Annotated in this window: 42 protein-coding genes, 2 tRNA genes and 7 pseudogenes (1 of these 51 running past the window's edge); 13 read left to right on the top strand and 38 right to left on the bottom strand. The window is 60.3% G+C overall.

From position 1 onward, the window contains the following. The 7 genes and pseudogenes from BW14_RS12225 to gatC form a co-directional block, all read right to left on the bottom strand. Positions 1–1160, bottom strand: a pseudogene (locus tag BW14_RS12225) (histidine-type phosphatase) (its annotated part extends 493 nt beyond the left edge of the window); the annotation flags it as partial. A 400-nt stretch (positions 1161–1560) separates the two neighbouring features. Continuing rightward, positions 1561–1875: a DUF2469 domain-containing protein gene (locus BW14_RS04665; RefSeq protein ID WP_044089362.1), complete on the bottom strand. Its 315-nt coding sequence runs from the start codon at positions 1873–1875 to the stop codon at positions 1561–1563. A 7-nt stretch (positions 1876–1882) separates the two neighbouring features. Next, positions 1883–2005 (bottom strand): annotated as a pseudogene (locus BW14_RS12510) (N-acetyltransferase); the annotation flags it as partial. Positions 2006–2176: 171 nt separating this feature from the next. Next, a pseudogene (locus BW14_RS04660) lies at positions 2177–2977 on the bottom strand (GNAT family N-acetyltransferase); the annotation flags it as partial. Positions 2978–3162: 185 nt separating this feature from the next. Next, entirely contained in the window at positions 3163–4662 is a 1500-nt protein-coding gene (gene gatB, locus BW14_RS04655) for an Asp-tRNA(Asn)/Glu-tRNA(Gln) amidotransferase subunit GatB (protein ID WP_044089360.1), read from the bottom strand. Positions 4663–4692: 30 nt separating this feature from the next. Beyond that, positions 4693–6243 carry an Asp-tRNA(Asn)/Glu-tRNA(Gln) amidotransferase subunit GatA gene (gatA, locus tag BW14_RS04650; RefSeq protein ID WP_044089359.1) on the bottom strand — a complete coding sequence of 517 codons (1551 nt, stop codon included), beginning with the start codon at positions 6241–6243 and terminating at the stop codon, positions 4693–4695. 5 nt (positions 6244–6248) lie between these two features. Further along, entirely contained in the window at positions 6249–6548 is a 300-nt protein-coding gene (gene gatC, locus BW14_RS04645; RefSeq protein WP_044089358.1) for an Asp-tRNA(Asn)/Glu-tRNA(Gln) amidotransferase subunit GatC, read from the bottom strand. A gap of 1111 nt (positions 6549–7659) precedes the next feature. Here gatC and BW14_RS04640 point away from each other — a divergent pair. Next, positions 7660–8628 (top strand): hypothetical protein, encoded by a 969-nt coding sequence (locus BW14_RS04640; RefSeq protein WP_044089356.1) that lies wholly within the window; start codon positions 7660–7662, stop codon positions 8626–8628. 256 nt (positions 8629–8884) lie between these two features. Here the strand turns inward: BW14_RS04640 and BW14_RS12505 are convergent. The 5 genes and pseudogenes from BW14_RS12505 to BW14_RS04620 form a co-directional block, all read right to left on the bottom strand. Next, positions 8885–9217 (bottom strand): annotated as a pseudogene (locus BW14_RS12505) (TrmH family RNA methyltransferase); the annotation flags it as partial. A gap of 131 nt (positions 9218–9348) precedes the next feature. Further along, positions 9349–9868 (bottom strand): annotated as a pseudogene (locus BW14_RS12500) (RNA methyltransferase); the annotation flags it as partial. 2 nt (positions 9869–9870) lie between these two features. Further along, positions 9871–10500, bottom strand: a complete 630-nt coding sequence (locus tag BW14_RS04630) for an orotate phosphoribosyltransferase (RefSeq protein WP_044089354.1) — start codon at positions 10498–10500, stop codon at positions 9871–9873. Between the two features lie 107 nt (positions 10501–10607). After that, positions 10608–12059 (bottom strand): DNA recombination protein RmuC, encoded by a 1452-nt coding sequence (gene rmuC, locus BW14_RS04625; protein WP_044089353.1) that lies wholly within the window; start codon positions 12057–12059, stop codon positions 10608–10610. A gap of 118 nt (positions 12060–12177) precedes the next feature. Beyond that, complete coding sequence (locus BW14_RS04620; protein ID WP_044089352.1) at positions 12178–12459, bottom strand: metal-sensitive transcriptional regulator; 282 nt, start codon at positions 12457–12459, stop codon at positions 12178–12180. 109 nt (positions 12460–12568) lie between these two features. On the opposite strand from BW14_RS04620, the pseudogene BW14_RS04615 reads away from it, so the two are divergent. Both BW14_RS04615 and BW14_RS12495 read left to right on the top strand, forming a co-directional pair. Beyond that, positions 12569–14819: pseudogene (locus BW14_RS04615) on the top strand (HAD-IC family P-type ATPase); the annotation flags it as partial. A 95-nt stretch (positions 14820–14914) separates the two neighbouring features. Then, positions 14915–15202, top strand: a pseudogene (locus tag BW14_RS12495) (YHS domain-containing protein); the annotation flags it as partial. Positions 15203–15425: 223 nt separating this feature from the next. Here the strand turns inward: BW14_RS12495 and BW14_RS04610 are convergent. The 6 genes from BW14_RS04610 to rpsF all read right to left on the bottom strand — a co-directional run bounded on the left by BW14_RS04610 (position 15426) and on the right by rpsF (position 18840). Beyond that, complete coding sequence (locus tag BW14_RS04610) at positions 15426–16157, bottom strand: MIP/aquaporin family protein (RefSeq protein WP_140489321.1); 732 nt, start codon at positions 16155–16157, stop codon at positions 15426–15428. 223 nt (positions 16158–16380) lie between these two features. Further along, positions 16381–16454 (bottom strand) — tRNA-Lys (locus BW14_RS04605). Positions 16455–16894: 440 nt separating this feature from the next. Beyond that, positions 16895–17341 (bottom strand): 50S ribosomal protein L9, encoded by a 447-nt coding sequence (gene rplI, locus BW14_RS04600; RefSeq protein ID WP_044089349.1) that lies wholly within the window; start codon positions 17339–17341, stop codon positions 16895–16897. Positions 17342–17360: 19 nt separating this feature from the next. Then, positions 17361–17609, bottom strand: coding sequence for a 30S ribosomal protein S18 (gene rpsR / locus BW14_RS04595; RefSeq protein WP_044089348.1), 249 nt, complete (start codon positions 17607–17609; stop codon positions 17361–17363). Positions 17610–17798: 189 nt separating this feature from the next. After that, a complete protein-coding gene (locus BW14_RS04590) occupies positions 17799–18497 on the bottom strand; it encodes a single-stranded DNA-binding protein (protein ID WP_140489320.1) in 699 nt (232 codons plus the stop codon). A gap of 49 nt (positions 18498–18546) precedes the next feature. After that, positions 18547–18840, bottom strand: a complete 294-nt coding sequence (gene rpsF, locus BW14_RS04585; RefSeq protein WP_140463256.1) for a 30S ribosomal protein S6 — start codon at positions 18838–18840, stop codon at positions 18547–18549. A 254-nt stretch (positions 18841–19094) separates the two neighbouring features. Here rpsF and BW14_RS04580 point away from each other — a divergent pair, with 254 nt between their 5' ends. After that, positions 19095–20108: a ribose-phosphate diphosphokinase gene (locus BW14_RS04580; protein WP_044089345.1), complete on the top strand. Its 1014-nt coding sequence runs from the start codon at positions 19095–19097 to the stop codon at positions 20106–20108. A 104-nt stretch (positions 20109–20212) separates the two neighbouring features. On the opposite strand, the gene BW14_RS04575 is transcribed toward BW14_RS04580, so the two are convergent. The 3 genes from BW14_RS04575 to BW14_RS04565 form a co-directional block, all read right to left on the bottom strand. Next, positions 20213–21052, bottom strand: coding sequence for a YggS family pyridoxal phosphate-dependent enzyme (locus BW14_RS04575; RefSeq protein ID WP_140489319.1), 840 nt, complete (start codon positions 21050–21052; stop codon positions 20213–20215). A gap of 231 nt (positions 21053–21283) precedes the next feature. Beyond that, complete coding sequence (locus tag BW14_RS04570; protein ID WP_140489318.1) at positions 21284–22705, bottom strand: MFS transporter; 1422 nt, start codon at positions 22703–22705, stop codon at positions 21284–21286. A gap of 224 nt (positions 22706–22929) precedes the next feature. Then, positions 22930–24927, bottom strand: coding sequence for a glycoside hydrolase family 127 protein (locus BW14_RS04565; protein ID WP_140489317.1), 1998 nt, complete (start codon positions 24925–24927; stop codon positions 22930–22932). Positions 24928–25107: 180 nt separating this feature from the next. On the opposite strand from BW14_RS04565, the gene BW14_RS04560 reads away from it, so the two are divergent. Continuing rightward, positions 25108–26160 (top strand): LacI family DNA-binding transcriptional regulator, encoded by a 1053-nt coding sequence (locus tag BW14_RS04560; RefSeq protein ID WP_140489316.1) that lies wholly within the window; start codon positions 25108–25110, stop codon positions 26158–26160. A gap of 28 nt (positions 26161–26188) precedes the next feature. Here BW14_RS04560 and BW14_RS04555 read toward each other — a convergent pair whose 3' ends face one another. From BW14_RS04555 to dnaB, 5 genes are all read right to left on the bottom strand, one after another. Next, the gene (locus BW14_RS04555; protein ID WP_140489391.1) at positions 26189–27889 is read right to left on the bottom strand and encodes an AarF/UbiB family protein; all 1701 of its coding nucleotides are present in this window, start codon (positions 27887–27889) and stop codon (positions 26189–26191) included. Between the two features lie 221 nt (positions 27890–28110). Continuing rightward, positions 28111–28386 (bottom strand): phasin family protein, encoded by a 276-nt coding sequence (locus tag BW14_RS04550; protein ID WP_044089339.1) that lies wholly within the window; start codon positions 28384–28386, stop codon positions 28111–28113. 141 nt (positions 28387–28527) lie between these two features. Next, positions 28528–29280 carry a type 1 glutamine amidotransferase gene (locus BW14_RS04545; protein WP_140489315.1) on the bottom strand — a complete coding sequence of 251 codons (753 nt, stop codon included), beginning with the start codon at positions 29278–29280 and terminating at the stop codon, positions 28528–28530. Positions 29281–29395: 115 nt separating this feature from the next. Next, on the bottom strand, positions 29396–30874 hold the full coding sequence (locus BW14_RS04540) for a Mur ligase family protein (RefSeq protein WP_140489388.1): 1479 nt from the start codon (positions 30872–30874) through the stop codon (positions 29396–29398). A gap of 230 nt (positions 30875–31104) precedes the next feature. Further along, positions 31105–32535, bottom strand: coding sequence for a replicative DNA helicase (dnaB, locus tag BW14_RS04535; RefSeq protein ID WP_044089337.1), 1431 nt, complete (start codon positions 32533–32535; stop codon positions 31105–31107). 306 nt (positions 32536–32841) lie between these two features. On the opposite strand from dnaB, the gene BW14_RS04530 reads away from it, so the two are divergent. Beyond that, the gene (locus tag BW14_RS04530) at positions 32842–34191 is read left to right on the top strand and encodes an MATE family efflux transporter (RefSeq protein WP_181162298.1); all 1350 of its coding nucleotides are present in this window, start codon (positions 32842–32844) and stop codon (positions 34189–34191) included. A 78-nt stretch (positions 34192–34269) separates the two neighbouring features. On the opposite strand, the gene BW14_RS04525 is transcribed toward BW14_RS04530, so the two are convergent. The 9 genes from BW14_RS04525 to BW14_RS04485 form a co-directional block, all read right to left on the bottom strand. Beyond that, positions 34270–36096, bottom strand: a complete 1827-nt coding sequence (locus tag BW14_RS04525; RefSeq protein ID WP_140489313.1) for a nucleotidyltransferase domain-containing protein — start codon at positions 36094–36096, stop codon at positions 34270–34272. A gap of 253 nt (positions 36097–36349) precedes the next feature. Further along, the gene (locus BW14_RS04520; RefSeq protein WP_003828096.1) at positions 36350–36688 is read right to left on the bottom strand and encodes a P-II family nitrogen regulator; all 339 of its coding nucleotides are present in this window, start codon (positions 36686–36688) and stop codon (positions 36350–36352) included. A gap of 1 nt (position 36689) precedes the next feature. Beyond that, positions 36690–37985 carry an ammonium transporter gene (locus tag BW14_RS04515; protein ID WP_140489312.1) on the bottom strand — a complete coding sequence of 432 codons (1296 nt, stop codon included), beginning with the start codon at positions 37983–37985 and terminating at the stop codon, positions 36690–36692. 509 nt (positions 37986–38494) lie between these two features. Next, positions 38495–39799 (bottom strand): signal recognition particle-docking protein FtsY, encoded by a 1305-nt coding sequence (gene ftsY / locus BW14_RS04510; protein WP_181162287.1) that lies wholly within the window; start codon positions 39797–39799, stop codon positions 38495–38497. Between the two features lie 119 nt (positions 39800–39918). Then, positions 39919–40629, bottom strand: a complete 711-nt coding sequence (locus tag BW14_RS04505) for a hypothetical protein (protein ID WP_044089415.1) — start codon at positions 40627–40629, stop codon at positions 39919–39921. A gap of 8 nt (positions 40630–40637) precedes the next feature. Further along, complete coding sequence (locus tag BW14_RS04500; protein WP_258184996.1) at positions 40638–41714, bottom strand: SPFH domain-containing protein; 1077 nt, start codon at positions 41712–41714, stop codon at positions 40638–40640. A gap of 194 nt (positions 41715–41908) precedes the next feature. After that, positions 41909–42280: a hypothetical protein gene (locus tag BW14_RS04495; protein WP_258186042.1), complete on the bottom strand. Its 372-nt coding sequence runs from the start codon at positions 42278–42280 to the stop codon at positions 41909–41911. Between the two features lie 84 nt (positions 42281–42364). Then, positions 42365–42826 carry a tetratricopeptide repeat protein gene (locus tag BW14_RS04490; RefSeq protein ID WP_258186041.1) on the bottom strand — a complete coding sequence of 154 codons (462 nt, stop codon included), beginning with the start codon at positions 42824–42826 and terminating at the stop codon, positions 42365–42367. Positions 42827–42952: 126 nt separating this feature from the next. Further along, a complete protein-coding gene (locus tag BW14_RS04485) occupies positions 42953–43654 on the bottom strand; it encodes a DUF4064 domain-containing protein (RefSeq protein ID WP_044089327.1) in 702 nt (233 codons plus the stop codon). Between the two features lie 353 nt (positions 43655–44007). Here BW14_RS04485 and BW14_RS04480 point away from each other — a divergent pair, with 353 nt between their 5' ends. Next, positions 44008–44835, top strand: a complete 828-nt coding sequence (locus tag BW14_RS04480; RefSeq protein ID WP_258186052.1) for a TetR/AcrR family transcriptional regulator — start codon at positions 44008–44010, stop codon at positions 44833–44835. Positions 44836–45264: 429 nt separating this feature from the next. Continuing rightward, positions 45265–46308, top strand: coding sequence for a glycosyltransferase family 2 protein (locus tag BW14_RS04475; protein ID WP_140489308.1), 1044 nt, complete (start codon positions 45265–45267; stop codon positions 46306–46308). 407 nt (positions 46309–46715) lie between these two features. On the opposite strand, the gene BW14_RS04470 is transcribed toward BW14_RS04475, so the two are convergent. Then, positions 46716–48317 (bottom strand): C69 family dipeptidase, encoded by a 1602-nt coding sequence (locus BW14_RS04470; RefSeq protein WP_140489307.1) that lies wholly within the window; start codon positions 48315–48317, stop codon positions 46716–46718. 203 nt (positions 48318–48520) lie between these two features. Here BW14_RS04470 and BW14_RS04465 point away from each other — a divergent pair. The 4 genes from BW14_RS04465 (at position 48521) to BW14_RS04450 (ending at position 53027) form a co-directional block, all read left to right on the top strand. Next, positions 48521–48596: transfer RNA gene (locus tag BW14_RS04465), tRNA-Lys, on the top strand. Positions 48597–49547: 951 nt separating this feature from the next. Next, a complete protein-coding gene (gene zwf / locus BW14_RS04460; RefSeq protein ID WP_044089320.1) occupies positions 49548–51086 on the top strand; it encodes a glucose-6-phosphate dehydrogenase in 1539 nt (512 codons plus the stop codon). Further along, positions 51083–52135, top strand: a complete 1053-nt coding sequence (locus BW14_RS04455; RefSeq protein WP_140489306.1) for a glucose-6-phosphate dehydrogenase assembly protein OpcA — start codon at positions 51083–51085, stop codon at positions 52133–52135. Before zwf ends, BW14_RS04455 begins: the two co-directional genes overlap by 4 nt. A gap of 19 nt (positions 52136–52154) precedes the next feature. Beyond that, positions 52155–53027, top strand: coding sequence for a 6-phosphogluconolactonase (locus BW14_RS04450; protein ID WP_140489305.1), 873 nt, complete (start codon positions 52155–52157; stop codon positions 53025–53027). A gap of 417 nt (positions 53028–53444) precedes the next feature. Here the strand turns inward: BW14_RS04450 and BW14_RS04445 are convergent, their stop codons facing one another. Then, entirely contained in the window at positions 53445–54512 is a 1068-nt protein-coding gene (locus BW14_RS04445) for an alpha/beta hydrolase (protein WP_181162286.1), read from the bottom strand. A gap of 2 nt (positions 54513–54514) precedes the next feature. Further along, entirely contained in the window at positions 54515–56137 is a 1623-nt protein-coding gene (locus BW14_RS04440; protein ID WP_140489303.1) for a sugar porter family MFS transporter, read from the bottom strand. 43 nt (positions 56138–56180) lie between these two features. Between BW14_RS04440 and BW14_RS04435 the strand changes: the two genes are divergently transcribed. Further along, positions 56181–57056, top strand: a complete 876-nt coding sequence (locus BW14_RS04435) for an AraC family transcriptional regulator (protein WP_140463576.1) — start codon at positions 56181–56183, stop codon at positions 57054–57056. Positions 57057–57671: the final 615 nt, after the last annotated feature.

Raw genomic sequence — 57671 nt, 5'->3', positions numbered from 1 at the left:
CTCGGGCCCTTCTCGTAGAAGTCCTCAGCGTCGAGCGCCCACGCGAACAGCCGCGCGTCGCTGGCCTGCTGACCTTGGAAGTACTGGTTGAAGTCGAAGGTATGGCTTCCGGTGTTCTCGTTCTGCATATCCGCAGCGATGATGTACAGATTGTACAGATCCATTGCGGCGTCGTATTCGGAGGCGATCTTCTTCTTGGCTTCGCCGCAGGCGTCCGCATCCTTGCTCGGATCGGCGCCCGGAGCGCAGTTGACGTCGCCGTTCTTGGTGCCGTCGGCGGTGTTGTACCACTTGTAGGTGCCGTCGGCCAGCTTGGCGAGGAAGTCGTCGGTGAAGATCTGGGACAGCAGATCATGGGAGGCGGTCATGACATCGGCGTTCTCGGAGATGGTCTCCTCGGCACCCGCGATGGTCTGGTCGTTCTCCACGAAGTTCTGGTAATCGTCGGCGATCTTCTTGGCGTCACCGGTCTTCTCGGTGCCGTCGGGGTTCTCGGCCTTGTGGAAGTACAGCGTGTTCGGCGTCTTGTCGAACACGGCGGCCTCGCCGGTGCCGGCAGGATCGGCCGGGTTCACCGTGCTGTTGGCCAGTTCGTTGTTCGAGGCGGTGTTGAATCCGCGGGCGAAGTTCTCGCCGGACTCGGTGGCGCGGGCCTCGCCGGAGGACTGGTAGGCGATCTTGCCGCCGTCCTGAGCGGCCTTGTCGAACAACGCCTTGTTGCGCTCGTAGGCGCGCGTGCCGATGCCCTGATGCTGATTGGCGCCTTGGCCGGTGAGCATGCCGTAGCCGTTCTGCACATTGGCTGCGGTGATGGCCGTCAGGTTCTTGACGAATTCATTCTTGATGGCGTCGGACTTGAAGCCATTGTCCTTGTCGGCAGCCTCCGCCATCTTCATCAGCAGGGCGTCGTACTTGTAGCTGGACAGACCACGTGAACCGTGGCGGGCCATCGATTCGGTGTACACCGTCTCATAGCCTTCAGGTGCCTTGCTGTAGTTCGCGGTGGTCTCGGCATCAGGAGCCACATACGGCTGCTTGCTGCTGTAGTACTGGCCGTCGATCTCCAATGCGGAGGCGGCGGGGGTGTTCAAGACGCCACCGGCCATCAATGTGGCGGCAGCTGCGATGCATGCGATGGATGCCTTGCATCCCTGGAAAATATGCTGTGCGTTCACGCGACATGTTTTATCAATCGCAGGCAAACAAGACACGCGTCCTATACGTTATCGGCCTGAATTTTCCCTGAGTATCAGGTGAACAATGGATGACAGGCAAGGCAAACCTGACATTCCTCCCCGCACCGTCAATGCCATCTCCGGTGGTCTGTCTCACGTAATTGAGGACTTCATCTTCTGTCTCTCCCCCAGTCAGCTTCGCTGACAGCCCGTCCTGCAATTACGGACGCGCTCCGCGCGCAGCCTGCTGGCTCGCCTGTCGGCTCGCACGTTGCCTACAAACAGCTCCGCTGTTTGCTTCACGGCAACGTCCATCAGAGGGGGCCTACGCCACACAGACAATTGTGAGATTGATCACTAGGCTGACGGTGCCGACTGCCTGAAACTAATTGATGTCGTCGGGAATGTCGATGTCGGTCTTCTGCACTTCCTCGACGTTGACGTCCTTGAAGGTCACGATGCGCACCGACTTGACGAAACGGCTGGAGCGATACACATCCCACACCCAGGCGTCAGTCAACTGCACATCGAAATACACGTCCTGCCCAGCGGAGCGAACGTTGAAATCGACCTTGTTCGCCAGATAGAAGCGACGTTCGGTTTCCACGACATAGGTGAACAGCTTGATAACGTCACGATATTCCTTGTACAGGGCGAGCTCGGCATCGGTTTCGTAATTGTCGAGATCCTCGGCGCTCATGCTGCTATCACCGCTCACTTTCCGTGTCACGCTTGCGGCCACGCCCCAGCGTGCGCCACCAAGCTTCCTTCGAAGGCTTTCGTTCGTTCTGACCATATGGCCAGTTGCTCTCTTCTTCAGCGCTGAGGCGGGACTTCTCATGCGACGCTTCACCCGCAGCCTGCCGATGTTGAGGCTGCTCCACCGTACGCTGTCGTGCAGACGCGGTGGCCGTGTCTGCATCAGCACCGGTCCGGTTTTCGGCATCCTCAGCGAACTGATGACCCCCCTGTGATGCAGCGGCCTGCTCGGACGCGGTCTTCTGACGCAGCGCCACGGAATGCTCACGTGCGGCGAGCGCCTCCTGCACACCGGGATTGTTTTCGATGAGGTGCATGCCGAACGCTTCCAGCGATCGGATCGGATCGTATTCATCCACCAGCGTGTCCATGACGATCAGATCCTGATACTTGTTGTTTTCGGCGTCCCACAGGGCGTCGCGCGACGTGCCGGACGGTACGAAGCCCAACGACTGGTAGACGGAGATCGAACGCGTGTTCTTCTCCGGCACAGCGACCCAGATACGATGCATGCCCAAGCCGGCCGGCTCGGCGGCGAAACCATACGTCATCACACGGGGCATGGCGTCACGCGAGTAGCCACGTCCGCGATAGTCGCGACCAAGTACGATCTGAATGCGCGCGGAGCGGGACCAGCCATCAATGTCGATGAGGAAGATCATGCCGATCACATTGTCAGTGGCACCGGCGTCCGTCTTGCCGTCCTCGTCATGGTCGGCGTCGGTGACCACAGCCCAAGCGATGGTGCGACGCAGTTCCGGATCGCCCACGCCGGACTCCCCCGGAGTCCTGCCAGCCTCCCATGCCTGAGAGCGACGCACCCACGTATGAATCATGGCGCGTTCGGTGGCCGCATCCTTACCGGTGATCTTGGAAGCTCCATAAAAAGCATCCAGTTCGTCAAGACGAGGCAAATCCTCCACCGTGGCAGGACGCAGATGCACCATTTCGCCCTGGATAGGCGGAATGACGATGCTGTGAGGCAGGTCCCGCGCGACTTGCGCATCAACTGCCATGCTCAACGTCTCGTTGGTCTCAGTCATTTGGTGTTCGTCCCCTGTTTGTCGACTCACAACGGCTCTCGATTCAGTGCCGAACATATCCTACTCTGCTGGGTGAACGCTGGAAAGATGCTGGACTGGAAGGTTTTGTAACAAAACAGGCTGTATGTACGTAGCCATGTGACTGTTACGTACATACAGCCTGTTTCGGCTGTCCGCTTAACGGCTCAGGACTTGATCTTGCCCATGACCACCTTGGTGACGGCCTTGGCATCGGCCTGGCCTCGCGTGGCCTTCATCACGGCACCGATGATCACGCCCATCGGCTTCATGTTGCCGCTCTTGAGCTTCTCGACCACGTCGGGGTTCGCCTCGAACGCCGCGTCGACGGCCGCCTCGATGGCGCCGTTGTCCTCGACGATCTTGTAGCCGTGCTTCTTGACGACCTCATCCGGGGTGCCTTCGCCCTTGAGTACGCCTTCGACGGTCTGCTTGGCGAGCTTGTCGTTGAGCTTGCCGCTGGCGATGAGCTTCTCAACCTCGGCCACGTCGGCCGGGGTGATCGGCAGCTCCTCGAGGGAGACGCCCTTGGCGTTGGCGGCGCGGGACAGCTCACCCAGCCACCACTTGCGGGCGCCTGCGGCCTTGGCACCGGCCTTGACGGTCTCTTCAATCAGGTCAAGTGCGTCGGCGTTCAGGATGTCGCGCATCTGCAGATCCGTCAGACCCCATTCGGTCTTGAGACGGTTGCGGCGTTCGCGCGGCATCTCCGGCATCTGAGCCTTGATCTCCTCGATGTGCTCCTTGGTGATGTGGAGCATGACCAGATCCGGGTCCGGGAAGTAGCGGTAGTCGTCCGCATCGGACTTGACGCGTCCGCCTGCGGTGGTCTGCGTAGCCTCATCCCAGTGGCGGGTCTCCTGCAGGATGTCCTTGCCCTCGTCGAGGCGGGCGGCCTGACGGCGGATCTCGTACTGGATGGTCTTCTCGATGCCGCGGAACGAGTTCACGTTCTTGGTTTCGGAACGGGTGCCATACGGGGCGTCGGCGGACGGGCGCAGCGAAACGTTGACGTCGGCGCGCATGTTGCCCTGCTCCATACGGGCGTGGCTGATGTTCAACGCGCGTACGATGTCGCGGATGGCACGCATGTAGGCACCGGCGATCTCCGGAGCGCGGTCGCCCGCACCCTCGATAGGTTTGGTGACGATCTCGATCAGCGGCACACCGGCGCGGTTGTAGTCCACGAGGGAATGGTCGGCGCCTTCGATGCGGCCGTCGGCACCGCCCACGTGGGTGTTCTTGCCGGCGTCATCCTCGATGTGCGCACGTTCGATCGGCACACGGAAGACGGTGCCGTCCTCCAGCTCGACATCCAGGTAGCCGTTGCCGTTGGTCGGCTTGTCGTACTGGGAGATCTGGTAGTCGCGCGGCATGTCCGGGTAGAAGTAGTTCTTGCGGGCGAACTGGCTCCACTCGTTGATTTCACAGTGCAGTGCGAGACCAAGCTTGATCGCGTAGTCCACAGCGGCCTTGTTGACCACCGGCAACGAGCCCGGCAGCCCCAAGGAGACCGGAGTCAGCTGGGTGTTCGGCTCGCCACCGAACTCGATGTGAGCCGGGCAGAACAGCTTGGTGTTCGTGCTGAGCTCAACGTGGGTTTCCAGACCGAAGACCACATCATACTTCTTGGTGGCATCGGCGTACTTCATCAGTTTTTCAGCCATGATGTTGCTTATCTTTCCTTCCGATGCTTCTCACTTGTCCAAGCCGTCAAGCCACGGAGCCTTGAGGTCCTTCCAAATCGGACCATTCCAGTCATCCTCAAGCGCGGCCTCCAGTGCGGCAGCGGGCTTGTACATCACTTCGTCGCGCTGCTGCGGGGCGATGAACTGGAAGCCCACGGGCAGGCCGTCGTCCGACAGGCCGGCCGGGATGGACATGGCCGGAACACCGGCGAGGTTGGCCGGGATGGTGGCGATGTCGTTCATGTACATGGCCAGCGGATCGTCCATCTTCTCGCCGAACTTGAAGGCGGTCGACGGAGAGGTCGGAGAGACCAGAACATCGGCCTGTTCGAAGGCCTTCTTGAAGTCCTGGATGATCAGCGTACGGACCTTCTGGGCCGAGCCATACCAGGCGTCGTAGTAGCCGGCGGACAGGGCGTAGGTGCCGAGGATGATGCGGCGCTTGACCTCGTCGCCAAAGCCGGCCTCACGGGTGTAGGCCATCATGTTGGCAGCAGTCTGCGGCACGCCGGCCGGCGGCATGACGCGCAGGCCGTAGCGCATGCCATCGTATCGGGCCAGGTTGGAGCTCACCTCGGACGGCATGATGATGTAGTAGGCGCCCAGAGAGTAGCCGATATGCGGGCAGGAAACCTCGACGACCTCGGCACCCATCTCCTTGAGCTTATCCACGGCCTCGTTGAATCGAGCCTCGACGCCGGGCTGGAAGCCGTCGCCGCCGAGTTCCTTGATCAGACCGACCTTCAAACCCTTGAGGTCGCGCTTGGCACCCTCACGGGCGGCGGCAACCATCGGACGCGGGCCCTCGGGGATGGACGTGGAGTCACGGCGGTCATGGCCGCCGATGACTTCCTGCAGCAGGGCGGAGTCAAGCACGGTGCGGGAGACCGGGCCGATCTGGTCGAGCGAGGAAGCCATGGCGATGGCGCCGAAGCGGGAGACGCCGCCGTAGGTGGGCTTGACGCCCACGGTGCCGGTCAGGGCACCGGGCTGACGAATGGAGCCACCGGTGTCGGTGCCGAGGGCCAGCGGGGCCTCGAACGCGGCGACCGCGGAAGCGGAGCCACCGCCGGAACCACCCGGCACGCGCTCGGTATCCCACGGATTGTGGGTGGTCTGGTAGGCGGAGTGCTCGGTGGAGGAACCCTGTGCGAACTCGTCCAGGTTGGTCTTGCCGAGGATCGGCATGCCAGCAGCCTTGAGCTTCTCGATGACGGTGGCGTCATACGGCGGCACCCAGCCTTCGAGGATCTTGGATGCGGCGGTGGTCTCGATGCCCTTGGTGACGATCATGTCCTTGATGGCGATCGGCACGCCGGCGAGTTCAGGCAGTTCGGCCTTCTCTTCGGCGGTCTTGGCGTCGAAAGCGTCAGCCTGTTCGAGGGCCACGTCAGCGGAGACCTTCAGGAACGCCTTGATGGACGGTTCGGCGGCCTCGATCACCTTGAGATGGGCTTCGACGAGCTCGCGGGAGGTCACATCGCCTTTCTTGACGGCGGCGGCCTGCTCGGCGGCGGACAGCTTGACGAGATTTGCGGTTTCGTTGGTTACGGTGCTCATCAGGTTCACTCCTCGCTTCCCAGGATTCGCGGCGCCACGAACATGCCGGCCTCGGTCTTCGGGCCACCGGCAAGAGCCTCTTCCTGCGTCAGCGGGGTTTCGGCCACGTCCGGGCGCAGATAGGCCTCAAGCGGAACCGGGTTGGCGGTGGGCTCGACGTCGTCGGAGGCAACCTCCTGAACCTTGTTGATGGAGTCTGCAATGACGTTCAGCTCGCCCTGCAGACGGGTGATTTCCTCATCGGTGAGCGCGATTCGGGCCAAATCGCCCAAATGCACGATTTCTTCGCGTGAAAATGTTGGCATGCGCCCAACTATACGAGCGGTTTGTGACACGCGGCCATCAGGAAGATACGCATTTCGTCTGTCGGACTTCCATTGCCACTTCAGCGGACTTCCATCGCACTTCAGCGGACTTCCATTACCACTTCATCCGAGCATCTTCCATCAAGCGAAAGGAAATGCACAACAACCATGCCGCATCATGTGTTCATGTGTTCATGCGTTCATGCGTCCCTCTGCAACCCGTTGCCGCTCTCTCACCGGGGCAAATCCTCGGCCCAATCTGCACTCCACCCCGCTGGACGCCCCTGCCCCGACCTCAGACGCCCCCGACGGCCTCAGATGCCCCCTGACGGCCTCAAAACGGCCTCTTACCGGGGCAAAACCTCGGCCCAGCCCACAAGCCACCCCACTCACCGCCCACCACCGAAGCAAAACCTCGCCCCAACCCATAATCCGCCCCACTCACAGCTCCCCAGAGAAGCAAATCCTCGCCCCAACCGCCGATCCGCCCACTCACAGCCTCTCAGCGAGGCATATTCTCGGCCCAATAGAGCAACTGCCTCATTAAAAGCACCCCAGCGAGGCAAAACCTCGGCCGCGTCAAGGAAACGCCCCTCCTACCACTCACCAGCGAAGCAGATTCACGACTCAACCGAGGAAACACCCCACTCACCGCCCGTCAACGGGGCAAATCCTCGGCCCAACCCATAATCCACCCCGCTCACAGCGTCCCAGCGAGGCATATTCTCGGCCAAACCCATAATCCACCCCGCTCACAGCGTCCCAGCAAAGCAAAACCACGGCCCAACCGCTAATCCACCCCACTCACAGCTTCTCAGCGAAGCAAAACCTCGGCCCAACCGATGATTCGCACCTGCCATCTACGCCATGCAAATAACAGGCATGACCTCCAGACACGGCCACGGCTGCAATCCAATCGAACGAATGAACGCATACACTTCGTCAAGCTCTAGCCAGTTATCCACATCCCCCGTTCCGGCAACGAACCCATATCAGTACAATTTGGCGGAATCATGCGGGAAACCACCATCGCGCGTTCATCAGCTGGAGCTCGGACCACATTGTCTGAAACACATAGACACCACCTCGACCGCAGATATACCGTCGAACCATGAAACATCACAAGGAAGTGGCCACTCTCATCGCCCAGGCCGAATCAGAACAGCGCTGCGCGTACGGAACAACCAAAGCCCACCGCTCAGCTCTGGCCCGTCGCGCACAAGCTCAGGAGCTGGAAAGAGTATTCCCCAACATGTATGCCAGACCGGACTACTGGGCTTCGCTACACCCGGATGAACGTACAAGGCATCGGGCACGAACCCTCCATCTCAAGCATCCGGATTGGGTGTTCGCCGGAATCACCGCAGCGGCCATCCATGGTTTTGACCATCAATGGCACCTTCATGCCGACTCCGTCACCATCACTGCGACAACACAGGGGAATAATGCCAGCACCACGCATGTGAAACGCATATTCGCATCGGATTGCACACCGGTGCGTATCGGCGAGCTGCCTGTCACCAGCAAAGCCAGAACCGTGGTGGATTGCGGACTGTCCACCGAATTCCGCTTCGCGTTGCCTGTCATCGATTCGGCATTGCGCAAAGAAGCCACCATTGCAGACATCCTGAATATCTGCAGCACCATGCGACGCGACTGCACACCACTATTCCGTTTGCTGCATTACGCCAACCCCGCAAGTGAAAACGGCGGCGAATCGCTTGGACGGGGGACGATCATCGAAGGAGGGCTCGCAGTTCCTGAGCTGCAGCAGGAAATCATAGACCCCCAAACCGGTGATTTGTATCGAGTGGATTACCTCTGGCGGTTGCCCACTGGGCGTACTGTCGTGGGGGAATTCGACGGCTTTGCCAAGTATGTCGATCCGGATATGAATAACCGAAAAGGCATTCGCGGCGCGGTTCATGCGGAGAAGGAGCGCGAAACAGGACTCTACCGAGCCGGAGTCGACACCATAGTCCGATTCACCTATGAAGATGCGCTGGCAATGAATCCACTGCTCAATAAGTTACGGGCGGCAGGCATACCTCAAGCCACGGCGGCAATGGGATCAGGATAATGGGTGGGGCAATCGGTGCGGCGAGGGACAATGCGGTGCGGTACAGCTGGATGGTGTTGGTTGCACAGTATGACACCAGTCATTATTCATATTCGCTTCCGGGCAACAGCGAGGCCACTGACCCATGCCAGTGCATTCTATGACAAGAGCATCAGTCCGGATTGCGACCACTGAAGGAATCCAGTTATTCAACTTGTTGGATTCTGCAGAGTTGTCTGCAAGATACTATCAATGCCCGCGCTCAGAGACCACGCTATTAGACGGATGCCGGAGCAGCATGCTGGGCGATCCATGCGTGCATGGCCACGGCCGCGGCAGCACCTGCGTTGATGGAACGCACCGAACCGAACTGGGAGATGTAGACCACATCGTCGGCCAGATCGAGGGCTTTTTGGCTCAGGCCCGGTCCTTCCGCGCCGAACAGCAGCAGGCAGCGCTTGGGGAACCGGTAGGTCTCCATCGGCACCGCTCCAGGAATGATGTCGAGTGCGATGATGCGTGCAGCTTCGAGTTCTTTGATGCGATTGTCAGCGGCCGCCAGCTCGGACATTGCTCTCTGTGTGGCGGATTGTGTGGCGGATTGCGCGGATGCGCCTCCTTCGCGGAAAGCATCTGCGATTGCGGATGATTGGAACGATGGCGTTTCGTCATGCGCAACACTGTCGTCGGGAGTTGCCGACGCGGTCTCACACTGCAACAGCGCGGATACTGAGCCTGCCGATTCGTGGATATGAATTGCCGCAGCAGCGGCTCGCGCGCGTTCGTATGCGATTTCGCCGGCGATGCGATTGCGCCAGCATTCCACCAGCTCGGCGATGGATGGATGATGCTCAACATGCTGGTACAGCTCGGTCATCAACGCGCCTTTGCGATTCCACTTGTGTGGACCGACGATATGCACGCGCCCGGCTTGGAAAGCATTGGCCGTACGCACCATGGACCCGATATTGAAATCATGGGTCCAGTTCTCTACCGCCACTTCGAAATCATGACGGCCGCGAGCATCCAGATCATCCTTGATGGCCTGTACGGACCAATAGCGGTATCGGTCGAGCACATTACGCCGGTCACCTTCATTCAGAAGTTCCGTATCAAAGTGGCGACTGTAGTTCGGGGATGCGGGATTGTCGGGCCGCGGCTCACCGGGGTGCGTTTCAGACCACGGTCCGAGTCCGATTTCGCGGAATTCCGGCTCGCCGGATGCCTTGGCAGCTAGGGAAATCTGGTTTGGCGCGTGCATGGTCAGCGAAGTTCGGATTCGTCGAACACCTGGACGAAGGGCAATTCCTTGCTGTCGCCGGTAGTCGGATTAACGACGTTGATGCTCTTCGCCCCGCCGCCCACGAGTGAGGCGATGGCCACCACCGAGCCACCCAGTTGGTCGATGATGCCGAAATCAAGGCCGAGCTCATTGCCGTTGCGCAACGTGACCAGCGAGCTGGTCTGCACATATGATTTCTCGGACAACCAGGCATCCAGAAGGACCACGCGACGGCCTTCAATAGACGGTCCCTTGATGGACGGGTAGACGAAGTCCATTACGAACCCGTCCAGATCCTCGCCTCGTGATGCCGCCGCCTGAATCATGGCGGATACCATAGGCACTGCCGCGGCAGTCAAAGCGCCGACCGCATCGAAATCATCAACCGAATATCCGGCATCTTCAAGCGCATCGATGAGCACATGTCCCATGACGGGTGCCGCATGATGATCGAACGTCACTGCCGACAGCTCGGAGAAGGGACGTCCCACCACATGCTGCTTCAGCAAGGTGGCGAGCAGCTCACGCGGTTCCAATCGTGAGAAGTCGGCATTGTTCGTCACACCGGCAAGATCCGGCGTGCCGGTAGGGCGGAATCCTGATTCAGTCATAGTGCAAGCCTATCTCTTGCGGCGGTCAGCATCCGCCTCCCGTGCTCAGTCACGATGGTCGGCGTTGATTCCATGGAACCTACACCAGCTCGTTTAAGCTGCTTCCCTCATGCTACGGTCATACGCTGCGCTGTCCCATCGGATTCATCATCAGACGGAACCACTTCGGGGGCCGATAGCTCGGCCACATTCCCCTTGTCCGAATCGATAAGAGGCGTCTCTTCAATCACCTTGGTGGGTTCGAGCTTCTGCAGTTTACGAGCCGTGGGCAGTACCCGACGTTCCAGACTGGACGCAAACTTGTTATATGCATTGACGGTCTTGGTAATCTGCGAACCCAGTTTGATGGCGTAATCTCCCAGCACAGCGAAACGCTCATACAATTCGCGGGACAGATCGAACAGTTGCTTCGCGTCATCGGTCAAGGACTGCTGCTGCCACGCATAGGCCACGGATTTCAGCACCGCCCAAAGCGTGACCGGCGATGTCAATGCAACCTTACGTGAGAACGCATCATCCATCAGCGTGGGATCGGCTTCAAGAGCCGCCTGCAGCAACGCCTCATTCGGGATGAACGCCACCACAAAATCCGGGGCGACATCAAAGGCATTCCAGTAGGCCTTCTCCCCCAACGCACGCACATGCTCACGCAACGCCTTGGCATGTGACCGCAGCAAATCGTTGCGCCGGGCCAGATCTTCCGGCCCCGCCGTCTCAGGAATCTCGCAAGCCCTTTGATAATCGGCATATGGCACTTTCGCGTCGATGGGAATGGTTTTGCCGCCAGGCAAATGCACGATCATATCCGGGCGCAGCGTACGTCCATCAGCACCGGTGACCACGACCTGAGTATCGAAATCCACATGCTCAAGCAGGCCTGCCGATTCCACGATGTTCTTCAGCTGCGCCTCGCCCCAAGCGCCGCGCACTTTGTTGTTCCGCAGCGCAGCAGACAGGGAACTGGTCTCCTTATCCAGACGAGCCTGCTGTTCGTTGAGCCCTTTGAGCTGAACGCCCAGCGCGCCCATCTCCTGTTTACGACCTTCCTCAATCTGCGTGACCTTGGTCTGCAACGCATCGAGGTTCTTGGCCACTGGAGCCAACGCCTCCAGCACCTTGCTCTGCTCTTTGAGCCGAGCCTCTTGCTCACGCCGTTTGACCTCGGCTGCCTCGAGAGCCGCCAGACGCTTTTCTTCAGCAGCCTTGGCCTCGGCTCGACGGCGTTCTTCGACCTCAGCGGCGGCACGCTCACGCTCACGCTGGATTCGGATCTGCTCCGCCTGCTGGGCCTGCGTCAACTGCGACTTCACAAAAGCAAGCTGCTGATTGAGTCCCTCAATCTGTGCCTGCGCTGCAGCATTGGCGGAGCGCAAATCAGCCGCCTCATTGCGGGCGGCCTGCAGCAGAGCCCTGGACTCCTCCAGCTCCTGCGTTTTGACGCCACGAGCCATTTCTTGACCTTTGTGGCGGCCGAACACGAAACCTGCAAGGAGTCCAAGCCCTGCACCAATCACCAATACCGCGATTACCAGAATCACGTTTCCCGTTTGTTCAAACATGCTTCCAGTATTGCATCGCTTTTCAGACAGGGAAAATTTTTTCCCTACCAAAAATCTGCGTGCACAATGGAACCACAGGAACCACATGCACCCCGACGGCAAAGGAGCGGAAACGATGCTACGACTTCACAAGACGCGCAATGGCCTGGGACGCCTCTGCCATTTTCTCCTCGGCCACAACACCGCCTTCGACGGAGGCCTGGCGCACGCAATGGCTGAGATGATCGTCCAGCAGCAGCAGCGCCACAGACTTCAGCGCGGAATTCGACGCAGAGATTTGCGTAAGGATGTCAATGCAGTATTTGTCGTCTTCCACCATCTGCTCAATCGCGCGCACCTGTCCCTCGACACGGCGAAGACGGGCCACGATCTTTGCTTTGTCACCGCTATACCCACGCATGTCTTCCGCCCTTTCTTTCCCCGTCAGCTGAACACATCCGATTATATACCTTATAGGGGTATTGGGTATACAATGTGAGCTGAGTAAGACAGGAGCAGGAGGAACGAACATGGGGTTCAACATTTTTGCGTTGGTGGCCGCCCTGCTGGTTGCAGCCGCTGCAACTTGGGCGACCCTGCGGTTTTTCTTTGCCGCGCAGCAGGGTGAAACAGGCATCGTCACCGACGGCAAGCAGCACGCGACGATTACCGTCAAAGGCGGATACTCTCCTTCTGTGGTGAACATGAAAGCCGGCATGCCCATCAACCTGACCTTCGACCGCCAAGAAACCGGCGAATGCACCTCGCATGTGGTGTTCGGCGATCTGGGACTTGACGCCATGCTTCCGGGGAACACCCGCACAGACGTGCAACTTCCGGCACTGCCTGCCGGAGACTATCCATTCGCCTGCGGCATGAACATGGTGCACGGATCGTTGCACGTGGAAGGCGAATCGGACGTCACGCTCGCAAGCCTCCAGTCCACCGCGGCATCCAACACGCCCAACGACGCCGCATCCGCAGAACAGCGCGAGTCCCAGGAGCGACGCAACGAAATCAAGTCCTTCACCAAACTGGTCATCGTGGGCGCGATACTGACCATTCCCGTCTTCGCCACCACGATGTTGCATATGGCTGACCCGGAATTGGTACCGCATTGGATGGTGAACCCTTGGCTGCAGGCCATATTGATCACTCCAGTGATGTTTTATTGCGGACACCCGATCCATAGTGTCGGTTTCCCAGCCTTGGCGCATCGCTCACCAGACATGAACTCGCTGGTGTCCTTGGGCACCAGCGCCGCGTACGTATACAGCCTGGTCACATGCATTGCTCCGTGGGTCTTCCCTGAAGGGTCACGTGAACCGTATTTCGAATCCGTCGGAGTGGTCATCACCTTGGTGCTCCTCGGTCGGCTGCTGGAGAACAAAGCCCGCGAAGGCACCGGAAAGGCCGTGCAATCGCTGATTCGTCTGCGTCCACGTGTCGCCCACAAGCTCCATGACGGCATTGACTTCAGTAACAGTGCGGCCGCCCAGTGGCTCATCCCCGAGAACAGCACCGATATCAGTTCCGACGCAATAGCCATCGGCGACTTGCTGGTGGTACGTAACGGTGAACGCATACCGACGGACGGCACTATCGTGGCCGGCGAAGTCATGGTAGACGAATCGATGATCACCGGCGAATCCAAACCCGTCGCAAAAACAACCGGCGCTTTGCTTACCGGTGCCACCGTAGTCATGAAAGGCGACTGCGTCATGCGTGCCACGCAGGTGGGTGCCGATACCGTGCTTTCGCAGATCACCGCGATGGTTGCACGCGCACAGGCCACCAAGGCTCCGGTTCAGCAGATGGCAGACCGTATCGCACGGTATTTCGTGCCAGCGGTGATGATTATCGCGATTTGGACGTTTGCAATTTGGATCTCCGTGGGGCCAAGCCCGCAGCTGGCCCATGCGCTGGTTACGGCAGTCAGCGTCCTCATTATCGCTTGCCCGTGTGCACTGGGTTTGGCGACGCCTCTTTCCGTTACCGTGGCTCTTGGCCTGGGCGCCACCAATGGCGTTCTGGTCACGTCCGCCAAAGCTTTGGAACAGGCACGCCGCATCGGCACTGTGGTCTTCGACAAAACCGGCACCATCACACGCGGCGTAGTCGATGCCGACGCCGATTGGAACAAGCCAAGCTACGAGCAGGACACCATCAAAGACGGTTCAGCCGAAGCGATTGCGGCATTACGCGCGCGCGGCATTCGTACGGTGATGCTGTCCGGCGACAAAGCCGACGTAGCCAGCCGTATCGCACGCGAGGTCGGAATCGATACCGTGATCTGCGAGGTCAAGCCTGATGGCAAAGCCCATTGGATCAAACAGCTGCAGATGGAACGCGACAACGCACACTCCACAACCGAGCATCATGGCGCAACTACTTCCAGTAACAGCGCCACCACAGTTCAAAAGAAAGCGGAGTCCAATCTGATCGCCATGGTCGGCGATGGCATCAACGACGCACCGGCACTGGCCCAGGCTGATCTTGGCATCGCCATCGGCACCGGCACAGACGTGGCCATGCAGTCGGCTGACGTGACCCTGATGAGCGGAGACCTGAGAGGCGTACTGAAAACCATCAATCTCTCCGAAGCCACGATGCGCAACATTCGCGAGAATCTGGGATGGGCTTTTGGATACAACCTCATCGGTATTCCGATTGCGGCGGGCATACTATACCCGTTCACTGGATGGCTGTTGAGTCCGATGATTGCAGGCTTGGCCATGGCTTTGAGCTCCGTCTGCCTGGTGCTGAACGCAAACCGGCTTCATATGGCTTCTATTACCGAGAATCCCGCCAATAGAAGCACAGACGATTCAAAGCCAACAGCATCCTCCGTTGCGAATGGCTTCAAACCCGGCAACCAGGAGCCCACTATCATCATTGACAGCCATACCGAATTCACACACTTGTCCGAACCGACACACCATACAGAACACACCATCAAGGAGAATCCAATGGATATGAACATGCACATGCATCACGCCGCCCCGACCGAGGGCGAGACCGCCACCGATCCCGTATGCGGCATGACTGTGGCGGTGAACGCCGACGCCATCACGCGCGAGTACGACGGCACAACCTACTACTTCTGCGGCGAGCACTGCGCCAAGAACTTCGACAAGGCCCCGCAGATCTTCCTAGAGAAGTAACTTCTTCTTCCGCACCGGAAGAGCTTCAAGAAGTGGCTCAAGACCGCAAGAGGCTCAATAAGGATTCAATAGAGGTTCAATACCACAAGAGGGCTCCATCCCGTGTGAACGGGTTGGAGCCCTCTTACATGTGAGCAGCCGTTTGAACAACTATGAACAACTGTCCCAACAGTTGTCCGAAACAACTATGAACAACTGTCCCAACAGCCGTCCGAAACAACTGTCAGTTGAAGAAGATCACGAACAGCCACGCACCGATGATTGCGCCCACGATTGGAGCCACCACCGGAATCCAAGCCTCGTTCCAGCGGGAAGAACCCTTGCTCGGAATCGGCAGGATGGCATGCAGCACTCGCGGCATCAAGTCACGAGCCGGGTTCAGGCCGGGGCCAGTCGGACCACCCATGGAGGTCACAAGACCCCACACGATGAAGCCGACGACGATTGCCGCAGCGGCCGGATCCTTCTCGCCCCACGGATCCATCAGGCAGCACAGCGCGCCAAAAACGAGCACCAGCGTGCCGAACATCTCGTTGAGGAAGTAGTTGACCTTCTTGTCGTCCGCATCGGTGGTGCAGAAGGTGGCGAAGATGGCATCGGCATCCTCGGTCTCCTTGTAGTGCGGATAGTAGGTCAGATAGACGATGAACTGGCCCAGAGCGGCACCGAGCAGCTGCGCGATGATGTACGGCAACACCTCATCCCACGGGAACATGCCATTGACGGCCTGGGCGATGGTCATGGCCGGATTGATGTGCGCACCGGACACCGCGCCGAACATCAACACCGGGAACATCACGCCAAAACCATAGCCCATGGCGATATTCAGCCAACCAGCATGGTGGCCCTTGGTGTTCTTGAGCTCGACATTGGCCACAGAGCCATTGCCGAAGATCATCAGAATGGCGGTGCCGAAGAACTCGGCAGCCAACTTGGTAAAGAGGGAGTATTCCACTGCTTCTTCTTTTCTCTACGCCGTGAAGCAGGCACAACTACCCCACGGCCTTCGGTATGATTTGAAATCCGTTCGCGGATCCAACGGCACAATTACGCTGGACGCGAAAGCAAACGAGGCGATTGTACACATCGCCCCCTGACGAAACCACGCGGACGAAATCATTGACAAAACAAAAACAAAAAAACAAAAAAGCCGGAATCTTTCGATTCCGGCTTGCCTGTGCCCCCGCAGGGATTCGAACCCTGGACACGCTGATTAAGAGTCAGCTGCTCTAACCAACTGAGCTACAGGGGCTTGGTTAGATGTTGAAGTGTTCCTTGCAACAGGTGATAAATATACTCGGATTCCAATCAGATGCAACCTACGGCGTGTCGCCTGCAATTCCAACGATTTGAAAATACCGTCCGACGCCCACAGGCATTCCGAGCACTTCACGTCATACCCATCAATTCAACGGCTTCACACAATCATCACATATATACGCACATTGCCTGCGAATCGGCGATGCAACGCAGCTCGTCGATACAGCTCGTCGGGCTCCGACGTCGGCGCAGCTCGTCGGCCTCTAGCGTCGGCCTCTAGCATCGACCTCTGCTGTCGGACGCTGGCGCATACTACATGCATGCCGCCCAAAAAAGAAAGCCCCACGCCGCGCGATACGCGCAGGCACGGGGCTTTCGATGCTTAAGCTCAGACTCTTAGCCTGAAAGATTCCAGCGTGACGCCGGAATGGTTCACTCGGCCACGACCTTCACGAAGAAGGAAGCGGTGATCTCCGGGTGGAGGGCCACCTTGGCGGGGAAATCGCCGGTGGTCTTGATGGTCTCGACCTCGATGGCCTTCGGGTTCACCGAAGCCTTGTCGGACAGAGCAATCGCGATGGCCTCGTTGGAGATGCCACCGAACAGCTTGCCGGACTCGGAAACCTTGGCGGCGATCTCGACGGTAGTGCCCTCGATGGCAGCCTTGGCAGCCACAGCGTCCTCACGGGTGGCGACGGCCTTGGCCAGACGAGCGCGCTTCATAGCGGTGATCTGAGCCTCGGCGCCCTTGGTCCAAGCGAACGCCAGCTTCTGCGGGAACAGGAAGTTGCGAGCGTAGCCGGCCTTCACGCTGACGACGTCGCCCGGGTGACCCAGGTGAGCCACGGTCTTGGTGAGAATAACCTTAGTTTCAGCCATTGTTCAAAGCCTTCCTAACTCAGCGACCGGAAGTGGCGTACGGCAGCAGAGCCATCTCGCGGGCGTTCTTGATAGCCTTGGCGAGCTCACGCTGCTCCTGGACGGTCACACCGGTGATGCGACGGGAACGGATCTTGCCGCGATCGGAAATGAACTTGCGCAGCAGCGCAACGTCCTTGTAATCAATCTCGGAAATCTTGGCAGCCTTCAGCGGATTCGGCTTCTTCTTGAACGGCTTGACCGGCGGTTGCGGCCTCTTACGGGACATGATGTTCTCCTTAAAAATCTATGATTTGATTGCTGCTGTTCAGCTGGTTATGCAGTTATGCAATATCGGCCACCAGCACCGTCGACAACGGTGCTTATGCGGCGCAGACTATGCTCGGCCTGCGTCAGACCTTGTCGGACCGTCGTGCAGAATCCGCACGGGCAGTCCAGTTGTGCAGGGAAGCGGAAATCAGAATTCCGGCTCGGAATCGTCGCCTCCGAAATCGGAGGAAGCGCCGAACGTCGAGAAGCTGCCGGACTGCGAAGAACCGGAGCTCCATGGATCCACTGCAGGGGCAGAAGCAGGTGCGGACTGGGCCGGCTGCTGGGTGTACCCAGCACCACCTTGATAGCCACCGCTGTAGCCGCTTTGGCCACCCTGTCCGTAACCGGACTGGCCACCGTTGTACCCGCCATTCGGGGCACCCTGACCACCCTGGTTGCCATAGCCACCGCCTTGCGCGGCGCCCTGGCCGGACTGGAATCCACCGGAACGACCCTGGAATCCACCCTGGCTGGTCTGACGGGTCACCTGAGCGGTGGCACGCGACAGCGCGGGGCCGATCTCATCGACACGCAACTCGACAACCGTACGCTGGCTGCCATCCTGGGCCTGATAGGAACGCTGGGTCAGACGACCCTGCGCGATCACACGCATGCCCTTGGACAGGCTGCCGGCGATGTTGGAGGCCAGCGACGAAGCGCGGCCATCCCATGCCGAGCAGTTCAGGAACAGCGTGTCGCCATCTTCCCACTGATTGTTTTGGTTGCGCGTACGGGTGGTAGAGGCGATGGTGAAGTTCACCACCGTCGATCCGTTGCCGATCGTACGCAGCTCAGGATCACGGGTGAGGTTGCCGACCACGGTGATAACGGTTTCGCCTGCCATGCTTTGCCTTCTTGATTTACCAGCTAGAACAGCTGACTACACGCTAAACTCAGGCGTCCTTACGAAGGATCTTCGTACGGACCACGGATTCGTTAAGGTTCAGCACACGATCGAGCTCGGCGCTGAGAGCGGGCTCGGCGGTGTACTTCACGACGACATAGTTGCCTTCGGTCTTGCCGGCAATCTCATAGGCGAGCTTGCGACGGCCCCAGTAATCGGGCTCATCGTAAGAACCGCCTTCCTTGGTGATGAGCTCCAGATACTGCTCGGTCAGCTTCTTCAGACCGCGCTCATCCAGCTCAGGATCGGCGATGAACATCAGTTCGTACTTATGCGCAGACATCACCCACCTCCTTCGGACTATTCGGCCGCGGACGTTCCGCGGCAGGAGTGTGTATACGCTTGCACCCTCAAGGCACGCATGCACGCACCTCTTTCGGGCAACTTGTACATGGTACGGCCACGGCAAGACAGACGGCGATCCATTCTCGCGCAAAACCTCTCAACGCATTCGCCACATCGCGGAGCTGCACGCTCAGGGGTGCTTGTACACTGGATGAGGCTGAAATTCACTACAAGACAAAAGGATGCGAAGGCATGTCGGCGATTCTTGAAGGCACTCCGGATAAACGACTCGTTCTGGTCACGGGCCGCGCCTACCCCGAGCTGGCTGAGAAGGTGGCCGAATGCTTGGACACCACGATTCTCGATACCACTGCATACGACTTCGCCAACGGCGAGATGTACGTACGCTTCTCCGAGCCGGTGCGCGGCGCGGATGTGTTTGTTCTGCAGTGCCACTCGGGCGATATCAACAAGTGGATCATGGAGCAGCTCATCATGATTGATGCGCTGAAACGCGCTTCCGCCCGATCAATCACCGTAGTCGCGCCATTCCTCGGCTATTCACGCCAGGACAAGAAGCATCGCGGCCGCGAGCCCATCACCGCCCGCCTGATCTTCGACCTCTTCCGCACCGCCGGCGCCGACCGCATCATGACCGTCGACCTGCATGCCGCACAGGAACAGGGATTCTTCGACGGCCCGGTCGACCATCTGACCGCCATGCCGGTACTGCTCGATTATGTGCGCTCCGCCATCGACCTGAGCAATGCGACCATCGTCTCCCCGGACGCGGGCCGTATCAAGGTGTCCGAACAGTGGGCTGCAAAACTCGGCAATCTGCCGCTCGCCTTCATCCATAAGCAGCGCGACATCACCCGACCGAACCACGCCGAGGCACATGGCATCATCGGTGACGTGCACGACCGCGATTGCGTGGTGATCGACGATATGGTCGACACCGCCGGCACCATCTGCGAAGCGGTGCGCACGCTGAACGAATCCGGTGCCAAGTCGGTCACTCTGGTGGCCACGCACGGACTGCTCTCCGGTCCTGCTGTGGAGCGCCTGCAGAAGTGCGGTGCCAAGGAAATAGTGTTCATGGATACGGTGCCGATTCCCGAATCCAAGCGCCTGCCGAATATGACGGTACTGTCCGTGGCTCCGCTGCTGGCTGCCGGCATCCGTTCGGTATTCGAGGAAGGCTCTGTGGCGACGCTGCTCGAGGGTCTGCCCGAGGATATGCGTCCGCGCAACATCTATGCATAATCGGCGATCGGTGCCACGGCGCACCGATAAGACTCGATATGACAAAGGCCTGTCAAACGATAGCAGTCGCTTGACAGGCCTTTCGCATATGCATGCATCCATACTCAGATGAACGCACGTTCGCCGAAGATGGCGGTGCCGACCCTCACTATGGTCGAGCCTTCCTCGATGGCGAGAGCCATGTCATGGGTCATGCCCATGGAAAGCTCCCGACAGTTCGCCGTACCCTTCGCGCCGGAGGCAAGAATCTGGTCACGCGTGCGACGCAGATGGGCGAATCCCGCGCGAATCACACGCTCGTCATCCACATGGGCCCCGATGGTCATCAACCCCTGCAATTCCAAGCCTCCCATCGCTCCGATCCGCTTGGCCAGATCGATGGCATGGCTCGGCGCACAGCCGGATTTCGACTCCTCGCCGGACTCGTTCACTTCCAACAGCACTCCGACCGTGATGCCGCGCATGGTGGCACGCCGGGCGATCTTCTCCGCCAGTTCAATCGAATCCACGGACTCTATGGTATTCACCACCGGCAGGACCTTGCCGATCTTGTTGGCCTGCAGCTGGCCGATGAGGTGGAATGGTATCGATTCCCGTTCGGCTGCGCGCGAATCCGAGGCGGCACCCGCAGCACCGGCAGCACCCGCACCCACCACGCCCAAGTCAAACCCGCGCTCGGCAAGCAGCTTCGCAAGTCCAGGCGCCTTGACTGCAACCTCCTGCGGCCTGTTCTCGCCGATCATGCGAACCCCGGCATCGATAGCAGCCAGAATCTCGCCGATATCGCGGGTCTTGGTGGCCGCCAGCAGCTTGACCGAGCCAGCCGAACGCCCCGCACCCGATTCCGCCTGCGCGATACCATCCATCACCCGGTGCACACCGTCCGCGATCTCCTGTGCGCGCGTGGCATCAATGATCGTGTTTGTCAGATCCTTGTGATCCATATATGCAGTCAACCCATACCCCCTATCACAAAGCATGCTACGCCAAAGTGCACTACGCCGAATAGTACCGAATGCAGCCAGACTCCGTAACCGTCACCTAGTGGTCTGTCTCGTAATTGGTGCAGCAACGCAAAAACGATATGCGCCCGGCAACCGTAGTCACCGGACGCATATCGCTATTGAGAGGAAACTGATTATCGCAACATAATCAGCGGCGTGGCAGAATCGCTATCAGGCGTTCTGCTCGGCCTCGGCGAGAGCCTTGGCGTGACGCTCGGCCAGCTCGGCCTTGATCATCGGCTCCATCTTCTCGTACTTGCGGTAGAAGCACATGATTACGCCGACGATGATGTAGACGATCACCGGCAGCCAGATGAAGCAGAAGCTGATGGCGTCGAGCGCGGACTGCGGCTGCTGCTCAAGGTTGGCGTCGTAACCAGCGGCACCCATGATCTCCAGCGGCAGGAAGGCGCCGAAGCCGGAGCCGACCTGGATGCAGAAGGCGGAGCCGACGGCGGTCAGGAAGCCTGCGGCGTGGATGCCGGTCTTCCATTCGCCGTAGTCGACGGTGTCGGCGAGCATGCCGAACGGCATACCGATGGCGATGGCGGCACCAAGCACACCGATGGTCCAGAAGGTGACCAGCAGCGGCACGTTGTGGCCGGCGAGCGGCATCAGGGCCTGACCGAGACCACCGATGACCAGACCGATGATCATGGTCAGCGTCTTGTTCTTGGTCTTGTTCGCGATGATCGGCATGGCAATGGTACCGAGCAGACCGATCACCTGAACGCCGTTGAAGATAGAAGTCAGGTTGCGGTTTTCGAGCACGTACTGCGCGTAGTAAGTAGACACACCGTTACGAGTGGACTGTGCGACCCAGTAGATCACGAACGCGACGACGAGGATAATCCACGGCCAGTTGCCCTTGGCAGCCTTGAGGGAGTCGCTCAGCGGGATCGGCTTGTTGAGTTCCGGATGGTAGTTGCGCTCGTTGAGGTTCTTGAAGGAGAAGAGCAGCAGGATGATGGCCACGATGCCCCAGATGGCAGTGACGATCATGAAGCCGGTCTTGTCGCCGCCACCGAACTGGACACCGAACCAGCCGACCAGCGGGATGGTGAAGGACGAGGTGATGAAGGAGCCGATCTGGCCACCGGCCATACGGAAGGAGTTGGCGTTGTTGCGCTCGGTCGGGTCGGAGGTGAGGTTCGGCAGGATGGCGGTGATAGGCGTCTGGATACCGGTGTACACGGCGCCGGCGGCCAGAATGTAGGTGATCAGGGCGTACCAGAACTTCGGAGCGCCGTCAGGCAGGCTCGGAGCGGTGAAAGCAATCCACACGGTGATTGCGAACGGCACGCACAGCCAGAGGAACCACGGACGGCTCTGGCCCCACTTGGTGTTGGTGTGGTCCACGATGGAGCCCCACACCACGGCGGAGATGGCGTCGGCGAAGCGAGCCACCAGCAGGATGGTGCCGGCGCCCAGCGCACCGGCAGCCGGGATGTGGAACACGTTGGTGTAGAAGTACATGATGTATGACGAAATGGTCACATACAGCAGGTTGCCTGCCATATCGGTGAAGGAGTAGGCGATCTTCTCCTTGACCGAGAGCTTCACTGCGGAAGCGTCCTGAGTTGCTGCACTCATTGTTTTCCTTCTTCTTTGATGTGTTGCTTGGTACAACAGTGTTGCAATTCCGTGCCATCCCTTCAGTGAGTTGGCACGGACGGCGGCGGGCCAGACGAAGCACTCGGCGGATCAGTAGCTGGCGTACCTCTGCTCATCTTCGTCTGAGGATTCCCGTCGCCGAAATCTTATGGATGCGACCCCGGCCTGATTGAGTAACCAGGCCGAGCGCGAACAGGCCCGAATCAGAAGTCGGAGTCGAACCAGACCTGCATCTGGCCGACCTCGCGGTTGGCCCATGCGTAGTACGGGATGAGCTTGAGGTCGTAGGACTTCTCCCCGACCGGATGCTCCTCTACGTCGGCGAACAGCGGGAAGTCCTCCTCGTCATGGGTGCGCTTGGTGGCCGGTATGGTGATGACCTCCACGCCGTCAAGCTCACCGAAGTGGTATTCGGCGCGGGCGCGACCGGCATCATGGCTGCCGATGTGGTAGTTCCACAGCGGAGCAGAGTTGTCGGCCTCTTCGGCGCAGAACACAATAGGTCCGCGCATTACGGCGATCTTGCCGATGTCGTGACGCACCAGGGTCTTGGAGCGCATGAACTTGACGGACATGTCCAGATCAAGGGTGATCTGGGTCTGGCCGGAGGTGACTTCGATGGTCACGAAGCCATCCTCGATCGGCAGACGGCGGGCGTCCTCGCCGTTGACCTTGAGCTCGTGCTGGGTGGCAGACCAGGACGGAATGCGCACCAGGAACTTCACCGGCTCGACGCCTTCCGGCACGTCCACGGTGAACTCGATGTGGCCATCCCACGGGAAGTTGGACTTCTGGGAGACCTTCACGCCGTCGAAGAATTCGGCGTCGTTCGCGATGAACTGGTGGGCGATGATCTCGCGCTTGTCCTCGTGCACGGTGTACAGGTAACGGTCCACCGAGGCGATAAGACGGGCGATGTTGGCCGGGCAGCAGGCGCAACCGAACCATTCGGCACGGTGCATGAGCACGTGGTAGCGGTCCGGGTTGTGGTCGGTGGCCTCGGGATCAGCCTCAAGGGCGTTCACGTAGTAGAAGTGCTTGCCGTCGAGCGCGATGCCTGCGATGGAGCCGTTGAACAGCTCCTTCTCGAGAACGTCCGCGTATTCGCCCTTGGTCTCCAGCTCGAGCATCTGCCTGGCCAGGAAGCTCATGGCCACGGAGGCGCAGGTCTCGCCGTACATGGTGTCGTTCGGCAGGTCGTAGTCGTAGGTGAACGCCTCACCGACGTGGGTGGAGCCGACGCCGCCGGTGATGTACATGCGCTTGGTGACGATGTTGTGCCACAGACGCTTGGCGGTCTCCTCAAGCTCCTTGTCGCCGGTCAGGCGGGCCACGTGGGCGACGCCGGTGAGCATGTAGCCGACGCGCACGGCGTGGCCTTCGGCGGTCTGCTGCTGACGGATCGGACGGGCGGTCTGGGTGTATTCATGGGTCCAGCCGCGCATCTGCGGGAAGATGTCGGTGGAACCGTCGCCGATCTTCTCGTTCTGCTTGTCGTAGAAGCTCGGGTCCTTGCCGCGCACGTCGATGAAGAACTTGGCGAGCTTGAGGTACTTCTCCTCCTTGGTGACCTCGTAGAGGCGGGAGAGCGCCAGCTCGATCTCCGGGTGGCCGTCGGCACCGGGGATCTTGCCGTCCTCTTCACCGAAGTTGGCGTCCAGGCAGGCGGCCATCTTCTCGGCGACCTCGAGGGCCTGCTGGTTGCCGGTGACCTCGAAGTAGGCCACGGCGGCCTCGATGTAGTGGCCCATCACGTACATCTCATGGGACTGCTGGATCTGGGAGAAGCGCTCACGGTTCTCGAACGCGCCGGACTTGATGATGTACGGGGTGTCGAGGTAGCCGTCGTCCTGTTGGGCGCGGGCAATGAGGTCGACCAGCTTGTCGCACAGGTCCTTGAGCTGCTCGTCCGGCTCGTAGGCAAGAGAGTAGGCGGCTTCCTCAAGCCACTTGTACACGTCGGAATCCTGGAAGACGAAGCCCTTGAACTCGCCTTCCTCGTCGCCTGCGGCGATGCGCAGGTTGCGCACGGCACGGCTGTAGTGGTAGTCGATGTCCTGCTTGGCGCCGGAGGGGTCGCGCGGGATGTCGATCTTCTGCTCGTCGTTGATGACCGCCCACTGATAGGGGATCACTTCCTTGGCGACGTTCTCACGGTACCGCTTCCAGAACGGTGAAGTAACCGTGACGTGCTGGCTCATGGTTCGTCCTTTCCACATTGTAGGTGCTGGCTGTATTGCATTGTCTTCACGTGCGGAAACAGGCTGCTATGCCGGCTATCTCCGCACTCTCACCGCTTGCAATTGCTGATGGTATGCGCATGCCGTCCGACTGGTTCGCGGGGCTTGCGAATGCGAAATTTTTCGCTTACCGTATGGAATATGAGCCGCAAACCAACCCTCGCCGATGTTGCCAGACTGGCCAATGTGTCCGTCGCCACCGCATCCAAAGCGCTAAACAACACGGACCGCATATCGGCCAGCACCCAGCGTGACGTCATCGAGGCCGCCAAACAACTCGGCTACAGCAAATCCAACAAACCGCACCACGCCACTCGCCGCTCGGGTCTTATCGGATTGATCACATCCGATTACAACGGCCGTTTCGCCCTGCCCCTGCTTACCGGCGCCGAAAACACGCTCGGCGCATCGAACCACGCCGCCCTGCTCATGAGTTCGCATGGACGACCAGCGCTGGAGAAAAGCCATATCGACCGGCTTGCGGCGCATGGTGTGGACGGCCTGATCGTGGTAGGCGACACCACGAATTCACGGCCGCCGCTTGACCCACGCACCACGATGGGCCTGCCTGTCATCTACGCCTATGACCCTTCCCGTGACCCACGGGATTGCAGCATCATCTGCGACAATATCGGCGCCGGGGCGCAGGCCATCGAATACCTGCTCAGTATCGGGCGGCGGTACATCGCCATCATCGCCGGCCCGGAGGATTTCCAAGCGGCGAAAGACCGGGTGCTGGGCGCGCAACGGACGTTCATCCTCTATGATTTCCAGCCGGTGGCGGTGTTGTTCGACGCCTGGAGCGAGGAGTGGGGCGAGCGGGCGGCGCGATTATTGGTCGAACGGTATCCGCATCTGGATGCGATCTACTGCCTGAGCGACGAAATCGCGCGCGGTGCGGCACGCGGCCTGTTGTCCATAGGCAAACGCATCCCGCGAGATGTCGCCATCATCGGCCACGACAATTGGTTCGTGTTCGCCTCGAACGCCCATCCGACCTTGACCACATTCGACAACAACATCACTCTGCTGGGCAAAACCGCCGCGCAGTTCATCCTCGATGCATTGGCAGGCCGGCCGCACCACGGCGTCACGACGATTGAGTGCCCGATGATCGTCCGCGAGTCCACCGAGGCGAAACGGCGCACCGCGCTGGAAAGCACCGGCCGCGTCTATGAGCGTCAGATTTCATGAATCCGGCTCAGTACGCCACCCGGCTACCCTACCGCTTCTTCGTCTTGCGGCCCTTGAGGTAGATGTCGATCACGATCCAGACGCCGAGCACGAACGCGGTGACGTATCCCATGAAGCCCACGATTGGGATGCCGAAGATGATGGGCTTCATGCCGGCGTAATAGACGATCGAGGAACCGACGAACAGGCCGACCACGATCAGTGCCATCGTAAGTCGGTTCACCATATCGGAGAGCAGCTGGAACGGCTCCTGCGAACCCACCAGCTCCATGTTCATGCGCAACTGGCCGCGCGTCAGCATGCGCGCCGCCACGTTGAGCTCGCTCATCGCGCCCAGCGCGCTGTGGAGCGCCTCATGGCTCTCCAGACCCAGCGTCTTCAGCTCGTCTTTGGCTGCTTCGACGGTGGTTTTCGACGTGACGATGTGCTGGGAGATGATCTCGATCATGTTCACATCGGGGATGAATTCGTCAAGCAACCCCTCGAGCGTGACCAACGCGCGTCCCACCGTGGTGATGCTGCTGGGTACTTCGATGCCGTGACGCTGCGCGAGCGAGGTGAGCGCGGTCAGGAAGGCGGCCAGATCGAGGTCCTTCAGATCCACGGTGCCATATTCCTTGACGATGACGTCGAGATCGGCGAGCAGCGCAGGGTAATCAGCCGGATCCGCCTCGGCTCCGGCGAATCGCAACAGGCCGTCGGCGAGCTGGGGGGAATCCCGTTTGGCGACGGCGAAGATCATGTCCTTCATCACCGCACGGGTCTTGGCGTCCAATCGGCCGGTCATGCCGAGGTCGATGAGCACGATCTTTCCGCCGCGGATGATGATGTTGCCCGGGTGCGGATCGGCATGGAAGAAGCCTTCATCGAGGATCTGCGTGGCGTAATTGTCCACGAGCTTGGTGCCGATGTCCTTGAGATCATAGCCGGCGGCCACCAGTTCGCCGGCGTGAGAGACGGAGATGCCGTCCACATAATCCATGACCACCACATGCTCGGTGCACAGGTCCGGATACGGAGTCGGGCAGTCCATGTATTTGAACCGTGAGGCGTATCGCTTGAATTCGGCCAGATTGCGCGCCTCAACGAGGAAGTCCGTCTCCGATTCGAAGGTGTCCCACAGCTCCTCGACCACGCCCTGGAGATCGACGATCTGCGAGGTGCTGATCACCTTTGTGGCGACTTTGGCGATGGAGCGCATGATGGACACGTCCTGCGCCATGGTCTCGCGCACGCCCGGGCGCTGCACTTTGACGGCCACGTCCTCGCCGGTACGCAAGGTGGCGCGATGCACTTGAGCGAGGGACGCCGAGCCCAGCGGTTTCAAATCGATATGCGCGAAGACCTCATTGGCCGGTCGTCCATACTCTTCGGACAGTACGTCCAATACCGTGGCGTATGGCATGGGGTCGGCGTCCGCACGCAGTTTGGCGAGTTCGTCGCAGAAGCTCTGCGGCAGGATCTCCGAACGCATCGAGAGAATCTGGCCGACTTTGACGAAAGTGGGGCCGAGCGCCTCGAACATCAGACGCATCTTGACCGGAGTCAGCCCCTTGAGCGCATCGAATTGGTTGACGATACGCACGATTTGCGCCAGACGTTTGGCTTTGCTACGACGGGTCAGATGATAGCGCTCGGAGAAATCATCGCGCCGGGGACCGAAAATCCCAATGGTTTCGGTATTCGTCGCGGCCCATTGCGCGTATGCCGCGGTCGGACGGTCGGGAATATCATTCGGCTTGTCGTCGTTCGTGCCATGAGCGGCACCGGCGGCAGCCTGCGACTGGGTGGAAGACGTTGGGGCAGACGTTGCGGCACCGGCTCCGAGGCCACCATCCGCAGCGCCCGAACGAGCGTGTTCAGAGGGATGTTGCGCCGAGGTGCCGCTTGCGTCGCGCCGCACCGCCTGTTCCGTTGTCTTGTCAGCCACGAAAACGATCAGTCCTTAGTTCAGTCCTTGTTGGAGTCGTCGGCGGCATCCGCAGCCGGCTCCTCGGCCGGTGCGGCATCGGCCTTGGCGGCGTCCTTGTTGGCGTCGTTGACCAAAGCCTCGCCGACCTTGCGCTTGAGTTCGGTGTTCAGGGACTTGCCCTGTTCCACGGTCAGCTCGCCTTTCTTGACCAGATCGTCAACAATGGCGCTGCCCTTCTCATACCCCGTGGCCAAGGCACCGATGCCAGCCAACAGGACCTTGCGGACGCCATCGCCCAAATCGAAATCAGCCATAATAACCCCTCCTTCGAGGCTCGACGCGGCCTGCTGCCCCGTCTCTTACTGCTAAGCCTAGCGCAATCGCAAGCCGATGACGTTAGGCTTAGCGGATGATTTCGCCTAAGGCGGCGGAGCGCGGGCGATCAGCGCGGACGATCAGCGCGGTCGGGCGGCGGCAGATTCGCGCGCGTGCGCGGCAGTCCTGTCGAGTTCGGCGAGCGCTGCCGCCTGTTCCTTCGTCTGGTCGACGGTATCGAACGAACCGTAGCGGCGTGACACGGCGGCGCCGATCAGAAAATCGCTGACGGCAGGGTTCTTGGGCAGCAGCGAGCCATGCATGTAGGTGCCGATCACGTTGTGCACGCGGGCACCTTCGGTGTGGTCCTTGCCGTTGTTGCCCCGGCCGTCGGCATCAACAGTGCCCAACGGCTTGACGCCTGGCCTCAGGAAGGTCTGACCGGAATGGTTTTCGTAGCCGATCACGTCACCGAACTGTTCGGAATGCTCCACCAGATTGCCGATCATGCGCGCATCCTGGCCGACCGTGTAGGCGCCGATGATGCCGATGCCGTCGAGCCTCGTACCGTCCACGGTTTCGAAATACTCGCCGAACAGCTGGTACATGCCGCAAATCATCAGCATCGGCGTACCTTCCACTGCGAGTGCGCGCAGCAGGTTGGCGCGCCGGTAGAGGTCATCGATGATCTTCTTCTGCCCGGTGTCCTGTCCGCCGCCGCCCAGAATGAGGTCCACGTGATTGGGCCAGTCGTCACCCTGGTTGTATTGGTGGATGACCGGCTCATAGCCGTAGAGTTCCAGACGGCGACGAATGGTGAGCACGTTGCCGGAATCGCCGTAGATGTTCATGTCTTTCGGATACAGGGACAACACATCAATGGTCTTGGCCATGTCGATTCCTCCTTGTCTTGTCTGATGAGCGGCTTGTTGTGAGGCATGCACTGCGCTCCCGCCAGCCAGTGCAGGTTGTGCGCATCCGGTTTTGCCTACGGTTATTTGACTAGGTTTATTTGCCTACGCCGGCGTCGCGTACATCGGCGATGCAGCCCAGTATCGCGCGGGTCTTGAGCATGGCGGTGTACGTGCAGTAGATGTGCTTGCGGACGCCGGGGTTGGCGGTCACGAATGCGCTGACCGCCTGTTCGAGGTCGGGATCCGTGGCGGCGACCGGCACCTGGTCGTAGCCGAGGCGCAGCGCCATGTCCCAGGCGCGCACGCCGGAAACCATGGCGACGCCGGACGCGCGCAATGAGGTGAAGTCCACATCCCACAGCCAGCTCATATCGCGGCCGTCCGCGTATTCGTCGTTGATGGCGATCATCGTGTCGGCATGCGACGGGTCGAAGCTGGCGAGCGAGAGGCGGAATCCCATCGGATTCTTGACCAGCAGCAGTTCGACCGGCGAGCCGTTGACATCGATGACCTCGCCGCGGCCGAACGCCGGCGTGACGCGGGCGACCGCGGCGATGAGCTCGTCGGCGCTGACCGAGCAGGCGTTGGCGGCGGCCGAGGCTTTGCGCGCCGCTGCTGCATCGCGCATCACGGCGCGCACCACGGCGAGCGCGGCGGCTGCGTTGTACAGGTTGTAGACGCCTTCGAGCCGGACTGCGGTGGCGTAATCCCGCCCGTCCATGTGGAAGGTGGCCTGATGGTCGCCCACAGCAGCGAGCGTCACGTCGGCGTCCTTCTCTCCCCCGGTCAGCTGCGCTGACAGCCCCCTCGTCAGAGGGGGCCGAGACGGCGAAAACGCCTCATCAATAGCGTCCTTCTCTCCCCCAGTCAGCTGCGCTGACAGTTCTTTTGTCAGAGGGGGCCTGGAGGTGGAGCCGTCTTCCACGCTGACGGTGGTGGCCATGTCGTCGTCGGAGGGGAAGTAATGCTTGAGGCTGTCCGCCAAGCCGAAATAACGCACCGAAGTGCCGGCCGGAACCTTGGCTGCGAGCGCGGAGATGCGCGGGTCCTCACGGTTGAGCACCACCGTGCCGGTGGTCGCTTCGGCCACGTGGCTCAGCAGTCTGGCGGTGGTGTCGATTTCGCCGAAGCGGTCGAGCTGGTCGCGCATCACATTGAGCAGCAGGGCATATCGCGGCTTGACCTGCCTGACGAAATGCACCGCGTACGCCTCATCCAGTTCCAGCACGGCGATGTCGGCGTCCAGCTTGCCGCCAAGCGACACTTCGGTGAGCAGTGCGGAGACCACACCGCGCACGAAATTCGAGCCGGTGGGATTCGTGAACACCTTGAGTCCCAGATCGGAGAGCATCGAGGCGACCATGCGGGTGGTGGTGGTCTTGCCGTTCGTGCCGGACACCAGCACCACGCCCAGCGGCAGCTGGCCCAAGGTACGGGTCAGGAAGCCGTGGTCGAAGCCTTCCACGATTCTGCCGGGAAGCGCCGAACCGCCATGCTTGGTGACGCGAGACGCGAACCGGACGAACCGGCCGACCGGTACCGTGGCGAACGCATACCATGGGGCGCGGGGCATAGGCGATGCGCCTCGACGGCCGATCACCGGGTGGGCGGCCACGTCCTTGTCCGGAACAGTCGCTTCGCCCGAGTTTGTCTGTCCCTGCGGCTCCCCGATAGCAGCCCCATCATGCGCAACAGTATGTGAAACACTATGTGAAACATGCTGTTCAGCGTGTGGAACATCCCGTGAAACATCAGAAGCAGCACCCGGCACTGCATCCGGCTCATGCTTGGCATCGGCCATGATCACACCCCCTGGTTGGCGTTGTAGTCCTGCGGCATGTCCTTGAACTTGGACGTAGCGCCGAGGAAGGCGAGATGGAAGGTCTCGGTCGGGCCATTACGGTGCTTGGCCATGATGATGTCCGCCTCGCCCGGACGGTCCTCTTTATCATAGAAGTCCGGTCGGTGCACCAGGAACACCACGTCGGCGTCCTGTTCGATGGAACCGGATTCACGCAGGTCGGACAGCTGCGGCTTCTTGTCGTTGCGCATTTCGGGACCACGGTTCAGCTGGGACAGGGCCACCACCGGCACCTCCAGCTCCTTGGCGAGCAGCTTCAGCGCGCGGGAGAACTCGGAAACCTCCTGCTGGCGGGATTCGACGGCCTTGCCGGAGGTCATGAGCTGCAGGTAATCGATGACCACGAGCTTCAGGTCATTGGTCTGCTTGAGGCGGCGGCACTTCGCACGGATCTCCATCAGGGACATGTTCGGGCTGTCGTCGATGAACAGCGGCGCGTTCTGCATCTTGGTCCAGAACTGGTTCAGCGTGTTCCAGCGCTCGGGCGTGATGTCGTCCGCGCGGCGCAGCGCAGCCATCGGAATGTTCGTCTCGGCGGAGATGATGCGCTGGGCGAGCTCCACCTTGCTCATCTCGAGGCTGAAGACGATCGTGGTCATGTTGTGGTGCAGGGAGGCCGCGCGCGCGAAATCGATGCCGAGCGTGGACTTGCCCATGGCCGGACGTCCCGCGACGACGACCATCTGTCCAGGCTGCAGGCCCTGCGTCACATCATCGATGTCGCGGAACCCGGTCGGCACACCCTTGTTCACCAAACCCTGCTGGAGCTTGTCCAGCTGGTCGAGGGCGTCGTGCACCACCGGGCCGATGGCGGAATAATCCTGCCGCACCTTGCCCATCGACATCTCATAGACCTCGGATTGGGCGAGATTCACCACATCCTCGGCCTGCGAACCCTCAGCGGAATAGCCCAGCTGCGCAATCTTGGTGCCGGCGGCGATCACATTGCGCAGAATCGCCCGCTGATGGACGATCTCCGCATAATACATGGCGTTGGCGGCGGTGGGCACCGAAGCCACCAGACTGTGCAGGTAATCGGCGCCACCCACCTTGTCCAGATTGCCGTCCGCCAGCAGCTGGTTGGCCACCAGCACCACGTCCACCGGCTGGCTGGCGGAGAACAGGTCGATGATCGCCGTATAGATCGTCTGATGCTTGGGCTGATAGAAATCGTTGACGTCGATGGTCTGCGAGACTTCGCCGATGGCGTCCTTGCTCATCAGCATGCCGCCGAGCACCGCCATCTCCGCATCGTCGTCATGCGGAGGGACGCGGTCGAAAATCGGGTCGCCCGATGTAGTCGGGCCCTGGCCACCGCGCGCGCGGTCGCCGCCGTACCCATCCTGATACGAACGTTCACTTCCTTCTGCCATAGCCCCCAAGTATAAGAGCTCGATGTGTATGAACCGTCAGCGAGCCGTTCATCGAATCGTCGTCGAACCATCAGCGCGCCGTAAGCACTCCGTACGCGAGCCGTTCATATGGAATTCACCCTGAAGTCAGCGCCGCGACACGCGCGGGGCACAAATGTGGATAGAAAAATTAGTTATCCACATTTTGGGGATAACTTGGTGGATAATCCACTGAGTTATCCACATAATGGGGATAACTTGGTGGATAGTCTGGGGATAACCTTTCGGGACGGAGGAGGCAGGTTGCGCAACGTAGTCAAGCATGATATGCAAGCGGACGTGCATCACCAATCCCCATCCTCCCGCGAGACGAATCGACGGATTCTCGCGCTGGCGCTGCCCACCTTCGGCCAGCTCATCGCCGAGCCCGCGTTCATCCTCATCGACACGGCAATCGTGGGGCATATCGGCGACGCCGCGCTGGCCGGCCTGTCCATCGGCTCCACCATCATCCTGACCGCCGTGGGCCTGTGCATCTTCCTCGCCTACTCCACCACGGCGCAAGTGGCTCATCTGCTCGGGGCGGGCCGCCGACGCGAGGGCCTGCAGGCGGGCATCGACGGCCTATGGCTGGCATTGGGCATCGGTACGGTACTTGCGATCGGCCTGTTTGCGGCTGCCGAGCCATTGTGCCGGGCGCTTGGAGGCAGCGGCGATGTGCTGACGCAGGCCACGACCTACACGCGCGCGATAGTCCTGGGCGCACCGGGCATGCTGCTGGTGTATGCCGCCAACGGCATCTTCCGCGGACTGCAGAAGGTCCGCATCACGCTGATCGCGGCGGTGAGCGGCGCGGTGCTGAACACCGCGCTTGATATGCTCTTCGTGTTCGTGTTCCGCTGGGGTATCGCCGGTTCGGGCGTGGCCACGTTGATTGCGCAATGGTATATGGGACTGTTTCTGGTGGTGCCGGCCATCCTGTGGGCTCGGGCGGACGGGGCGAGCCTGCAGCCCCGATTGCAAGGTATCGCGGCCGCCGGCGGCGACGGACTACCGTTGTTCATCCGTACGCTGGCGATTCGCGCGGCGATGGTGGCCACGGTCGTCTGCGCGGCCCGCATGGGCACTGCGGTGCTGGCAGGCTTCCAGGCCGTGAATTCCTCATGGAACTTCGCGATGAACATGCTGGATTCAGTGGGCATCGCCGGTCAGACGTTGGTGGCCACCGCGCTCGGCGCCGGCGACCGGAACCAGGCCCGGACGCTTACCCGCGCAACCGGCCGTGCGGGACTGATGGTCGGGGCGGTCATCGGCGTGGGATTCGCCGCGATTGGCTTGTTTGCCGGACGCTTCTTCTCCCCCACCGCGAACATCCAGATTCTGGTGGCCGTGGGCATGGTCACGATGGGTGTCTTCTTCCCACTGCAGGGCTGGATGATGGCCATTGACGGCATCCTCATCGGAGCACGCGATTATCGGTATCTGGCGGCCACCTGCACGCTGACGGCACTGGTGTACATCGCCGTTCTCTCGCTGGTGGCCGGCGGTGTGGCCCCGCAGCTGCCGAACGACCTGCTGCGCACGGCTGTGTTGTGGACCGCGTTCAACGTGGTGCTGATGGGCGGGCGCGGACTGTTCAATGGGCTGCGCGTGCGAGGTGATGGGTGGATGCGGTAGGTCACAACAATCACGACTGTCTTCTCCCCCCCCATCCGGCCTCGCCGGGAGTCCCCTCGCTAGAGGAGGCTCGGATTGCTACATGGCGGCGCGCACGGAGGCGTACATGGTGTGCACGATCTGCTCGCGCCACTTGGACCATCCGTATTTCTTGGTGATTGACTCGCCGGCGGTGGCACCGAGGGATGAGCCATCAGCCCGGGTCAGGTCGAAGAGCATATCCAGCAGCAGCTTGTCATGGTGCAGGCGGTCGGCCAGTTCGGCCGCCGTCGCGGGGTCGTTGGGGTCCTTGCCGGTGGCGTATTCGGAAAGCGTCAGATGTTCGCGGACCAGAATCGTGGCCCAGTCGATGATGTTCTGCGCATACCCCATGCGTTTGAGGATCACCGGAACATGGCGGGCTCCTTCGGCCGCGTGGTCGGCCACGAACGCGCGTTTGCCGATGTCGTGCGTGATGGCGGCGAGCAGCAGCGCCTGATAATGCTCGTCATCGTAACGGCCGCCGGACGGGGTGTCACGCGTGATGCGCGAGGTGACCTCGACCATATGGCGGTCGATGGTGTACCGGTGCGCGGCCGATGCGGACGGGCGGTTGCGGATGCCCAGCCATTCCGGCATCCATCGGCCCGGGATGTCCACGAAGTCGATGCTTTCCCACACATTCATGAGCTCCGGCCCGCATGCGAGCAGCCGTACGAACAGTTCACGGGATTCGGCGTCCCATTGGTTGTCACGAATTGGGCATTTCTTGAGATTGACCAGCGTAGACGGATTGATGGGCAGGCCGAATTCGCCCGAGGCCACAGCCATACGCAGCGCCAGTTTGGCGTCCTTGGCTGGTTCGACGCCGGGGGCGAGCACCAACTCGCCTTCGTGCTTGGCGATGCCGGGGGCCACGATGTCGAATTGCGGGGCCTCGCGCTTGCCGCCGGCACGCTGGGAGAACATCTGGAAGAACGCGAACCGGGGCTTCTCGTGGGTCAGCGAATGCTCGGCACGGGATGCGGTGGAATCCAAGGCAAAGGAGATGCGGCGACCGAGCCGGGCGAGTAGCGTCTGCAGATCGTCAATCGAATAGGCGGCACGTTCGTCTTCCGGCCATGTCGGGTCGGCAAGGCCCAGCATGGCGGCCACCTTGGCCTGATACGGGGTGAGCAGCAGATTGGTGTCCTTGTTGGCCACCAGATGAATGCAATCGCGCACGTCCAGCAGACGCTCCACGGCTTCGTCATAGCTGCCGTGCGGGCGATCAGCCAGCCATGATGTGGCCAGGGCGGAGATCAGCACCGAATCGCGCAGACCGCCACGCGCCTCCTTGATGTCCGGCTGGTTGACGTACTGGAGCCTTGCGAACTCGTCAAGGCGTGATTTGGCGGAGTCCAGCAGTTCGGGTAGGCGTTTGCGCGCCGCCTTGCGCCAACGCTCGAGGATGGACGCAGCCGTGGTGCGTATGAGCTCGGTGTCGCCGGCGATGGGCTTGACATCCAACCACCCCATCGCAGCCGGCAGGTCATGGTCGGTGACCTCCTCGCATTGTGTGCGGGTGCGAATGGAATGGTCAAGGTCGAGACCGCTGTCCCAGAGCGGATACCAGAGTTTGTTGGCCAGTTCATTGAGCTGCTGGTCGTTCACAGCGCGCGGCTCATAGATGATGACCAGATCCAGATCGGAGCTGGGGCCGATCTGACCACGCGCCAGCGAACCGACCGCCGCGAAGCCGATGCCGGCCGCCGGCACGGTGAACGAGACGGCCGCGCACGCCTCATCCCACAGTTGCGTGAGGCACTGCATGGCCAGTTCGGTGCGTGCCGCACGCTTTGCCGGGCCATTCCGGTAGACACCGTCGTCGTCCGGCTGGCTCATCGCCATGAATCGTTGCTTCAAACCATCTACTGCCGAAGTCATTGCCTCAGATCTTTCTTCAGATGTGCACTTCTGCGTTACGAGGGGCTGTTTCAGGCTTTTCGGAACATCTTCCCGCAGAGGCTAAACAGCCCCTTGTAACGCAGTTGCAGCAGTACCCACGAGGTATCCCCATGTCCGAATGGGAAACAACCCACATATGACAGTCCCCGCACGGCGACAATCGCAACGTGCGGGGACCTTGTCTTATCGATAGTCCGAACTCCTGCATACCACCGGAAGCCCGGACGACTTATCAGATAGCGGCGGAACCGGTCTCACCGGTACGCACGCGGGTCACGGAATCCAGCGGGGCGACCCACACCTTGCCGTCGCCGATGGTGCCGGAGCCAGCGGACTTGACGATCACACCGACCAGCGTCTCGGCGTCGGCGTCATCGGCCAGGACCTCGATGCGAATCTTCGGGATCAGATCCACCGTGTATTCGGCACCGCGGTAGACCTCGGTGTGGCCGCGCTGACGGCCGTAGCCATTGGCTTCGGACACGGTCAGACCGTGCACGCCGGCAGCCGCGAGAGCTTCCTTGACGTCGTCGAGCTTATGGGGCTGGATGATAGCGGTGATCAGCTTCATCTCACTTCACCTCCTTGAGAACGGAGCTGGCAGTACCAGCAAAATCGTAAGCGCGTTCGCCCTGATCAACAAGGTCGATGCCGCTGACTTCCTGAGCTTCGGTGACACGCCAGCCGATGGTCTTCTCCAGAGCGAAGGCGATGATCGCGGTGATCACTGCGGAGTAGAGGATGGCGACGAGGGCGATGACCAGCTGCACGACGAGCTGCTTCCAGTCGCCGCCGGCCAGCAGGCCGGTGCCTTCACCGAAGAAGCCGATGAGCAGGGTGCCGGTGAAACCGCCGACGCCGTGCACGCCGACCACATCGAGGGAGTCGTCGTAACCGAACTTGAACTTCAGACCGCAGGCGAGGCAGGTCAGGATGCCGACGATCGCGCCGAGCACGATGGCCCACAACGGGGAGACCACATCGGCGGCCGGCGTGATGCCGACCAGGCCGGCGACCATACCGGAGGCAGCGCCCATGGCGGTGTAGTGGCCAGAGCGAATCTTCTCAGTGAAGCCCCAAGAGAGCATGGCGGCGGCGGTTGCGGCCGAGGTGGAGACCCAGGCATAGCCGGCGGTGCCGTTGGCTGCGAAGGCGGAACCGGCGTTGAAGCCGAACCAGCCGAACCACAGGAGGAAGGCGCCGAGCATCACGAACGGCACGTTGTGCGGACGGAACGGCTGGGTGCCGAAGCCCTTGCGCTTGCCGATGATGAGCACGATGATCAGGGCGGCGACTGCGGCGTTGATGTGGACGACAGTACCACCTGCGAAATCGTGGGCGGCGGCGCCGATGGCCTTGGAAATCGCGCCGTCAGCGGACAGCAGACCGCCGTTCCACACCATGTGCGCCATCGGGGCGTAGTCGAAGGTGATCCACAGGGCCACGAAGATCATCCAGGTGCTGTACTTGACACGCTCGGCGATGGCGCCGCAGATCAGGCCGACGGTGATCATGGCGAAGGCCACCTGGAAGGCGACGTCGACGGACACCGGGTAGTTGTTGGCATTGAGGCCGGTGGTGGTGAACACGCCATCCTGGGCCACCATGGAATCCTTGAGCAGGAATCCGCTGGCCGGGTCGCCGAAGATGCCGCCGATGTCATTGCCGGCGTAGGCGATGGACCAGCCCCACAGGGTCCAGATAATCATGGTGACCGACAGTGCGGCCGCCTCAAGCATCAGCATATTCAGAACGGCCTTGGCACGAACCATGCCGCCATAGAAGAACGCCACACCCGGCGTCATGAGGAAAACCAGGGACGCGGATGTAAGGATCCATGCGGTGTTTCCGGAATCAAGCGCTTCCATGTCTACCTCCCTCTCTTTGTTCATGGCGTCGAGAGCCGGGTTTCAAGCCGGACGGTCGGCGTCTGTATTCCACTACATGCCGTCCCCCTTGTGGGGGCTAACAGTTTGTCAGTAAAAGCCGGATGCATTTTGGTTTCGTTACGGCACGTTACGCGATTGTTAAGCATGACTGGGGGTTTCCGCCATGCTCGGCGACTGGATTTCGGCGTTATTCCTAGGCGTATGAAAAGGCCCTGAACCATGTTACGAACATGATTCAGGGCTTGGTTTGTCATCGGATGCCGTTCCCGAGCGTTCACAACGTGGACGCAAGACCGTCAGTCACACTGGCAGCGACTCTCGTAATCGTTCAAATGGCATGCGCCGTGCTATCGCCCCCTCTGACGGAACGTTGCCTACAGACGAGCCAGCAAACCGCGCGCGCAGCGCGTCCGTACGGCTATGGCCCCCTCTGATGAGGGGGCTGTCAGCGTAGCTGACTGGGGGAGAGACCCGAAGAAGACGATCCACTAAGCGAGGATGCCGTCCACGAAGCCTTCCGGATCGAACGGGGCGAGATCGTCCGGGCCTTCGCCGAGGCCGACGAGCTTGACCGGCACGCCGAGCTCCTTCTGCACGGAGATCACGATGCCGCCCTTGGCCGAACCGTCCAGCTTGGAGAGCACCACGCCGGTGATGCCGACGGCCTCGGCGAACACCTTGGCCTGGGCCATGCCGTTCTGGCCGGTGGTGGCGTCGAGCACGAGCAGCACTTCGGCGACCGGCAGCTGCTTTTCGGTGACGCGCCGGATCTTGCCGAGCTCGTCCATGAGATTGGCCTTGTTCTGGAGACGCCCGGCGGTGTCGATGATGAGCACATCGGCATTTGATTCCTTGGCCTTGCCTGCGGCTTCGAACGCCACCGATGCAGGGTCGGCGCCGTCCTTGTCGGAGCGGACGACCGGTACGTTCACGCGGGCGCCCCACGTTTCGAGCTGGTCGGCGGCGGCGGCGCGGAAGGTGTCGGCCGCGCCGAGCACCACGTTCTTGCCTTCCGCCACGAACAGACGCGCCAGCTTGCCGGCGGTGGTGGTCTTGCCGGTGCCGTTCACGCCGACCATGATGATGACGGACGGCTTGTCCGCGCCCGGCTTTTCGGCGTTCAGGCGACGATCGGTGTCGCGGCCGACCAGGTCGAGCAGCTTCTCCTTGAGGGTGGCACGCACCTCTTCCGGGTCGGATCGGCCGTTGACACGGGCGTCGGTGCGCAGATCGTCGACCAGCTGGGCGGAGGTGTCCGCGCCAACGTCGGCCAGCAGCAGCGTGTCTTCGACGTCCTCCCAATCGGATTCGGACAGATTGTCCTTGGTCAGGATATTGAACAGCGCCTTGCCGAACGGATTGTCGGACTTGGCGAGCTTGGCCTTGAGGCGGGTCAGTCGCGAGCCGATGGATTCCGGGGATTCGGTTTTGGGGGCGACTGGAGCGGAAGCGTGCGCTGCGGGCTCAGGTTGCGTCGCAGTCGCGGATGCCGAGGTAACCCCTGAGGCAGCCGTTCCGGCAGACGCAGCGGATTCTTCATCCGCACCGGAGGCGCGAGATGCCGGTTCCCGGCCGGACTGCGCGGATGCCGCGGCCTCGGCCTCCGCTTCAGCAGCCAAACGAGCGTCCGCCGCGGCTTTGGCGTCACGGGTCCGCTTGTCATCCGGCGCTTGCTGACCCATTGCGCGATCGAGGTCGCGTTTGCGGGACTTGGACAGCCAGATGCTCAAGGCGATCAGCACGACCGCCACCACAATCACGCCAACAATGGCGAGCACAGTATTCGTATCCATACCTGCCAAGTCTACGCACGCCTTGGTATTGCTTTCCGCACACATCATGCGCACACATCAAAGAAGGCCGCGGCGTTCTTATCAGCGCCACGGCCTGAAGTAACGAAATGCGGATAGGCTCAGCGCACCATGGCGACGGCGCGCTTGATGTTCTCCAGCGTCTCCAGCGTCACCTCTCCCGGTGTCTGGTTCGCGGCGATGATCAGCTGAATCGCCTGCTGGTATAACGGCAGCGCCGACGCGGAGGGATTCAATGGGAGCGCGGAGACTTTCTGCTCGATGAAACGCATTGTCTCGGCCTTGCTCGAATCAGCTGAGCCGACACGCTGCTTGAGTAGCAGCACCTGCCCTTTGAGCTGCTCCTTGCTGGAAATCTTCGCTTCATGTTCGACGTGCTGCAGCGCGGTGTGATCGTTCGCCCGGACGTTGCCCAGCCAGAACACCACGACCACGGCGGTAATAACCAGTTCGACGATCAGAGGGAGGAACAAGCCCTTCGGCAAAACGAGCCGCAATCCGGTGGCCACCGGGTTAAGCACCGTGTTCCATGCGAGACCATACAACAGCGCGAACACGCACTGCACGAGGTATCCGACGATGGGGAACAGACCGTTCTCGGCTATGATGCGGTGGTACAGGTCGCGCCCCACCATTTGACGGCTCGCTTGCGCGTCGGCAACCCAGATGAGGACGGTGAACACCAGCATGAACGACAGCACGACGTACTGGGCAATGGGTGCGAACTCGAAAACAGCCAGCTGGAAGCCGAACGCCGCAATCGCCACCGCAAAGAATACCGTCGCGATGATCGAAGAAAGATAACGTGTCATGGTCGTGTTCACAGCTCCTTGAGGATTTCTGCCTTCTTGGACTCATATTCCTCGGTGCTGATGAGTCCGGCATCCGACATTTGCTTCAATTTCGACAGACGTTCCATGGGGTCGCCCTTGCTCGCGGACGGCTGAGCTGCGGTGCCGGACGCCCCCGGTGCCGCAGCCGCGGCCTGCAGGGTCTGTCCCATAAGCCCGGGAATCATCTGCCCCAATCCGGCGCCCATGGTCAGCCCCATGCCGGCGCCCATCAGCGCACCGCTCTCGCCACCCGGATTCGCTGCGGCCTGATTCATCGCCTCCAGCACCTGCGCCTGCTGGTAATTGGTGCCCAGCGTCTGATACGCCTGCTGCTGGCCGACCGCCGCCGCAGCGGCACCTGCGCCCGCAGCCATCTGCCCGAAGTACTGTTCGCGGTTCTTCGTCGCCAGAGCCTGAGCCTGCCGCCTCTCCTCATTGTCGAAGATCTTCATTCCGGAGATGTTGAAGTTCAGCATCTCCAGACCATACTCGCCCGCAACCGGCTCGAGTTCCTTCTGAATCGACTGGGAGTACGCGATCACGTTGGCCGGAGCGCTGATCAGCGGCTGGTTCCAATTGGTCAGTTCACGAGTCAGGAATGCCAGAATATGGCTCAGGAACTGGTTCCTGAAGAAATCACGGAGACTCTCCTGATCGGTCAGGTCATAGTTGCCGCCAATGAGAGTGGTCAGGAACAGTCCCGCATCTGAAACCTTGACCCTGTACGAACCCCGAGCCCCGACCTCGGTTTCCACGCCGACGCCAGTGAACTGATCGCCATACGCCTTGTCCATGACTTTGATCGGCGTATCGGTGCCCCACATGATTTCACGGCTCGTAGCGATGCGGACGAAATACACCACGCAGTTGAATGTGGAGATTCCCCCGGAAAGCGCGTTACGCAACCGTGAAATGAAGGGGTAATTGGAGGTGGTCAACGTATACGTGCCCTGATCGAACACCTGCTCGATATTGCCCTCATTGACGAATATCGCCTGTTCGCCGGGTTGCACCACCAGAGTGGAGCCATGATTGAAATCCTCTTCGGGATTGCGGAAGATCAATGTGTCATTTGCCGACCTGTTTTTTATGACATCGGCAAAGTGTTTTTCCCCACCTACGTAATTGATTTCATTAGAATTTTTACCGAATAGTGCCATCGCCATGTTCCTTTTCAGCGCCGAATTACTCTTGTAGTCATGGTCTGGACGGTCGTATCCGCCCAGACCATGTATGGGAGGCCTGGTTCACGGCCTTGTCAGTCGTCGTATTCGTCCCAAAGGCTGACGAGGCCATGCGCCGAGAACGCGAAGGCATCCTTGCCTTCCAGGCAGTTCGAGTTCAGCTCGAGCTTCTTTCCCGTGTTCAATGTGATGACGCAGCCGTAATCATCCACTCGAATGTCATTGATGTTCTTGAAACGGTAGACATCGAAGAACGCCCTTCCGTATCCGCTCTCCGAATCGGGCCAGTTGCCGGGAAGTATCTCCATCATCGCCGAGTAGATCTTCTTATTGCCGAACATCCAGACGGTGACGAAGAAATGGTCACCGGATTTTTCGGCGTATGAAATCGGGTCGATGCGCCCGACTTCCTCTTCATCGAAGATGCCGCAGGCTTTCATCGCCATTTCCTTGCGGCATCGTAGCATTTCTTGAAAGCTATAAACTGCCATAATCCATTTCTCTCCATGCCTATGCGGCAACTCGTCGTCTCATCCGTTGAGCAATGATTCCAAATCCGCCCGGTCGCTGGCCGACAAACCGGACGAGTTCGCTTGATCCAACACATCGGATGAACGTTCCCTATACCGGACAAAACGCCGTTCAAATAACTGTTTGATCAGCTCCGCCTTAACGAACAGATATTCAGGATGAGGCTCCATGGCGATCGCCGAATCGATGCAGGCAATGATCTTCTCCGCCTCACGCAACGTGATTTGGAATGGTCTTTTCGTCTTGTATCTGGCGAGCGCCGCACGGAACAGCACGTCCGGATTGTCCGCTCCGTTGGCCGCAGCCTTATCGAGCGTGTCGGCAGCCTCCGCATACTGTCCTCGATCCAGAAGCACATAACCCAACGAAGCCAGCACTTCGGGATTGTCGGGGGAATTCTTCAACGCGCCCTTATATGCGTCCAGGAATTTCGCCGACTCCTTGTACGTGGCTTTTCTCACTTCCTTGAAATTCAAGGAGGTGAACGTGAGCTTTCTCCCGCAGAAGGCGCACACTTCATCCTGTAAAGCGACGGAAGCCCCGCAACCGGGGCATTCCATCTGATCATTCACCGATACCATATTTGATTAGCCGCGCAGCATCGCGTTCGTGTTGCGCTGCTCGTCAATCATGCTCTGCATCTGCTTCATCTGGGCAGCCTGCATGGCCATGGCCTGCTCATGCTGCTCGTTCTGCGCCTCCATCTGCTTCTGCAGCTGGCGGTTCTGCATCTCGAAGCCGCGCTGCTGCGGATCCAGGCTGCGCAGGTACAGGTCGTCGATGTCCTTGTACAGTCCGCTGGCGGACTGGTGCAGAGTCTCCTTGTGGCCGAACGTCGCCTGATACGCGCCGAACAGCGAGCGCCATTCCTGAGCCAGCGCGGCGGCGGCCTTCTTGTCCATGGAGGAGAAGATGAAGTGGCAGATGATTCCGGCGATCAGCATCAACCAGCCGAACATGCCCGCGCTGTCGCCGCCAGCCTTGAAAGCAATGATAAGACCCAGTACGATCAGCGCGAGCTGCACCAGCAGGAAAATCAGATGACGCTTCTTCAGCGCCTCTTTCTTCGGAGTGATTTCGGCGCTCTTCTGCTGCTTGGCCTGCGCGAACTGAGTGAACGTCGAATCCAGCTTATTGCCCAGATCCTGCGGAAGTGCACGGTCAGTGCCTTCAAGGTTGGCGGTATTCACCTGCGCAAGCTGCTGCTTCGCGGCATCATATGCCTTCTGGACACCGACCGAGTAGTCCTTATCGAGAGACGCGATATCGTCTTTGTATGTATTCGCCATGGGATTTACCTTCTTCGGACTCTCAGAAGGCTGACGAACACCACTAGCTCAGGAGAGACCCCCCCCACGCATAGTTGACATCACCGAGCGGGTATATGCAACGGTCATATCAGCCTCCTTCCTGAGAAACAGGCACTATGCCTGCTGATGATGATTTTGCCACGCTTATATGACAGAAGACACACATCGTCCATCTTTTTCCGTATGGGCAGCTGAGTATAAGCCACTTCGTATGGGCAGCTGCGTATAAGCCGAGGTAAGTCACCCGCAACCAATTTCACTCCCACCGGCACCGCCGATTCCAACCGGCCCGCCCACCGGCTAAGCTGAACGCTATGGCACATTCCTCACGTATGACGTCGCTGCAGCGACGCGAACAGCTCATCGCAGTAGGCCGTTCCCTGTTCGCCGCCAAAGGGTTCGAGGCGGTGAGCGTCGAGGAGATCGCCGCGCACGCCAAGGTTTCCAAGCCTATTGTCTACGAGCATTTCGGCGGCAAGGAGGGTCTTTACGCGGTAATCGTGGACCGCGAGATGCGCGCGCTGACCACCACGCTCACCGAGGCGCTGGATAATCCGGACATCCACCCGCGCCGCATCGTGGAGCGGACCGCGCTGGCGCTGCTCACCTACATCGAGGAGAACGCGGAGGGCTTCCAGGTGCTGGTGCGCGACTCCCCCAGCACCGACCCGTCCGGATCGTTCAACTCGTTGCTGGGCGATATCTCACTGAGGGTCGAGGACATCCTCTCCGACACCTTCAAGCGACAGAAGCTGTCCGTCAAGGGCGTGCCGTACTACGCGCAGATGCTGGTGGGCATGACCGTATTCACCGGCCAGTACTGGGCAGACCGGCCGAAGGTAAGCAAGGAGCAGCTCGCTGCGTACATCGTGGATCTGGCGTGGCACGGTCTGAGCCGCCTGAATTCCAAGCCGCAGCTGCTGTTCGAGGGCGCGCGGGCACAGCGCGAGGCACAACGCGAGGCACAGCGCGAGGCACAGCGCGAGGCACAACGGAGGCAACGCGGCGGCCAGCACGAGCTGCCGGCGATATCGTGTGACGGCGGCGCCGGTGTCATTGACACCGTCAGCAGCACGGGCACCGACGTTGACGACGCCAGCGCGAGCAACGAGACCGATGCCATGAATGGCAATCCGGCCAGCGAGAACATCACCGAGTAGGGCACCGGGCACACCAGTATCTCGCGTCAGAAGTTCGTTGATTATATTGGCCCCTCTGACGGGACAGCTACCCCACAGCCATTGGGAGGACTGCAACCGTTGACAGTCCGTCCTGCGATCAGGGACGCGCTCCGCGCGGCATACTAGCCGCACATCGCACTGCGCGAGAAGCCACTGTAGCGTCGACCATCGCCGAGCCCTGTCAAGCTTTGTCCCTCAAGCCCTGTCTTAGTACGACAGTGCAATACTGCTGGCGTGCAGAATATGCAACGGGCGCGGCATCTTGCGTAACGCGCCTATCATTCACCGTGGCAAAGTGCTACGGTTTGAACAGCAAACGAACGAAATCAGTGTTGCGTTTCGCGCGGCCCGCAACCTGCGGCCCGCGATGCGCAACCTTCGATGGAACCATGTGAGGATGTAACTGGTATGGCCAACGCGGCAACGACGGCAAAGACGCTCACCTTCGTAATCCCCGCATACAATATGGAGTCCTATCTTGACCGCTGTGTCAACTCGATTCTCTCCGCCTCGGACACTCAGGACATCGAAGTGCTGATTGTGGACGATGGCTCCAAGGACGGCACGCTGGCATACGCGCAGAAGCTCGAACGCAACAATCCTGGAATCGTACGGGCCATCCATCAGGAGAACAAGGGACATGGCGGCGCGGTGAACACAGGGCTGGCGGCGGCGCGCGGCATGTACGTCAAAGTGGTGGATGCGGACGATTGGGTCGACCCGCAGGCCATCAATACCGTGATGGCCACGCTGCGGGCACAGCGTGAGGCCGCCAAACCCATCGACATGCTCGTCACCAACTACGTCTACGACAAGGTGGCCAAGCGCTACAAGCATACGGTGAACTTCCGCCGCGTCATCCCGGCGGGCCGCGTTCTCGGCTGGGATGATCTGGGGCATTTCGGGCTGGCGCAGTACATCATCATGCATGCGCTCACTTTCCGCACTCAGGTGGTGCGCGATTCGGGGCTCAAGCTGCCGGAGCACACGTTTTACGTGGACTTCTACTATTCGTACCAGCCGTTCCCGTGGGTCAGTCGCATCCAATATTTGGACGTACCGTTCTACCACTATTTCATCGGGCGCGAGGGCCAGAGCGTGCAGACGGATGTCATGATTCGCCGCGTGGACCAGCTGCGGCTCGTCAACCGGCTGATGACCGAGGCCACGCCGGAGCGCGGCACGGTGCCGGACGGCCTGTATCGGTACATGATCCACTTCCTGGCTATCGAATCATGCGTGACCTCGGTGTTCCTGATTCTTTCGCGGGACAAGGCGAACTATGCCAAGAAGCGCGAACTCTGGGCGGCGCTTGACGACTACTCGCCGACCATCGGGCATGACGTGCGCGCCAAGCTCATGTCCCGAGCGATCAACCTCCCCGGCAAGAGCGGCCGTTGGCTGGTGCGCAACGGCTACACCATCGCCGAAAAGGTCGTCGGCTTCAACTGATTCGGCACTGTCGTCAATCCGTCGTCGTCACTGCGCATATTCGTCCGGCGGCCAGGCATCCGTCGCGGCCTACGTCGCCAATCCGGCGTCATCACTGCGCGTATTCGTCTCCATCGGGGCAAAGCATCGGTTCAATCGGGATTTTGACGCGCCTGTATACCCTTAAACGGGGCAACACCTATGACCGACCGAGGATTCGCCCCGCTAGCAACACTCAGCGGTGCATAACATCGCATACCCCGTTGTTTTGCCTCACTGAGAGGCTCTTAGTGAGGCAAATCCCATAGCCAACCGAGGGTTTGCCCCATTGAGGGACGCCAGCGGGGCAAATCATCCATCTCACCGAGGATTCGCTCCGCTTACACACCACTCAGCGGGGCAAATCTCATACTCAGCCGAGGATATAACTAGTCCGTCCAACGATCGGACATGGCGAAGCCGTTGCGCATGAGGTTGCTGGCGATGTATGTCACCTTGTCAAGCAACCCGAGCGTGTGCTTGCGCAGATAGTCGGCCATGCGCTCGTTGGCGACCTCCAGCACCGCCGGCACGGCGCGCACGTCCTCGTCTCCATAACCGCCCTCGGCCACCTGCGCATCGGTCTGTTCAACCAGACGATGACCGAACGCGCGCACGCCTTCCGCATACCCCTCGATGGCATTGCGGGTCTCGAACCAGTGCGCGTCGGCAATCACCGCGATCAGACGGTTCGTCCAGTACAGATTGTCGGTGTACACAGTGGGCGTGGTATCGCGCAGGTAGGCGGGCGTATCGTCAACGTTCGCATAGAACGGGGCGATGGTGGTGAATGGGCCGGAACCGAAGGAGACCCACATCACCGCACGGCTGCACGTCGGGACGTACGGGCGCAGCTGAATCGCCACCATATGCCCGGTGCGGTTCACACCGATCGGACGATAGCGGTGGCGCGATTCGGCGGTGCCCTTGGTCCCGTACGGGTCGTACGGCGTGCCCTCGAAATGGCTCGAGAGCAGAAAATCGACGTCCTCGAGGGTCACTTTGTCTTCCGGCACGCGGCACCATGGGATGTCGCCGGATTCCGGCGTATACCGGGCGGTCGGCGAATCCCAGTCCTCGCTGGGATTGAGATAGCGCTGCATATACCAGGCGCGCGGGGTGTTGTAGATGTGGTCCTTGGCGGTATTCGTGCCGAACACCTTGCGCGGATTGAACCGGTCGGGCAGCGCGGCGGCACCCGCACCCGCAACGGCACCGAACCCGGCGCTGTGGGAGTGACGGCCGCCGAACACAGCGGGCGCTCCCATCGTGCGGTCGAGATGATGCCCGGCGATGAACTCACGCAAATCGGCGCTGCACATGTATTCGCGTTGCTTGCCGAACGCATCGGTCAGGTCGAAGTCGTCGATGCCGAGCTGGTTGGGGATGGTGGCGTAGCAGTCGTCCGGCACACGGCGTGCGATCCAGTGGTGGCCGCCGATCGTCTCGACGTACCAGATCTCGTCCACATCGGAGATGATCACACCGTTCGATTCATAGGTGCCGTAGGTCTCCAGCAGTTCGCCGAGCCGGGCGACGCCCTCGCGCGCGGTGGTGACGTACGGCAGGACGAGGGTGATGATGTCCTCCTCGCCGATGCCGCCGGGCTGTTCGGCCTGGTAGTAGGGAGCGCCCGGCTCACCTTGGGCGGGCTTGAATTCGACCAGCGGGTCTACGGCGAGCACCCGCTCATTGACCGCGATGGTTTCGGTGGCGCTCATCGCCACGTTATGTTCGTTGGCGCCGGCCTCGGCCAGTACGCCACGGTTGTGCAGCACGTTCGGCGCGATGGTGTACCGGCAAGGATCGTCGGGCAGGTCGACTTCCACATGGCTCAGCACGCTGCGGTAATGACGTGGCTGGTCTTCGGGCGCAACGGCGACGAGGTGTTTGGGATCGTACCGGCCGGAACCGGAATCGTCGTCGCGGGCGATGATGGTCGAACCGTCGTAACTGGCGTTCTTGCCGATGAGAATAGTGGTGCATGACATGCCGACCACTGTAGAACCAGTGGGGGATGCGCGCCGGTCTCGCGTTGGCTGGCTAGTGCGCGGTTGGCAGCTTGCCGCGCACGGTCATTGCAGCGTGCGATACGTTGGTAATGTGTCTGCGCCACATATGATCGACCTCTGGATCACACAACGCGCAACGCCGATTTGGCATGTCTAGCGCAGATGTGTATCTTAGAAATGTTGCCCCTCTAGCTCAACGGTTAGAGCAGCGTCCTTTTAAGTCGTGGGTTGTGGGTTCGAATCCCACGGGGGGCACCACGAAACCCTTGGAATCATTACGATTCCAAGGGTTTTAACGTATCCGCCAACACTGTCTTACCAACACAATCCTATCCTCGACGGCAGCACCGCTCAAAGCGCATAACGGACAATAACGGCTGTTGTCCCGCTGCTCGGATGGTGATTCCACACGAATCGCCTCATGTCCTGATAACGGCGACGACAAAAGACAACAAAAAGGCCCGGCGGTTGGGACCGGGCCTTCCAAGGAAGAGAAGAGAGAAGAAGAAAGGGATTCAGTTATTGCTGCCTTGCGGCTGATTACAGTAAACAACCCTCTTCTGCGCGTACCATAAGCGTTACCTGAGAATTTCATGAAAGTGGCACTGCGGCAAGTCTCCACGCCTCCCATTGTCACCACCGTCGCCATCGCCAAACCGCCAAACCGCCAATGCCCACTAGTGGTCCATCTCGTAATTGGTTGAGCGGTGCTGGCCCCCTCTGATGAGGGGGCTGTCAGCGAAGCTGACTGGGGGAGAGAAAAAGCTGAATCCCTCAATTATTTACGAGACAGACCACTAGCATCACACCCACCACATCCATTTCAGAGCTTTCGCTCTCTCAAACGGGGCGAAACATAAGTTTCTCACGCCATCGGTTTATGTTTCGTCCCACTTTGGCCATACAAAACGGGACGAAACATAAGTTGATAACGTCGAAACCTTATGTTTTGTCCCAAATCCGGCCTCCAGCTGAAGCTCCAGCTGACGCTACGCGGAAGATTGACCGGCATAGCCAGCCACAACCGGCGCACGCACCGCCGAGCGCACCGCCAAACATATCAGTGCTCGGCTTTGTACTCGGCTTTATGCTCGACGCCGCACCAATCCGCAGTCCGCCGTCACGCCGCAAGCGAAATATGCGGCATCTCACAACCATTGTTCAATTACTTTATCGATAAATCCGCAGCTCGGGGCTATCCTTGGAACCATGAGTGAACTATCCAACTGGAGCAACCCGTTGCGCGACTCGCGCGACCTGCGCCTGCCCCGCATCGCCGGCCCCTGCAGCCTGGTGATCTTCGGCGTCACCGGCGACCTCGCCCAGAAGAAACTGCTGCCGGCAGTATACGACCTCGCCAACCGTGGACTGCTGCCGCCCAGCTTCGGCCTGACCGGTTTCGCCCGCCGCGACTGGACACAGGAGCATTTCATCGAATTCGTCAAGACCGCCGTGCAGGCGCATTGCCGCACGCCGTTCAAGGAATCAACCTGGAAGAACCTGGCCGCCGGAATCCGCTTCGTGCGCGGCACCTTCGACGACCCCGCTGCCTTCGAGCGCCTGAGCGACACCGTACAGGAGCTCGACCGCGACCGCGGCACGCGCGGCAACCACGCCTTCTACATGTCCGTGCCGCCGCGCGCCTTCCCGATTGTGGCCAAGCAGCTGGCCGCCTCCGGCCTGTCGCGTTCCTCCGAGGGCGCATGGCGCCGCGTAATCATCGAGAAGCCGTTCGGCCATGACCTGGCCAGCGCCAAGGAGCTCGACCACGTGGTCTCCGAGGTGTTCGACCCGAGCTCGGTGTTCCGCATCGACCATTACCTCGGCAAGGAGACCGTGCAGAACCTGCTGGCCCTGCGCTTCGCTAACGCGATGTATGAGCCGATCTGGAATGCGAACTACGTTGATCATGTCCAGATCACGATGGCCGAGGACATCGGCATCGGCGGCCGCGCCGGCTACTATGACGGCATCGGCGCCGCACGCGACGTGATTCAGAACCACCTGCTGCAGCTCATGGCCTTGACTGCCATGGAGGAGCCGGTGAGCTTCACCGCCAAGGATCTGACCGCCGAAAAGACCAAGGTGCTGTCCGCGGTCCGCCTGCCCAAGGACCTCTCGCTGCACACCGCGCGCGGCCAGTACGCCAAGGGCTGGCAAGGCTCGCACGAGGTCGTCGGATACCTCGAGGAAAAGGGCATCGACCCCAAGAGCACCACGGAAACGTACGCCGCCATCGAACTTGATATCGACACCCGCCGTTGGGCCGGCGTACCGTTCTACCTGCGCACCGGCAAGCGACTGGGCAAGCGCGTGACCGAGATCGCCGTGGTGTTCAAGCGCGCGCCGCATCTGCCGTTCGAGCAGACTGCCGTGCGCGAACTCGGCAAGAACGCCATCGTGATACGCGTGCAGCCGGACGAGGGCGTGACCATGCGCTTCGGAGCCAAGGTGCCGGGCGGCACCACGATGGAAGTCCGTGACGTGAACATGGACTTCAGCTACGGCCGCTCCTTCACAGAGAACTCGCCGGAAGCCTATGAGCGACTGATCCTGGACGTGCTGCTCGGCGATCCGCCGCTGTTCCCGACCACCGAAGAGGTGAACCTGAGCTGGGAGATCCTCGATCCGATTGAAGAATTCTGGTCCACGCTCGGCCAGCCGCAGCCCTATCGTTCGGGCACTTGGGGCCCGGCCGAAGCCGATGAGATGCTGGCGCGCGAAGGCCGTCACTGGAGGATGCCATGATCATCGATCTGCCCAATACCCGTACGCGCGAAATCGCGCATAAGATCGAGCAACTGCACGAGGAGCGCGGCGAATCCGCGACTGGCCGCGTGCTGACGCTGCTGATCGCCACGGATGACAGCGAACTCGAGCATGCGTTGGAAGTCGCCAATGCCGCCAGCCGCGAGCACCCCTGCCGCGTGATTGCGATCGTACCGGACACCGAACATAGCGACAACGCCGAAGCCGGAGCCAACACCGCAGACGGCGCTACGGACGGCGCTACGGACGGCGCATCCGCCGATACCGGTGCCAAGCCGATGGAGAAGACCGACAATCCGGCCGTTGACCTGACCGACGGGCCGGCCGGCTCGAATCTGAACGCTCAGGTGCGCTTCGGCGCTGACGCGGGCGCAGGCGAAATCATCATCCTCCGCCCGCGCAACGGTTTGATCAACCATCCGGACACCATGGTCATCCCGCTGCTCGTGCCGGATGTGCCGGTGGTGGCGTGGTGGCCGACGAACCCGCCGTCCAATCCGTCCAAGGACCTGATGGGTGCGATGGCCCGCAGCCGTCTGACCGATGCGATGCGCTCCAATAACCCCGAGGCCACTATCGAGCGTCTGCGCCGCAACTGGACTCCGGAGGACGTCGACCTGTCGTGGACGCGTCTGACCGTATGGCGCGGGCTGCTGGCTTCGATGCTCGACCAGCCGCCGCACCTGCCGATCACCGCCGTGAAGGTGAGCGGCCCCAAGGAGTTCCTGCCGATGGATCTGTTGTGCGCATGGCTGCGATTGAAGCTGGGCGTGAACGTGGACGTCGAATACGTGGATGGCGCCGAAGCCGTGACCGGCGTGTATCTGACGCGCGCGGATGGCGTGGTGTCGTTGGAGCGTCCGCATGAGGACCAGGCATTGATTTCGATGCCCGGCCAGGCTCCGCAGGCGATTTCCGTGCCGGTGCGCACCATCGAGGACTGCCTGACCGAGGAATTGCGCCGCATCGACCCCGATGAGGTGTATGCCGAGGTCATCAATGAAGGCTGGGATCTGATTCGGCACTGATTTCGCTAAGGAGCATCACATGGCAAACCGCAGACTCATCGTCTATCCGAATAGCGATCTGATGATTCAGGCAGGCGCGCAGCGCTTGGTACTGACGCTGCTCGACCTGCTCGCCGAGCGTCTGCCCGGCGGCGGGCAGCGAGCGCGCGTAGACGTGGCGTTGTCCGGCGGCTCGGCCGCGAAACCGCTGGGATTGGTGCTTGACGACCCGCTGGCGGCTTCAATCGACTGGTCGCGCGTGCATTTCTGGTTCAGCGATGAGCGCTTCGTGCCGGCCGACAGCGCGGATCGCAACGCTGTGGCCGCTCGGCAGCTGCTGCTGGATCAGCTGGTAGCTGAGGGCAAACTGCCGGAATCCAATATCCATGAGATGCCAGCCGATGTGCGTTCCGCCGAGGAAATCGCTGCGGCTACTGCTGCCGCAGCCGGCGACGACGAGACCGCGCGCAAGGCCGCAGATACCGCGAACGCCGCGTTGCTGGACGCCGCCGCCCGCTCCTATGAGTCCGAGCTGATTGCTGAACTCAGCCCCGAGCCGGTCATCGACCTGATGATTCTGGGCATGGGACCGGACGGTCATTACGCGTCGCTGTTCCCGGCATCCTCTGGGCACCATGAGGTGCTGGTGCGTGACCGTCTGACGGTCGGAGTCAGCCACTCCCCCAAGATGCCACCGCTGCGCGTATCGCTCACCGCGCCGCTGATCGCCCGCTCCCGTCACACCTGGTTCTTCTCGGCCGGTGCGGGGAAGGCCGATTCCCTGGCGCACGTGTTCGCAGCGGCTACTGACGGCGACGGCCTCACCGGCGACCCGGAGTACCCGTCCTCCTTCGCCGGCGGCGTGGACGAATTCGTCTGGTTCTCCACCGACGAGACCGTGACGAAGCTGTAGTCGGTCGGCAGTGGTCTGTCTCACTCATAATTGAGCACTACATCTCCTGTCTCTCCCCGTAAGCTTCGCTGGACTGAGGGGGTAGTAAATTCGTCAACGAATTAATGACGCAGATCACTAGTTTCCGGGGCACATTGTCTGTCACGGAAAGGCAATCAATCGATTGATATCGACTACCGGGACAGGCTTTCGTGTCCCGGTAGCAGGATTCGGGCCATTCCACGATTCCGGGACAACGTAACGGGTCGAAACATAAGTTTTCCACGCCAGCACATTATGTTTCGACCCGAATCAGATACGCAAAACGGGTCGAAACATAAACCCCAATCAACAAAAACTTATGTTTCGACCCGTCTGCGACGAGACCCGGCATCGGCTCAATGCGGTACCGCACTAGCTCAGCCAAACCTTAGCGAATCAGGTCGTGGTATGGAAATGAGGAGGAACCAATCCGTATGCGAACCGCTTGATTTCCTGCAATACGGACAGGCTCTCCGGCAACCAGGTTTGGCCTACGGGGAAGATGTGACCAAGGGTCAGGCCTTTCTCCGGCACAAAATCATAGATTTCGCACACCACACCGTTGCGGCGCAGATGTCCGGCGAAGAACAGGCTCTCATGCTCCAGGAAATCATCAGAGCTGGTCGTCAGCAATGCCGGCGGCATCAATCCTGAAGCTGCCAGCCCGCGCGCGGTAAGCATATCGGCAGGCACTCGTTCCACGGTACTGTCGAAGAACGTGCCACCCATGGCATCAAGGTACGGCAGAATCGACGTGTCGCCCTCGTAATGCACCAGACCATCCACATCGAACAGACCGGAGAAGAACACCGCGCCCTTCGGATCGATATCAGGAACCGGCACATCCGTACCACCCCCGAATCCGAAGGCGTTGGCCATCTCACTGCTCTTCAAGACAGCGATCGCGTATTCGGCCAAAGTCGCGCCAGCGGAATCACCAGCGATGAAGATGGCATCCGGATCGGCAGGATAGTCGGCCAGATGATTCTTCACCCAGTTCAGCCCCTGCAGTACGTCCGCAAGCTGTCCGACGAAATCGACAGTAGGTGCCAGACGGTATCCCAAAGAGAATACGACAAATCCCTGAGCTGCGAGATTCGTGCCAAAATTCCGGTTCAGATCCTTGTACCCGTACACGAATCCACCGCCGTGGATATCCACAATCACCGGCAGCGAACAACCGCCACGAAGCCGCGCGTCATGTGGCAGATACACATCCAGACAATGTGCCTTGCTCTGAGCGGTAGAACCATTGCCGTCCGGCAGATACGGCACATCGGCGTACACATCCACGCCTTCCGGGTCAGACCATACCTCGCAGCGCGTGTAATCAACCCCGAACCCGAAATTTTTACGGGTCTGCACGGCGACCTCACGCACGTTGGCGTCGATGCCGTCGAGGTCCTCATCCACTGGGGTCCATTGGCGTATGCGGTTTATGTCTTTGTCAATCATGCCACTCATAATCATTCCGCCTTCATATCCTCTAGCTTCACGCCAGCGGTCTCCGGCAGAGCCTTGACCACGAAAATCAGTCCGAGCAAGGCGAACACCGCGTAGATTGCATAGATATTGCCGATACCGACCATGCCCTTAAGAGACGGGAAGGTATTGGAGACCAGGAAGTTGCCGATCCAGTTGACGGCAGTGGCGACCGCCACACCAAGTGCACGGATGTCGTTCGGGAAGATCTCGCCGATGACCACCCACATGGCAGGGCCCCACGTCAGGCAGAACGTCAGGTAGAAGGCATAGACGGCGGCCAGCGTAATCGGACCCCAGGCCCCCGGCAGGGAGATGCCCGCATCGGTGACGGTGGCCTGATAGAAACCAAGACTGGCGACGGCCAGGAAGACGGTCATACCGATGGAGCCCCACTTGAGCAGGTTGCGGCGACCGATCTTATCGACGATGAACATGGAAATGACGGTGACCACCACGGCGGCGATGGTGCGGTACACGCTGATGTTCAATGCGGCCTGCTCACTGAAGCCGACAGACTTCCACAGGCTGGAATCGTAGTACAGGATGATGTTCACGCCGCACAACTGCTGTAGAATCGCGATGCCCATCGCAATCCAGACGACCTTTTTCAGACCGAAGGTACGGCCCTTGAGGTCGGAGAGGCGGGCGATGTGCTCGCTCTGCACCGTACGACGGATCTCGGCGACCTTGGCGCGCGGATCGGCTTCGCCAACGATATGTTCGAGGATTTCAGCGGCCTTGTCGTCCTTGCCTTTCATCACTAGGAATCGTGGCGATTCCGGCAACTTGAACGATACGATGAGCATGATGACAGCCGGCAGCAGCATGGACAACAACATCCACCGCCATGTGCTCATACCGAACCAGAACGTTTCGTCAGCGCCGCCGGATGCGCCGGCGAATACAGCGTTGACAATGACCGAGGCGAGGATGCCGAGTGCGATAGCCAACTGCTGGAAGCTGCCGAGGAAGCCGCGCATCTGCGAAGGCGCAATCTCCGCGATATAGGCCGGTCCGATTACAGATGCGAGACCGACGCCCAGACCGCCGATGAAACGGAAGATGATGAACACCCAGATGCCGGGGGCGATGGCCGAGAAGATCGAGCTGACAATGAACAGGATCGCGGCGATGAGAATCGTGGGCACACGGCCGAGACGATCGGCGATCTGACTGGTGAACCAAGCACCGATTACACATCCAAGCAGAGCGCACGAGACGGAAAAACCACTCATACCGCTGCTCAGACCGAAACCGGATGTGGTTCCGGCGATGGAATCGACCGCGCCGTTGATGACGGAGGTATCGTATCCGAACAGGAATCCTCCCACCGCAGCACATAGGCATACGATGATGATGCGCCGTTTGGCCGCTGGATCGAGCGTCTGCTCCGTTGCTTGCGCAGCGGATGGTGTTGCTTGCGACATTGCTTTTCCTTTCTCTTGGCTGACGTCGTCGTCGTTTTCCACGATAAATGGGCGGGATAGGCTGAGTATGCTGTTTTGTGACGTCGTCACCAGCGTTCTGTGATGAAGTTGGATAATCGCGGATCGGCCGGCTTGCTGAATGTGACACCATAGGAATCCGGAGACGAGACTCTGCATAGACCCTGCATAGACCCTGCATAGGCGCACGGAAGGAAGAACCATGGCCAACGAGTTCTACAATGTGTACGGCCCTACGCTGGATAAGGATTTCTGCGAGCAGGCCATGTACTCTTCCAAATACATCGCGCTGATTCTGGTGCATCATGAGCGTGAGATTGTTCCGGCTCATTGGCATTCCGGCTTGGAGATCAACTACGTCGTCGAGGGGTCCGGAACAGTGACCGTGGATGAACGTGTGGAGCCATTGTTTCCAGGCAAGTTGTGCATCAGCAGCCCCTATGCCGTGCATAGTTTTGTCACGGAAAACAGGAATGGCAAACCACCGCTGATTCTCTCCGTCAGCTACGATGGCGAGCGTGTGAAACAGGTCTACGAATTCGCCGAACGCTTTCTGCTAAGTCCTGATGCGCCAAGTGCGACCGATGAGGACCGAAAGCAGATGGCGGAATTGTGCGCAGAGATGCTGGATGCGACGAATCGGCTCGGACCGGAAACCCCGATGCATATCAATGCGCTGCTGTATGAGATGCTGTATATGACTTACCGGCGATTCGTGGTCGGACCACGAAAACAGCCGATCACCAGAAACGGACGGAATGTAATCCAACCAATAATCGGGTATCTGGAATCACACCACACCGAATACATCACCGCAGACGATCTGGCTCAGCATTTCGGGGACAGCCGAGAGCATTTCTGCCGTTTGTTCAAAGACGGCACCGGCATCAGCTTCAAGGAGTACCTGACCGGTTTGCGGCTTGAAGATGCATATCAGCAACTGATGTATCAGAACGTGCGCAGCCTGTCTTCCATCGCCCGGGACGCAGGGTTTCCCAGCGTACGCAGTTTCTCCCATGCGTTCCAACGCAGATACGGGGATTCGCCATTGCATTACCGCAGCAGTCATTTGGAGTGATTGTGGGAGACTGGCACGCTTGGCGTGCGTTGTGCGCAGTATCGGCCGGCTCCTATCCGGAACAGTTCTTCGTGTCCCGGTAGCTCATTTCGGCCAGTTTTGCGATTCCGGGACAGGATTGTTGTCCCGGAACACCCGTCGGACGATCAACACCGCTACCGAGACAAGTTTTTCTGTCCCGGTAGCGCGATTCAGACGGTTTCTTGGTTTCAGAGACAGGTTTTCGTGTCCCTGTAGCGGGATTCGGCCAGTTTTGCGATTCCGGGACAGGACTGTTGTCCCGGAACACCCGTCAAACGATCGAAACCGCTACCGAGACAAGTTTTTCTGTCCCGGTAGCGCGATTCAGATGATTTCTTGGTTTCAGAGACAAGTTTTCGTGTCCCTGTAGCGCGATTCGGCCAGTTCCGCGATTCCGGGACAGGACTGTTGTCCCGGAACACCCGTCAAACGATCGACACCACTACCGGGACAAATCCAAGATTGCACAAAACCGCGAAATTCCGCCATTTTTCGCAACCAGCCCACGCACAGCACCAAATCCCCTATACGGAGCTTGTCCCTGTAAGCGAAAAACAGCGCATTACGGATTCAGGGACAGATTTTCACGTCCCT

It is taken from the genome of Bifidobacterium sp. UTBIF-68 (assembly GCF_006408855.1).
GTDB lineage: Bacteria > Actinomycetota > Actinomycetes > Actinomycetales > Bifidobacteriaceae > Bifidobacterium > Bifidobacterium reuteri.
This window is presented reverse-complemented; position numbering and strand designations above follow the sequence as displayed.

What these genes read in the sequence shown, in the direction of transcription:
- BW14_RS04505 (WP_044089415.1), bottom strand. Translation starts at nt 40,629, where the DNA reads ATGACACGTTATCTTTCTTCGATCATCGCGACGGTATTCTTTGCGGTG.
- BW14_RS04440 (WP_140489303.1), bottom strand. Translation starts at nt 56,137, where the DNA reads ATGCAGAGTCTCGTCTCCGGATTCCTATGGTGTCACATTCAGCAAGCC.
- BW14_RS04545 (WP_140489315.1), bottom strand. Translation starts at nt 29,280, where the DNA reads ATGGCCAAGACCATTGATGTGTTGTCCCTGTATCCGAAAGACATGAAC.
- BW14_RS04590 (WP_140489320.1), bottom strand. Translation starts at nt 18,497, where the DNA reads ATGGCAGGCGAAACCGTTATCACCGTGGTCGGCAACCTCACCCGTGAT.
- BW14_RS04665 (WP_044089362.1), bottom strand. Translation starts at nt 1,875, where the DNA reads ATGAGCGCCGAGGATCTCGACAATTACGAAACCGATGCCGAGCTCGCC.
- BW14_RS04640 (WP_044089356.1), top strand. Translation starts at nt 7,660, where the DNA reads ATGAAACATCACAAGGAAGTGGCCACTCTCATCGCCCAGGCCGAATCA.
- BW14_RS04480 (WP_258186052.1), top strand. Translation starts at nt 44,008, where the DNA reads ATGACGTCGCTGCAGCGACGCGAACAGCTCATCGCAGTAGGCCGTTCC.
- BW14_RS04485 (WP_044089327.1), bottom strand. Translation starts at nt 43,654, where the DNA reads ATGGCGAATACATACAAAGACGATATCGCGTCTCTCGATAAGGACTAC.
- BW14_RS04450 (WP_140489305.1), top strand. Translation starts at nt 52,155, where the DNA reads ATGGCAAACCGCAGACTCATCGTCTATCCGAATAGCGATCTGATGATT.
- BW14_RS04515 (WP_140489312.1), bottom strand. Translation starts at nt 37,985, where the DNA reads ATGGAAGCGCTTGATTCCGGAAACACCGCATGGATCCTTACATCCGCG.
- rplI (WP_044089349.1), bottom strand. Translation starts at nt 17,341, where the DNA reads ATGGCTGAAACTAAGGTTATTCTCACCAAGACCGTGGCTCACCTGGGT.
- BW14_RS04445 (WP_181162286.1), bottom strand. Translation starts at nt 54,512, where the DNA reads ATGAGTGGCATGATTGACAAAGACATAAACCGCATACGCCAATGGACC.
- BW14_RS04620 (WP_044089352.1), bottom strand. Translation starts at nt 12,459, where the DNA reads ATGCGTGGGTATAGCGGTGACAAAGCAAAGATCGTGGCCCGTCTTCGC.
- dnaB (WP_044089337.1), bottom strand. Translation starts at nt 32,535, where the DNA reads ATGGCAGAAGGAAGTGAACGTTCGTATCAGGATGGGTACGGCGGCGAC.
- BW14_RS04560 (WP_140489316.1), top strand. Translation starts at nt 25,108, where the DNA reads ATGAGCCGCAAACCAACCCTCGCCGATGTTGCCAGACTGGCCAATGTG.
- BW14_RS04495 (WP_258186042.1), bottom strand. Translation starts at nt 42,280, where the DNA reads ATGGCGATGAAAGCCTGCGGCATCTTCGATGAAGAGGAAGTCGGGCGC.
- BW14_RS04570 (WP_140489318.1), bottom strand. Translation starts at nt 22,705, where the DNA reads ATGAGTGCAGCAACTCAGGACGCTTCCGCAGTGAAGCTCTCGGTCAAG.
- gatC (WP_044089358.1), bottom strand. Translation starts at nt 6,548, where the DNA reads ATGCCAACATTTTCACGCGAAGAAATCGTGCATTTGGGCGATTTGGCC.
- rmuC (WP_044089353.1), bottom strand. Translation starts at nt 12,059, where the DNA reads ATGTTTGAACAAACGGGAAACGTGATTCTGGTAATCGCGGTATTGGTG.
- gatB (WP_044089360.1), bottom strand. Translation starts at nt 4,662, where the DNA reads ATGGCTGAAAAACTGATGAAGTACGCCGATGCCACCAAGAAGTATGAT.
- BW14_RS04530 (WP_181162298.1), top strand. Translation starts at nt 32,842, where the DNA reads ATGCAAGCGGACGTGCATCACCAATCCCCATCCTCCCGCGAGACGAAT.
- BW14_RS04435 (WP_140463576.1), top strand. Translation starts at nt 56,181, where the DNA reads ATGGCCAACGAGTTCTACAATGTGTACGGCCCTACGCTGGATAAGGAT.
- BW14_RS04565 (WP_140489317.1), bottom strand. Translation starts at nt 24,927, where the DNA reads ATGAGCCAGCACGTCACGGTTACTTCACCGTTCTGGAAGCGGTACCGT.
- BW14_RS04525 (WP_140489313.1), bottom strand. Translation starts at nt 36,096, where the DNA reads ATGACTTCGGCAGTAGATGGTTTGAAGCAACGATTCATGGCGATGAGC.
- ftsY (WP_181162287.1), bottom strand. Translation starts at nt 39,799, where the DNA reads ATGGATACGAATACTGTGCTCGCCATTGTTGGCGTGATTGTGGTGGCG.
- BW14_RS04455 (WP_140489306.1), top strand. Translation starts at nt 51,083, where the DNA reads ATGATCATCGATCTGCCCAATACCCGTACGCGCGAAATCGCGCATAAG.
- BW14_RS04520 (WP_003828096.1), bottom strand. Translation starts at nt 36,688, where the DNA reads ATGAAGCTGATCACCGCTATCATCCAGCCCCATAAGCTCGACGACGTC.
- BW14_RS04475 (WP_140489308.1), top strand. Translation starts at nt 45,265, where the DNA reads ATGGCCAACGCGGCAACGACGGCAAAGACGCTCACCTTCGTAATCCCC.
- gatA (WP_044089359.1), bottom strand. Translation starts at nt 6,243, where the DNA reads ATGAGCACCGTAACCAACGAAACCGCAAATCTCGTCAAGCTGTCCGCC.
- BW14_RS04470 (WP_140489307.1), bottom strand. Translation starts at nt 48,317, where the DNA reads ATGTCATGCACCACTATTCTCATCGGCAAGAACGCCAGTTACGACGGT.
- zwf (WP_044089320.1), top strand. Translation starts at nt 49,548, where the DNA reads ATGAGTGAACTATCCAACTGGAGCAACCCGTTGCGCGACTCGCGCGAC.
- BW14_RS04550 (WP_044089339.1), bottom strand. Translation starts at nt 28,386, where the DNA reads ATGGCTGATTTCGATTTGGGCGATGGCGTCCGCAAGGTCCTGTTGGCT.
- rpsR (WP_044089348.1), bottom strand. Translation starts at nt 17,609, where the DNA reads ATGTCCCGTAAGAGGCCGCAACCGCCGGTCAAGCCGTTCAAGAAGAAG.
- BW14_RS04540 (WP_140489388.1), bottom strand. Translation starts at nt 30,874, where the DNA reads ATGCCCCGCGCCCCATGGTATGCGTTCGCCACGGTACCGGTCGGCCGG.
- BW14_RS04575 (WP_140489319.1), bottom strand. Translation starts at nt 21,052, where the DNA reads ATGGATCACAAGGATCTGACAAACACGATCATTGATGCCACGCGCGCA.
- BW14_RS04580 (WP_044089345.1), top strand. Translation starts at nt 19,095, where the DNA reads ATGTCGGCGATTCTTGAAGGCACTCCGGATAAACGACTCGTTCTGGTC.
- BW14_RS04630 (WP_044089354.1), bottom strand. Translation starts at nt 10,500, where the DNA reads ATGACTGAATCAGGATTCCGCCCTACCGGCACGCCGGATCTTGCCGGT.
- rpsF (WP_140463256.1), bottom strand. Translation starts at nt 18,840, where the DNA reads ATGTCTGCGCATAAGTACGAACTGATGTTCATCGCCGATCCTGAGCTG.